This is a genomic window from Salinifilum ghardaiensis, from assembly GCF_054491345.1.
The window spans coordinates 4,109,711-4,165,152 of record NZ_CM137101.1 but is presented as its reverse complement, the minus strand read 5'-3'; the positions used below and the strand labels follow the sequence as shown (position 1 = coordinate 4,165,152).

56 protein-coding genes (2 of these 56 running past the window's edge) are annotated in these 55,442 nt (G+C 72.5%); 35 read left to right on the top strand and 21 right to left on the bottom strand.

What is annotated here, in order from left to right; genetic code table 11:
* Nucleotides 1-710, bottom strand: the 5' portion of a protein-coding gene (locus ACVGV0_RS18985) for an alpha/beta fold hydrolase (RefSeq protein ID WP_459157045.1). It extends 157 nt beyond the left edge of the window; the window shows 710 of its 867 coding nt (coding positions 1-710); the start codon lies at nt 708-710; its stop codon lies off the left edge, out of view.
* A gap of 180 nt (nt 711-890) precedes the next feature.
* On the opposite strand from ACVGV0_RS18985, the gene ACVGV0_RS18980 reads away from it, so the two are divergent.
* The 13 genes from ACVGV0_RS18980 (at nt 891) to ACVGV0_RS18920 (ending at nt 11,888) form a co-directional block, all read left to right on the top strand.
* Nucleotides 891-1,541: an L-threonylcarbamoyladenylate synthase gene (locus ACVGV0_RS18980; RefSeq protein WP_459157044.1), complete on the top strand. Its 651-nt coding sequence runs from the start codon at nt 891-893 to the stop codon at nt 1,539-1,541.
* A 217-nt stretch (nt 1,542-1,758) separates the two neighbouring features.
* Complete coding sequence (locus ACVGV0_RS18975; protein ID WP_459157043.1) at nt 1,759-2,928, top strand: glycosyltransferase family 4 protein; 1,170 nt, start codon at nt 1,759-1,761, stop codon at nt 2,926-2,928.
* Nucleotides 2,928-3,401, top strand: a complete 474-nt coding sequence (locus tag ACVGV0_RS18970; RefSeq protein WP_459157042.1) for a hypothetical protein — start codon at nt 2,928-2,930, stop codon at nt 3,399-3,401. The genes ACVGV0_RS18975 and ACVGV0_RS18970 overlap by 1 nt, the downstream gene beginning before the upstream one ends.
* Nucleotides 3,402-3,644: 243 nt before the next feature.
* Entirely contained in the window at nt 3,645-4,421 is a 777-nt protein-coding gene (gene atpB / locus ACVGV0_RS18965; RefSeq protein ID WP_459157041.1) for a F0F1 ATP synthase subunit A, read from the top strand.
* Between the two features lie 58 nt (nt 4,422-4,479).
* Nucleotides 4,480-4,737 (top strand): ATP F0F1 synthase subunit C, encoded by a 258-nt coding sequence (locus ACVGV0_RS18960; protein WP_459157040.1) that lies wholly within the window; start codon nt 4,480-4,482, stop codon nt 4,735-4,737.
* Between the two features lie 46 nt (nt 4,738-4,783).
* The gene (locus ACVGV0_RS18955; protein WP_459160060.1) at nt 4,784-5,341 is read left to right on the top strand and encodes a F0F1 ATP synthase subunit B; all 558 of its coding nucleotides are present in this window, start codon (nt 4,784-4,786) and stop codon (nt 5,339-5,341) included.
* A 22-nt stretch (nt 5,342-5,363) separates the two neighbouring features.
* Entirely contained in the window at nt 5,364-6,194 is an 831-nt protein-coding gene (locus tag ACVGV0_RS18950) for a F0F1 ATP synthase subunit delta (RefSeq protein WP_459157039.1), read from the top strand.
* A gap of 73 nt (nt 6,195-6,267) precedes the next feature.
* A complete protein-coding gene (atpA, locus tag ACVGV0_RS18945; RefSeq protein ID WP_459157038.1) occupies nt 6,268-7,914 on the top strand; it encodes a F0F1 ATP synthase subunit alpha in 1,647 nt (548 codons plus the stop codon).
* Between the two features lie 11 nt (nt 7,915-7,925).
* The gene (locus ACVGV0_RS18940; RefSeq protein ID WP_459157037.1) at nt 7,926-8,843 is read left to right on the top strand and encodes a F0F1 ATP synthase subunit gamma; all 918 of its coding nucleotides are present in this window, start codon (nt 7,926-7,928) and stop codon (nt 8,841-8,843) included.
* 1 nt (nt 8,844) lies between these two features.
* Nucleotides 8,845-10,272: a F0F1 ATP synthase subunit beta gene (gene atpD / locus ACVGV0_RS18935; protein ID WP_459157036.1), complete on the top strand. Its 1,428-nt coding sequence runs from the start codon at nt 8,845-8,847 to the stop codon at nt 10,270-10,272.
* A 258-nt stretch (nt 10,273-10,530) separates the two neighbouring features.
* On the top strand, nt 10,531-10,896 hold the full coding sequence (locus ACVGV0_RS18930) for a F0F1 ATP synthase subunit epsilon (RefSeq protein ID WP_459157035.1): 366 nt from the start codon (nt 10,531-10,533) through the stop codon (nt 10,894-10,896).
* Between the two features lie 12 nt (nt 10,897-10,908).
* Nucleotides 10,909-11,361 carry a DUF2550 domain-containing protein gene (locus tag ACVGV0_RS18925; RefSeq protein ID WP_459157034.1) on the top strand — a complete coding sequence of 151 codons (453 nt, stop codon included), beginning with the start codon at nt 10,909-10,911 and terminating at the stop codon, nt 11,359-11,361.
* A gap of 59 nt (nt 11,362-11,420) precedes the next feature.
* Nucleotides 11,421-11,888: a GNAT family N-acetyltransferase gene (locus ACVGV0_RS18920; RefSeq protein WP_459157033.1), complete on the top strand. Its 468-nt coding sequence runs from the start codon at nt 11,421-11,423 to the stop codon at nt 11,886-11,888.
* 104 nt (nt 11,889-11,992) lie between these two features.
* Here ACVGV0_RS18920 and ACVGV0_RS18915 read toward each other — a convergent pair whose 3' ends face one another.
* Nucleotides 11,993-12,565, bottom strand: a complete 573-nt coding sequence (locus ACVGV0_RS18915; RefSeq protein WP_459157032.1) for a cob(I)yrinic acid a,c-diamide adenosyltransferase — start codon at nt 12,563-12,565, stop codon at nt 11,993-11,995.
* A gap of 123 nt (nt 12,566-12,688) precedes the next feature.
* On the opposite strand from ACVGV0_RS18915, the gene murA reads away from it, so the two are divergent.
* Nucleotides 12,689-13,951 (top strand): UDP-N-acetylglucosamine 1-carboxyvinyltransferase, encoded by a 1,263-nt coding sequence (gene murA, locus ACVGV0_RS18910; protein ID WP_459157031.1) that lies wholly within the window; start codon nt 12,689-12,691, stop codon nt 13,949-13,951.
* A 124-nt stretch (nt 13,952-14,075) separates the two neighbouring features.
* On the opposite strand, the gene ACVGV0_RS18905 is transcribed toward murA, so the two are convergent.
* From ACVGV0_RS18905 to ACVGV0_RS18895, 3 genes are read right to left on the bottom strand one after another with little or no spacing between them, the layout of a single operon-like run.
* Nucleotides 14,076-14,990: a carbohydrate ABC transporter permease gene (locus ACVGV0_RS18905; protein ID WP_459157030.1), complete on the bottom strand. Its 915-nt coding sequence runs from the start codon at nt 14,988-14,990 to the stop codon at nt 14,076-14,078.
* A complete protein-coding gene (locus tag ACVGV0_RS18900) occupies nt 14,987-15,973 on the bottom strand; it encodes a carbohydrate ABC transporter permease (protein ID WP_459157029.1) in 987 nt (328 codons plus the stop codon). The genes ACVGV0_RS18905 and ACVGV0_RS18900 overlap by 4 nt, the downstream gene beginning before the upstream one ends.
* Nucleotides 15,970-17,292 (bottom strand): extracellular solute-binding protein, encoded by a 1,323-nt coding sequence (locus ACVGV0_RS18895; protein ID WP_459157028.1) that lies wholly within the window; start codon nt 17,290-17,292, stop codon nt 15,970-15,972. Before ACVGV0_RS18895 ends, ACVGV0_RS18900 begins: the two co-directional genes overlap by 4 nt.
* Before the next feature lie 210 nt (nt 17,293-17,502).
* On the opposite strand from ACVGV0_RS18895, the gene ACVGV0_RS18890 reads away from it, so the two are divergent.
* Nucleotides 17,503-18,558, top strand: a complete 1,056-nt coding sequence (locus ACVGV0_RS18890) for a LacI family DNA-binding transcriptional regulator (protein WP_459157027.1) — start codon at nt 17,503-17,505, stop codon at nt 18,556-18,558.
* Nucleotides 18,555-20,198, top strand: a complete 1,644-nt coding sequence (locus ACVGV0_RS18885) for a glycoside hydrolase family 13 protein (protein WP_459157026.1) — start codon at nt 18,555-18,557, stop codon at nt 20,196-20,198. Before ACVGV0_RS18890 ends, ACVGV0_RS18885 begins: the two co-directional genes overlap by 4 nt.
* 102 nt (nt 20,199-20,300) lie before the next feature.
* Here the strand turns inward: ACVGV0_RS18885 and ACVGV0_RS18880 are convergent, their stop codons facing one another.
* Nucleotides 20,301-21,713, bottom strand: coding sequence for an amino acid permease (locus ACVGV0_RS18880; RefSeq protein WP_459157025.1), 1,413 nt, complete (start codon nt 21,711-21,713; stop codon nt 20,301-20,303).
* Between the two features lie 156 nt (nt 21,714-21,869).
* Here ACVGV0_RS18880 and nucS point away from each other — a divergent pair, with 156 nt between their 5' ends.
* The 10 genes from nucS to ACVGV0_RS18830 all read left to right on the top strand — a co-directional run bounded on the left by nucS (nt 21,870) and on the right by ACVGV0_RS18830 (nt 31,927).
* Nucleotides 21,870-22,529 carry an endonuclease NucS gene (gene nucS / locus ACVGV0_RS18875; RefSeq protein ID WP_459157024.1) on the top strand — a complete coding sequence of 220 codons (660 nt, stop codon included), beginning with the start codon at nt 21,870-21,872 and terminating at the stop codon, nt 22,527-22,529.
* A gap of 453 nt (nt 22,530-22,982) precedes the next feature.
* Nucleotides 22,983-24,665, top strand: coding sequence for a sodium:solute symporter family protein (locus ACVGV0_RS18870; RefSeq protein WP_459157023.1), 1,683 nt, complete (start codon nt 22,983-22,985; stop codon nt 24,663-24,665).
* Between the two features lie 75 nt (nt 24,666-24,740).
* On the top strand, nt 24,741-25,010 hold the full coding sequence (locus ACVGV0_RS18865; RefSeq protein ID WP_459157022.1) for a hypothetical protein: 270 nt from the start codon (nt 24,741-24,743) through the stop codon (nt 25,008-25,010).
* A gap of 245 nt (nt 25,011-25,255) precedes the next feature.
* Nucleotides 25,256-26,761, top strand: a complete 1,506-nt coding sequence (locus tag ACVGV0_RS18860) for an aldehyde dehydrogenase family protein (protein WP_459157021.1) — start codon at nt 25,256-25,258, stop codon at nt 26,759-26,761.
* 197 nt (nt 26,762-26,958) lie between these two features.
* Nucleotides 26,959-27,954 (top strand): dihydroxyacetone kinase subunit DhaK, encoded by a 996-nt coding sequence (gene dhaK / locus ACVGV0_RS18855; RefSeq protein ID WP_459157020.1) that lies wholly within the window; start codon nt 26,959-26,961, stop codon nt 27,952-27,954.
* Between the two features lie 65 nt (nt 27,955-28,019).
* A complete protein-coding gene (dhaL, locus tag ACVGV0_RS18850; protein WP_459157019.1) occupies nt 28,020-28,658 on the top strand; it encodes a dihydroxyacetone kinase subunit DhaL in 639 nt (212 codons plus the stop codon).
* Nucleotides 28,655-29,350, top strand: coding sequence for a dihydroxyacetone kinase phosphoryl donor subunit DhaM (gene dhaM, locus ACVGV0_RS18845; protein WP_459157018.1), 696 nt, complete (start codon nt 28,655-28,657; stop codon nt 29,348-29,350). The genes dhaL and dhaM overlap by 4 nt, the downstream gene beginning before the upstream one ends.
* A gap of 48 nt (nt 29,351-29,398) precedes the next feature.
* On the top strand, nt 29,399-29,692 hold the full coding sequence (locus ACVGV0_RS18840) for a hypothetical protein (protein ID WP_459157017.1): 294 nt from the start codon (nt 29,399-29,401) through the stop codon (nt 29,690-29,692).
* Nucleotides 29,693-29,768: 76 nt separating this feature from the next.
* Nucleotides 29,769-30,542, top strand: coding sequence for an alpha/beta hydrolase (locus tag ACVGV0_RS18835; protein WP_459157016.1), 774 nt, complete (start codon nt 29,769-29,771; stop codon nt 30,540-30,542).
* A gap of 23 nt (nt 30,543-30,565) precedes the next feature.
* Nucleotides 30,566-31,927: a DNA polymerase IV gene (locus ACVGV0_RS18830; protein ID WP_459157015.1), complete on the top strand. Its 1,362-nt coding sequence runs from the start codon at nt 30,566-30,568 to the stop codon at nt 31,925-31,927.
* Between the two features lie 118 nt (nt 31,928-32,045).
* Here the strand turns inward: ACVGV0_RS18830 and ACVGV0_RS18825 are convergent, their stop codons facing one another.
* From ACVGV0_RS18825 to ACVGV0_RS18810, 4 genes are all read right to left on the bottom strand, one after another.
* Nucleotides 32,046-32,363 carry a type II toxin-antitoxin system PemK/MazF family toxin gene (locus ACVGV0_RS18825; protein WP_459157014.1) on the bottom strand — a complete coding sequence of 106 codons (318 nt, stop codon included), beginning with the start codon at nt 32,361-32,363 and terminating at the stop codon, nt 32,046-32,048.
* Nucleotides 32,353-32,583, bottom strand: coding sequence for a hypothetical protein (locus tag ACVGV0_RS18820; RefSeq protein WP_459157013.1), 231 nt, complete (start codon nt 32,581-32,583; stop codon nt 32,353-32,355). Before ACVGV0_RS18820 ends, ACVGV0_RS18825 begins: the two co-directional genes overlap by 11 nt.
* A gap of 228 nt (nt 32,584-32,811) precedes the next feature.
* Nucleotides 32,812-33,573 (bottom strand): hypothetical protein, encoded by a 762-nt coding sequence (locus ACVGV0_RS18815; protein ID WP_459157012.1) that lies wholly within the window; start codon nt 33,571-33,573, stop codon nt 32,812-32,814.
* 104 nt (nt 33,574-33,677) lie between these two features.
* Complete coding sequence (locus ACVGV0_RS18810) at nt 33,678-34,859, bottom strand: acetyl-CoA C-acetyltransferase (RefSeq protein WP_459157011.1); 1,182 nt, start codon at nt 34,857-34,859, stop codon at nt 33,678-33,680.
* Between the two features lie 276 nt (nt 34,860-35,135).
* Here ACVGV0_RS18810 and mce point away from each other — a divergent pair, with 276 nt between their 5' ends.
* Nucleotides 35,136-35,591, top strand: a complete 456-nt coding sequence (gene mce, locus ACVGV0_RS18805; protein ID WP_459157010.1) for a methylmalonyl-CoA epimerase — start codon at nt 35,136-35,138, stop codon at nt 35,589-35,591.
* A 276-nt stretch (nt 35,592-35,867) separates the two neighbouring features.
* Here mce and ACVGV0_RS18800 read toward each other — a convergent pair whose 3' ends face one another.
* Complete coding sequence (locus tag ACVGV0_RS18800; protein ID WP_459157009.1) at nt 35,868-36,251, bottom strand: SPW repeat protein; 384 nt, start codon at nt 36,249-36,251, stop codon at nt 35,868-35,870.
* Between the two features lie 262 nt (nt 36,252-36,513).
* Between ACVGV0_RS18800 and ACVGV0_RS18795 the strand changes: the two genes are divergently transcribed.
* Nucleotides 36,514-38,175 carry a M protein gene (locus ACVGV0_RS18795; RefSeq protein ID WP_459157008.1) on the top strand — a complete coding sequence of 554 codons (1,662 nt, stop codon included), beginning with the start codon at nt 36,514-36,516 and terminating at the stop codon, nt 38,173-38,175.
* Between the two features lie 42 nt (nt 38,176-38,217).
* Here the strand turns inward: ACVGV0_RS18795 and ACVGV0_RS18790 are convergent, their stop codons facing one another.
* The 6 genes from ACVGV0_RS18790 to ACVGV0_RS18765 form a co-directional block, all read right to left on the bottom strand.
* Nucleotides 38,218-39,009, bottom strand: coding sequence for an alpha/beta fold hydrolase (locus ACVGV0_RS18790; RefSeq protein ID WP_459157007.1), 792 nt, complete (start codon nt 39,007-39,009; stop codon nt 38,218-38,220).
* A gap of 67 nt (nt 39,010-39,076) precedes the next feature.
* Nucleotides 39,077-39,490, bottom strand: coding sequence for a TipAS antibiotic-recognition domain-containing protein (locus ACVGV0_RS18785; RefSeq protein ID WP_459157006.1), 414 nt, complete (start codon nt 39,488-39,490; stop codon nt 39,077-39,079).
* 200 nt (nt 39,491-39,690) lie between these two features.
* Nucleotides 39,691-39,888: a hypothetical protein gene (locus tag ACVGV0_RS18780; protein ID WP_459157005.1), complete on the bottom strand. Its 198-nt coding sequence runs from the start codon at nt 39,886-39,888 to the stop codon at nt 39,691-39,693.
* A gap of 87 nt (nt 39,889-39,975) precedes the next feature.
* The gene (locus tag ACVGV0_RS18775) at nt 39,976-40,335 is read right to left on the bottom strand and encodes a DUF3817 domain-containing protein (protein ID WP_459157004.1); all 360 of its coding nucleotides are present in this window, start codon (nt 40,333-40,335) and stop codon (nt 39,976-39,978) included.
* A gap of 185 nt (nt 40,336-40,520) precedes the next feature.
* A complete protein-coding gene (gene cutA, locus ACVGV0_RS18770; RefSeq protein WP_459157003.1) occupies nt 40,521-40,835 on the bottom strand; it encodes a divalent-cation tolerance protein CutA in 315 nt (104 codons plus the stop codon).
* Nucleotides 40,836-40,887: 52 nt separating this feature from the next.
* A complete protein-coding gene (locus tag ACVGV0_RS18765; RefSeq protein ID WP_459157002.1) occupies nt 40,888-41,388 on the bottom strand; it encodes a MarR family winged helix-turn-helix transcriptional regulator in 501 nt (166 codons plus the stop codon).
* 108 nt (nt 41,389-41,496) lie between these two features.
* Here ACVGV0_RS18765 and ACVGV0_RS18760 point away from each other — a divergent pair, with 108 nt between their 5' ends.
* Nucleotides 41,497-41,802: an MTH1187 family thiamine-binding protein gene (locus tag ACVGV0_RS18760; protein ID WP_459157001.1), complete on the top strand. Its 306-nt coding sequence runs from the start codon at nt 41,497-41,499 to the stop codon at nt 41,800-41,802.
* Between the two features lie 178 nt (nt 41,803-41,980).
* On the opposite strand, the gene ACVGV0_RS18755 is transcribed toward ACVGV0_RS18760, so the two are convergent.
* The gene (locus tag ACVGV0_RS18755) at nt 41,981-42,241 is read right to left on the bottom strand and encodes a hypothetical protein (protein WP_459157000.1); all 261 of its coding nucleotides are present in this window, start codon (nt 42,239-42,241) and stop codon (nt 41,981-41,983) included.
* 368 nt (nt 42,242-42,609) lie between these two features.
* On the opposite strand from ACVGV0_RS18755, the gene ACVGV0_RS18750 reads away from it, so the two are divergent.
* Nucleotides 42,610-43,530: a tetratricopeptide repeat protein gene (locus ACVGV0_RS18750; protein WP_459160059.1), complete on the top strand. Its 921-nt coding sequence runs from the start codon at nt 42,610-42,612 to the stop codon at nt 43,528-43,530.
* A gap of 111 nt (nt 43,531-43,641) precedes the next feature.
* On the opposite strand, the gene ACVGV0_RS18745 is transcribed toward ACVGV0_RS18750, so the two are convergent.
* Both ACVGV0_RS18745 and ACVGV0_RS18740 read right to left on the bottom strand, forming a co-directional pair.
* Nucleotides 43,642-45,159: a neutral zinc metallopeptidase gene (locus ACVGV0_RS18745; protein WP_459156999.1), complete on the bottom strand. Its 1,518-nt coding sequence runs from the start codon at nt 45,157-45,159 to the stop codon at nt 43,642-43,644.
* Nucleotides 45,160-45,279: 120 nt separating this feature from the next.
* The gene (locus tag ACVGV0_RS18740) at nt 45,280-46,572 is read right to left on the bottom strand and encodes a neutral zinc metallopeptidase (protein ID WP_459156998.1); all 1,293 of its coding nucleotides are present in this window, start codon (nt 46,570-46,572) and stop codon (nt 45,280-45,282) included.
* Between the two features lie 92 nt (nt 46,573-46,664).
* On the opposite strand from ACVGV0_RS18740, the gene glgP reads away from it, so the two are divergent.
* Nucleotides 46,665-49,214 (top strand): alpha-glucan family phosphorylase, encoded by a 2,550-nt coding sequence (gene glgP / locus ACVGV0_RS18735; protein WP_459156997.1) that lies wholly within the window; start codon nt 46,665-46,667, stop codon nt 49,212-49,214.
* Nucleotides 49,215-49,256: 42 nt separating this feature from the next.
* Here the strand turns inward: glgP and ACVGV0_RS18730 are convergent, their stop codons facing one another.
* The gene (locus tag ACVGV0_RS18730) at nt 49,257-50,375 is read right to left on the bottom strand and encodes a hypothetical protein (RefSeq protein WP_459156996.1); all 1,119 of its coding nucleotides are present in this window, start codon (nt 50,373-50,375) and stop codon (nt 49,257-49,259) included.
* A 268-nt stretch (nt 50,376-50,643) separates the two neighbouring features.
* On the opposite strand from ACVGV0_RS18730, the gene ACVGV0_RS18725 reads away from it, so the two are divergent.
* The 4 genes from ACVGV0_RS18725 to hrpA all read left to right on the top strand — a co-directional run.
* Nucleotides 50,644-51,408 (top strand): ABC transporter ATP-binding protein, encoded by a 765-nt coding sequence (locus ACVGV0_RS18725; RefSeq protein ID WP_459160058.1) that lies wholly within the window; start codon nt 50,644-50,646, stop codon nt 51,406-51,408.
* Between the two features lie 309 nt (nt 51,409-51,717).
* Complete coding sequence (locus ACVGV0_RS18720) at nt 51,718-52,500, top strand: enoyl-CoA hydratase/isomerase family protein (RefSeq protein WP_459156995.1); 783 nt, start codon at nt 51,718-51,720, stop codon at nt 52,498-52,500.
* A gap of 24 nt (nt 52,501-52,524) precedes the next feature.
* On the top strand, nt 52,525-53,730 hold the full coding sequence (locus tag ACVGV0_RS18715; RefSeq protein ID WP_459156994.1) for a THUMP-like domain-containing protein: 1,206 nt from the start codon (nt 52,525-52,527) through the stop codon (nt 53,728-53,730).
* A gap of 201 nt (nt 53,731-53,931) precedes the next feature.
* On the top strand, nt 53,932-55,442 hold the 5' end (the start) of the coding sequence (gene hrpA, locus ACVGV0_RS18710; RefSeq protein WP_459156993.1) for an ATP-dependent RNA helicase HrpA. 2,428 nt of this gene lie beyond the right edge of the window; 1,511 of the gene's 3,939 nt are visible here — the first part of the coding sequence; its start codon is at nt 53,932-53,934; its stop codon lies beyond the right edge, outside the window.

Sequence of the window (55,442 nt, the reverse complement as noted above, 5' to 3'; positions counted from 1 at the left end):
TCGCCGTGCACGAGCACCATCGGGCACGACACCCCCCGCAGCAGCGGCAGCAGGTTCGTGCGCAGCCCGCGGAACCCGACCGCCTCGCGGTGCCAGTGCCCGACCACCCCGCCCCGGTTGCGGCACTCGGCCCGGACCTCGCCGAGCAGCGCGCGCTCGTCGTCCGGCACCGCCCCCGGGGCGAGCAGCGTCCGCCGGAACAGGGGGCGGGCCACCGGTCGGGGCGCGCGCAGACCCCACGCCGCCAGCCTGCTGACCAGGGGCAGGTGCGCGGCCGCGTAGAGCGTGCGCTGTCGCCGGCGCCGCACCTGGATGCCCAGCGGGTCCACCAGCGCCAGGCGCCGCACCCGGCTCGGGTTGCGCGCGGCGAAGCCCGCGGCGGCGGCCGCGCCGACGGAGAGCCCGACGAGAGCGACCGAGTCCAGTTCCCACTCGTCGAGCAACCAGCGCAGCGTCTCCTCGAACGTGCGCTGGTTCGTCCGCCCGTACCAGGGCAGGCTGCCTCCCTGCCCGGGCAGGTCCGGCGCGTGCACCCGGTGCGCTCCGCCCAGCGCGGGCAGCGCGTGCCGCCAGCTGATCAGGGCGTTGTCCGGTCCGCCGCCGTGCAGCAGGACCACCGGCGAGCCGGTGTCGCCGCACCGGTAGTAGCGGACCACGCCTGCCAGGAACTCCGCGTGCGCGACCTCCACACCGGCGGGGGGACTGGTCATGGCCGAACTCTCCTCGTTCTCGCGCGTCTCCGGTCGAGGCCGGACCTCTCTCCGGTGCCGGGCCTCTCCGGTGCCGGGCGGCGGACCGGAGTGCCGCCGCGGTGCCGGGTGATCTTCCCGGATCGCGCGGCGCCGTACCACTCGAACGCGCCGGGAGGCGGCATGTCAGGATCTACTCGTGTGAGCACCGTGTACGACTGCGATCGGCCGGACAGCCGCGAGGCGGGACTGGCTGCGGCCGCGAATGCGATTCGAGCCGGTGGGCTCGTCGTCCTGCCCACCGACACGGTTTACGGCATCGGCGCCGACGCGTTCGACTCGAACGCGGTGGGCGCGCTGCTCGAGGCCAAGGGGCGCGGCCGGGACATGCCCGTCCCGGTGCTGGTCGGGTCCTGGTCCACGGTCGACGGACTGGTGCTGTCGACGCCGCGCCGCGCGCGCACGCTCATCGAGGCGTTCTGGCCCGGTGGGCTGTCCCTCGTGGTGCACCAGGCGCCCTCGCTGCCCTGGGACCTGGGCGACACCCGCGGGACGGTGAACCTGCGCATGCCGCTGCACCCGGTGGCGCTGGACCTGCTCCGCGAGGTCGGCCCGATGGCGGTCTCGAGCGCCAACCGCAGCGGTCAGCCACCCGCCGGCACGGCCGCCGAAGCGCAGCGCCAGCTCGACGACTCCGTGGACGTCTACCTCGACGGCGGGGACAGCGGTGAGACCGTGCCCTCCACGATCGTCGACCTCACGCACGACCGGCCGCGCGTGCTGCGCGAGGGCGCGATCAGCCGCGCCGAGCTGTCCGAGGTGCTGGACGAAGAGGTCGACCCCTCCGACTGACGCGCCCCCGGCGGGTGCTGTCCCGGCGGGCGCGGGAGCGCACCCGCGCCCGGAGCGCCCGGTCAGGTCCGGTGCCGGGGTGAGCCGCGCGCGGCGATAGCGTGGCGGGGTCAAGCAACTGCGGCAGCGACGAGGAGCGTCGAGTTTGGTCACGCCGTGCACCTGGCGGATCGGCGGCCTTCCGCGGGCCGGATCGCCCCGGAGGTGACCCATCGGGATGAACAACAACCCCTGGGCCTCGGCCGGGCTCCCGGCCCGGGAGTACCTGCTGGTGCTGTTGACGGCTGCGGCGGTGACCTTCCTGCTGACCGGGCTGGTCCGCCTCGTGGCGATGCGCGTGGGGGCGGTCGCGCACCCGCGCAAGCGGGACGTGCACGTCACCCCGATCCCCCGGATGGGCGGCGTCGCCATGTACGGCGGCGTGCTCGCGGCGATGTTCCTGGCCAACAACCTGCCCGCGCTCTCGCGCGGTTTCGACTACTCCAAGGACGCGCTGGCGGTGGTGCTCGCGGGCGGGCTGATCGTCCTCGTCGGCGTCCTCGACGACCGGTTCGAGCTGGACTCGCTGACGAAGCTGGCCGGGCAGGTCACCTCGGCGGGGATCCTGGTGCTGCTGGGGGTGCAGTGGTTCAGCATCTGGGTCCCGTGGGGCGGGGAGGACGGCGGTTCCCCCGGACAGCTGATGGTCCTGGGCAGCAACCAGGGGCAGCTGCTGAGCGTGCTGCTGGTCGTCGCCATGATCAACGCGATGAACTTCGTGGACGGGCTCGACGGCCTGGCCTCGGGGATCGGCCTCATCGCCGCGAGCGCCACGTGCGTGTTCTGCCTGAGCCTGCTGGACCGGCACGACGGGGACGTCACGGCGTACCCGCCCGCGCTCATCGCCGCGACCATCGCCGGGGCCTGCCTGGGCTTCCTGCCGCACAACTTCCAGCCGGCGAAGATCTTCATGGGCGACTCCGGGTCGATGCTCATCGGTCTGATGCTGGCCACGGCGAGCACCACGGCCTCCGGGAAGATGGACTACACCGGGCCGAGCCCGACCGACAGCATCGCCCTGCTGGCGCCGCTGCTCGTGGTGGCGGCGGTGCTGTTCATCCCGCTGCTGGACCTGAGCCTGGCCGTGGTGCGGCGCACGCGGGCGGGGAAGAGCCCGTTCCACGCGGACAAGATGCACCTGCACCACCGGTTGTTGGAGCTCGGGCACTCCACGCGGCGCGCGGTTCTGCTCATCTACCTGTGGGCGGCGCTGATCGCCTTCGCCGCCGTGTCGTTGACCCTGTTCAACGCGGTGGCGGTGGCATGGGTGTTCGTCCTGGGCGTGGTGGCGGCGGCTATCATTTCCGCGATTCCGCGGATACGCGCCCGTCGTGATCGTGAGGTGTGATGAGCGAAACAATTTCTGGTTCGGCCGGGGAGCCGGACGCGGCCGCTCCGCAGCGGAACCCGCACGCGGATTCGGTGCTGCGCCTGGCCTCGGCCATGCTGCGCACCGCCTGGCTGCCCGCTCTCGCGACGGTCGTCCTCGGCGCGCTCGCCTCGTTCGCCCTGGTCGGCTGGACCGGTTCGGTCTCGGCGCTGCTCGGCGGTGTCGTGGCCTTCGGGTCCTCGCTGCTGACCCTCTGGCTGATGCGATTCAGCGCGGGCATGAACCCGGCGTTCGTCATGGCCCTGTGCCTGGGCGGCTACATCGGCAAGATGCTGGTGCTGCTGGTGGTCATGACGCTGCTCGGCGCAGTCGGGTTCGTGCAGCGGGAGGCGCTGGCATTCACCATGCTGGCCACCATCCTGGTCTGGGCCGGGGCCGAGATTGTTGCATTCCGCAAAACGCCGATTCCTACTATCGTCCCGTCGGAGTAAACGCCCGACGCTCTGAGGTCACTGTCGACCAGGGTTCGTCGGTCTGCGTTACCCGTTGGTATGGTTCTGCCCGACCGTGCTCTCCTGCGTGCGGCGGGGGGTTCGCGAAGGTGCGAACTCCCGGGTGCGGACGAGGAGAGGGGGTCTGGCACGTACCTGGTCAGGTGTCAGGTACGTTAAGTGCAAAACGTGACGATTCCCCCGGGTGAGTGTTCTCGACCGGGAGAACCGGAAGGAGCCCAGTTGGGCGCGCTGACGTTGGCTCAGGGCGGATTTCAACCGCCGGGCGCCGATAGTTTCGTACTCCCGCCGATCTTCGGCGGTGTCACCAAGCCGATCGCGCTGGTCGTTCTCTCGGCGGTGATCATTGGCGCCTACTTCGTGATCGCCACTCGCAACCTCAAGCTGGTTCCCGGGCGGGGTCAGTTCGTTGCTGAGTTCCTTTACGAGTTCAGCCGGAACAAGATCGCCCGGGAGCAGATCGGGGCCAAGGACTTCCGGCCGTTCGTGCCGCTGATCTTCGCGCTGTTCACCTTCATCCTGGTGAACAACCTCTTCGGCATCATCCCCCTCATCCAGTTCCCCACGATGTCGCGCATCGGGTTCCCCCTGGCGCTGGCGCTCGTGGTCTACCTGGTGTTCCACGGAGTGGGATTCGCGCGGCACGGCTTCCTCGGGTACTTCAAGCACGTGATGTTCCCGCCCGGCGTGCCCAAGCCGATCTACCTCCTGCTGTCCCCGATCGAGTTCCTGCAGAAGTTCCTCTTCCAGCCGGTTGCGCTCGCGATCCGGGTCTTCGCGGCGATGTTCGCCGGACACCTGATCCTGCTGGTGTTCATGCTGGGGGCCGAATACCTCCTGCTGGAGGCGGGTGCGCTGTACGCGCCCGTCGGGATTTTCTCCGCAGCCTTCGCGATCGCCATGACGTTCGTGGAAGCCCTGATCCAGGTCCTGCAGGCGTACATCTTCGCCCTGCTGACCGCGAACTTCATCGGCGCAGCCCTCGCACAAGAGCACTGAGGAATTCCACGATCTCCGATCCGCACGGTAAGAGCGGACCGAGTGAAAGGTAGTGAAAGTGAGCAACATCGTTCTTGCGCAGGCCGCAGACGCTGCAGGCGCCATCAACCCCGGCCTGGCCGCGATCGGCTACGGCCTGGGCGCGATCGGTCCCGGCGTCGGTGTCGGGCTGATCTGGTCCGCGGTGATCAACGGTACGGCGCGCCAGCCGGAGGCCCAGGGCCAGCTGCAGGGCATCGCCTGGATCTCCTTCGTGCTGGTCGAGGTGCTGGCGCTGATCGGCCTGGTCATCTACTTCATCGCGTCCGCTGCCTGAGTTGTCGACCTAACCCACGTTGGGAGACGGTGTGGTGAAGACGCAGATGGTGCTGGCGGCGGAGAACCCGATCATCCCGGCGCCTGCCGAACTAGTAGTCGGCCTGGTCGCCTTCCTGCTGCTGCTGTTCGTACTCTGGAAGTACGCGGTGCCGCGCTTCGAGAAGATCTTCGCGGAGCGCACGGAGCGGATCGAAGGCGGCATCGCCAAGGCCGAGCAGGCCCAGGCCGAGGCCCAGCGCACGCTGGAGCAGTACAAGGCGCAGCTGGCCGAGGCCCGTTCCGAGGCGGCCCGCATCCGGGACGACGCGCGCGCCGAGGGGCAGCAGATCCTGGAGGAGATGCGCTCCCAGGCCCAGGCGGAGTCCGACCGGATCGTCAACCAGGGGCACGCCCAGCTGGCCGCTCAGCGGTCCCAGATCGTCGCGGAGCTGCGCGGGGAGCTGGGCCGGCACGCGGTGGAGCTGGCGAGCCGCGTGGTCGGGGAGTCGCTGGAAGACGAGGCCCGCCGCCGAGGCACCGTCGACCGGTTCCTCGACGAGCTGGAATCGACCTCCGCCTCGGAGGGGTCCGAGTCGACCAGTTCCGGGGCCTCCCGGGGCTAACCGAGTGAAAGGCGCTTGACAGTTGAGCACCCTCGTGCACGCTGCGAGCAGGGATGCGCTGGCGGCCACCGAGTTGCAGCTGCTGCAGGCAACTGACGGTGCGCAGCCGGCGGAGATCACCGAGCTCGCCGACGAGCTGTTCGGCGTGGCCGACCTGCTGGGCCGTGAGTCCACGCTGCGCCGGGCGCTCGCCGACGCGGCCACCGACCCCGGTGATCGGGAGCAACTGGCTCGCGGGCTGCTCGGTCAGCGGATCAGCGCCCGCGCGCTGCCGGTCGTGGTGGAGGCCGCGCGTGCCCGGTGGTCCGGGCCGCGCGACCTGGTCGCCGGACTGGAGCGGATGGCCCGCACCGCGCTGCTGGTGCAGGCCGAGCGGGCAGGTCGGCTGGACGCCGTGGAAGACGAGCTGTTCCGCCTCGGCCGCATCGTCGGGGCGAACGTGGAGCTGGACCGGCTGCTGTCGGATCCGACCGCGGTGGTCGACGGCAAGTACGCCGTCGTCGACCAGCTCGTCGACGGCAAGGTCGAACCGATCACGCACAGCTTGGTCCGCCGGCTGGTGGCGCAGTCCCACGGGCGGCGGGTCAGCGAGGGCTTGGTCGAACTCGCCGAGTTGTCGGCCAAGCGGCGCGAACGGTCCGTGGCCCGGATCCGTTCGGCGACACCGCTGGACGAGCAGCAGCAGCAGCGGCTCTCCCGCACACTGCAGCGGATCTACGGTCGCCCGATCGCCCTCCACCTGGAGATCGATCCGGAGGTGGGCGGCGGCCTGGTGATCCGGGTCGGTGACGAGGTCATCGACGGCAGCATCGCGGGACGTCTCCAGTCCCTTCGGCGCGACCTCACCGAATGAGGCGAGGCATCATGGCCGCAACGCGCCGGACGAGAACTCCTTTCCCAGAACGACCCGAGAGCAGGAACGAGACATGGCGGAGCTGACGATCTCGTCGGACGAGGTCCGCAGTGCTATCGAGAAGTACGTCTCCAGCTACTCCCCGGAGGTCAGTCGCGAGGAGGTCGGGGTCGTCACCGACACCGGTGACGGCATCGCCCATGTCGAGGGCCTGCCTTCGGTCATGACCGAGGAGTTGCTGGAGTTCCCGGGCGGCATCCTGGGTGTCGCGATGAACCTGGAGGCCAACTCCATCGGTGTGGTCATCCTGGGCGACTCCGAGAAGGTCGAGGAGGGCCAGGAGGTCCGCCGCACCGGCCGGGTCTCCTCGGTCCCGGTCGGGGACAACTTCCTCGGCCGCGTGGTGAACTCGCTGGGCGAGCCGGTCGACGGCCTCGGCGAGATCAGCGCGGAGACCGACCGGGAGCTGGAGCTCCAGGCGGCGTCGGTCTTGCAGCGGCAGCCGGTCGAGGAGCCGATGCAGACCGGGATCAAGACGATCGACTCCCAGACGCCGATCGGCCGGGGACAGCGGCAGCTGATCATCGGCGACCGCAAGACCGGCAAGACCTCGATCGCGGTCGACACGATCCTCAACCAGAAGAGCAACTGGGAAAGCGGCGACCCGAGCAAGCAGGTCCGCTGCATCTACGTCGCGATCGGGCAGAAGGGCACCACGATCGCCGGTGTCCGGGAGCGGCTGGAGGCCGCCGGTGCGATGGACTACACCACCATCGTCGCCGCTCCCGCCTCGGACTCGCCGGGTCTGAAGTGGCTGGCGCCCTACGCCGGGTCCGCCCTCGGCCAGCACTGGATGTACCAGGGCAAGCACGTGCTGATCGTGTTCGACGACCTCACGAAGCAGGCCGAGGCCTACCGCGCGATCTCGCTGCTGCTGCGGCGCCCCCCGGGCCGCGAGGCCTTCCCGGGCGACGTGTTCTACCTGCACTCCCGGCTGCTCGAGCGCTGCGCGAAGCTCTCCGACGACATGGGTGCGGGCTCGATGACCGGTCTGCCGATCATCGAGACGAAGGCCAACGACATCTCGGCCTACATCCCCACCAACGTCATCTCCATCACCGACGGGCAGTGCTTCCTGCAGTCCGACCAGTTCAACGCCGGTCAGCGGCCGGCCATGGACGTCGGTACGTCGGTGTCCCGCGTCGGCGGCGACGCGCAGATCAAGGCGATGAAGAAGGTGACCGGTAACCTGCGCGTCGACCTGGCGCAGTACCGGGAGCTGGAGGCCTTCGCCGCGTTCGCCTCGGACCTGGACGCCGCCTCCCGGGCGCAGCTGGACCGCGGTGCCCGTCTGATGGAGCTGCTCAAGCAGGACGAGGGCAACCCGCTGCCGGTGCAGGAGGAAGTGGTCGCGCTGCACCTCGGCACGGCCGGTCATCTCGACTCGGTCCCGCTCGAGGACGTGCAGCGGTTCGAGTCCGAGTTCCGCGAGCACTTCCGCCGCACGCACGGTTCGGTGCTGGACAGCATCGTGGAGACCGGCCAGTTCTCGGACGACACCGCCAAGGCGCTGGACGACGAGGTGGCGAAGTTCAAGAAGCAGTTCACCGCCTCGGACGGATCCTCGGTGGCGCCGCAGGACGAGGAGATCGGAGCGATGAACGCCGACGACGTGGAGCAGGAGACCGTGAAGGTCAACCGTTCCACCTCGAAGAAGTGACCGGGTAGGCCATGGCACAACTTCGGGAGATTCGCAACCGCATCCGCTCGGTCCAGTCGACGCGGAAGATCACCAAGGCGCAGGAGCTGATCGCGACCTCGCGGATCACGAAGGCGCAGGCGCGAGTGGAGGCGTCTCGCCCCTACGCCGAGGAGATCACGAAGGTCCTGACCTCGTTGGCCGACGTGAGCGCGTTGGACCACCCGCTGCTGACCGAGCGGACGAACCCGGAGCGGGTCGGTGTCCTGGTCGTCACCAGCGATCGCGGTTTCTGCGGTGGTTACAACGCCAACGTGTTCCGGGCCACGGAGGAGCTGCTCGCCCTGCTCCGCGATCAGGGCAAGACTCCGGTCCTGTACGTCATCGGCCGCAAGGGCGAGGCGTACTACCGGTTCCGGAACCGGGAGGTCGAGCAGTCCTGGGGCGGTTTCACCGACCGCCCCGAGTACGCCAACGCCTCCGAGGTGGGCGACTTCCTGGTGCGGGCCTTCATGGCCGGCTCCGGCAACCGCGTCGACGAGGACGACCCGAGGAGCCGGCTGGGCGTGGACGAGCTCCACCTGGTCAACACCGAGTTCCAGTCGATGCTGACGCAGCGGCCGAAGGTCACCCGGGTCGCACCGCTCGAGGTGGAGTACACCGAGTCGGTGCCGCGCTCGACCTACGAGTTCGAGCCGGATCCGACCGCGCTGCTGGCGGCGTTGCTGCCGAAATACGTCAAAACACGCCTGTTCGCTGGACTGCTGGACGCGGCGGCGTCCGAACACGCCGCCCGCCGCACGGCGATGAAGTCGGCGACGGACAACGCGGACGAGATGGTCCGCACCCTCAGCCGAGAGGCCAACCAGGCTCGCCAGGCGCAGATCACCCAGGAAATCAGCGAGATCGTCGGCGGTGTCGAGGCGCTCTCGTCCGCAGGAAGTGAGTGACATGACTGCTACTACCACGGCAACAGGCACCGGCCGTGTCGTCCGGGTGCTCGGCCCGGTCGTGGACATCGAGTTCCCGCGGGACGCGGTGCCCGATCTGTTCAACGCCCTTAAGGTCGACATCACCGCGGAGGGCATGGCCAAGACGCTGACCCTCGAGGTCGCGCAGCACCTGGGTGACAGCGTCGTGCGCGCCATCTCCATGGCGCCCACCCAGGGCCTGGTCCGCGGCGTGGAGGTCACCGACACCGGTGCGGGCATCTCCGTGCCGGTGGGCGACGAGGTCAAGGGCCACGTGTTCAACACCCTCGGCCAGTGCCTGGACACCCCCGGTCACGCGTCCGAGAACGAACTGTGGGAGATCCACCGCAAGGCGCCGGCGTTCGACCAGCTCGAGGGCAAGACGCAGATCCTGGAGACGGGCCTGAAGGTCATCGACCTGCTCACCCCGTACGTCCAGGGCGGCAAGATCGGCCTGTTCGGCGGTGCCGGTGTGGGCAAGACGGTGCTCATCAAGGAGATGATCACCCGCGTCGCCAAGAACTTCGGTGGTACCTCCGTGTTCGCCGGCGTCGGCGAGCGCACCCGCGAGGGCACGGACCTGTTCCTGGAGATGACCGAGGACGGCGTCATCAACGACACCGCCCTCGTGTTCGGCCAGATGGACGAGCCGCCGGGCACCCGCATGCGCGTGGCGCTGTCCGCGCTGACCATGGCGGAGTACTTCCGCGACGTGCAGCAGCAGGACGTGCTGCTGTTCATCGACAACATCTTCCGGTTCACCCAGGCCGGCCAGGAGGTCTCCACGCTGCTCGGCCGCATGCCCTCGGCGGTGGGTTACCAGCCGACGCTGGCCGACGAGATGGGCGAACTGCAGGAGCGGATCACCTCCACGCGCGGCCGGTCGATCACGTCGATGCAGGCGATCTACGTGCCGGCCGACGACTACACCGACCCGGCCCCGGCGACCACCTTCGCCCACCTGGACGCGACCACGGAGCTGTCCCGGAACGTGTTCCAGAAGGGCATCTTCCCGGCGGTGGACCCGCTGACCTCGTCCTCGACGATCCTCGAGCCGAACATCGTCGGCGACGAGCACTACCGCGTCGCGCAGGAGGTCATCCGGATCCTGCAGAAGTACAAGGAACTGCAGGACATCATCGCGATCCTCGGCATGGACGAGCTGTCCGAGGAGGACAAGCTCACCGTCAACCGCGCGCGGCGCATCGAGCGGTTCCTCTCGCAGAACATGCTCGTGGCCGAGCAGTTCACCGGCATGCCCGGTTCGACCGTTCCGCGGTCGGAGACCATCGAGGCGTTCGACAAGATCGCCCGCGGCGACTTCGACCACTACCCGGAGCAGGCGTTCATGGGCATCGGCGGTCTGGAGGACCTCGAGAAGGCCTACGAGAAGATCACCGGCCAGTGATCCTCGGGCTGTGACTCCGGTGGCCGCGCGGCGCGGCCACCGGAGTCGAGCGGAACGCCCGGGCGGCGACGTCGGGCAACGGCTCCATCCGGGAACCTTCCGTCCAGGGCGGACGGCGGGTTCCCGTCCTGTATCGACTCCCAGGTGGTCGGGTGGTCGTCCACCGCCTGCGCGCCACCTGCCGTCCGCAGGCCACCCCGCGGCCACCGGTGCCGGGGTGGCTAGACTGCGGGCACACACCCGACGAAGGAGACGCACGTGGCCAACATGTCCGTCCAATTGGTCGCTGTGGAGCGACGCCTCTGGGCCGGGGAAGCGTCCCAGGTCGTCGCGCAGACGACCGAGGGAGAAATCGGAATCCTGCCGGGTCACGAGCCGGTGCTCGGCCAGTTGGTCGAAGGCGGGGTCGTCAAGATCACCACGCCGGGGAACCACACGGTCACCGCCGCCGTGCACGGCGGTTTCCTGTCGGTGACGTCCGAGGGCGTGAGCGTGCTCGCCGAGTCCGCGGAGCTCTCCGACGAGATCGACGTCGCGCAGGCCCGCGAGGACGTGCAGCGCGGCGACGAGGAGGCCCGAGCACGGGCGCTGGTGCGACTGCGGGCGGCTGGACACTCGGCATAGCGGGGCCACCGCATGGGATCGGTGGTTGCCTGGGGCGCGGCAGTGGTCGGGCTGGTGCTCGTCCTCGCCGCGGTGCTCGTCGCGATGCTCGCGTGGCGTCGCCTGCGCACGTTGCGCGTCGGGGGTGTGGACGTCGCGCTGCGGCTGCGCAAGGACCAGCGCGGCCGCGGGTGGCACCTCGGAGTGGCCCACTACCGCGGCGAGGAGTTCGCCTGGTACCGCGCGTTGAGCCTGCGCTCCGGGCCCGATCTCGTGCTGAACCGCAAGAACCTGGCGATCGACGAGCGCCGCGATCCCACGACGGCGGAGAGCTACGCGGTGCCCGCGGGGTCCACGGTGCTGGACCTGGCGGGGCACTCCTCGGAGCTCGAGCTCGCGATGGACGGCGGCGCGCTCACCGGGTTCCTGTCGTGGATGGAGTCGGCGCCCCCGTCGGGGCGCTCGGTCCCGTGGAGCGCGAAGTGACGGGGCGGTCCCGGTAGCCGGATCTCGCCGGGGTGCTCACCTGCTCTAGCCTGGCACGCGTGCGCGTTCTCCGTGTCCCCTACGACCACCCCGACGCCTCTCGGCTGATCGCCGCGGTGCAGGCGGAGTACCTGCAGCGCTACGGCGAGCAGGACGTGTCCGCGGTGGATCCCGCCGAGTTCGCGCCGCCGCGCGGCGCGTTCTTCCTCGGCTACGTGGACGGTGCGGCCGCGGTGTCCGGCGGGTGGCGGCTGCGCACCGATCTGCCCGGCGGCAGTGGACGGGACGCGGAGATCAAGCGGATGTACACCGCGCCGTGGGCGCGCGGTCGGGGGTTGGCCCGCACCGTGCTGGGTGAGATCGAGAGCTCGGCCGGCCTGGCCGGTTGCAAGCGCGCCGTGCTGGAAACGGGCGTGCACCAGCCGGAGGCCCTGGCCTTGTACGACTCCGCCGGGTACGCACCGATCGCCCCGTTCGGCGCGTATGCCGCCGATGCGGAGAGCCGTTTCTTCGGCAAGGAGATCTGAGCGGCGGACGAGCACCCCGGCCTGCCGGTGGACATTTCCCGTGGGGGTTCATCGGCCTCGGCGGGGCGGTTGCTGCGGCGGAGCGGGTGCTCCGCGCCCGCGCGTCAGGCGTTGCCGCCGGGTCGCCACAGCACGTCGCCGTCCGGATTGGCCAGCCGCGCCAGGATGAACAGCAGGTCGGACAGGCGGTTGAGGTACTTCGCGGGCAGCTGCGAGGTGCGCTCGGCGTCCTCGGCGACCTGGCCCCACGCGCCGCGCTCGGCCCGCCGGGCGATGACGCGCGCCTGGTGCAGCAGCGCTCCGCCGGGTGTGCCGCCGGGCAGGATGAACGAGTCGAGCTTGCCCAGGCGCGCGTTGAACTCGTCGCACCACTGCTCGAGCCGGTCGACGTAGTCCTGGGGGACCCGCAGCGGCGGGAACTTGGGGGCCTCCTCGAGCGGGGTGGCCAGGTCGGCGCCCACGTCGAACAGGTCGTTCTGCACCGAGCGCAGGACCTCGGCGATCTCGGCGGGCAGTTCCGCGGTGGCCAGCGCCACGCCGATCGCCGCGTTGGTCTCCTCCACGTCGGCGTAGGCGACCAGCCGCGGATCGGTCTTGCTCACCTGCGAGTTGTCGGACAGTCGCGTGGTCCCGCCATCGCCGGCCCGGGTGTAGATCTTCGTGAGGTGTACGGCCATGCCGCCACCCTAGTGGACCGCGGCCGCGGAGGGCCGAAAACGGCCGCCGAGCACCGAGATCCGCCCATGAGCAGCACCACCCGCTACGGCGGGAGGCGGAGCGGGGCCGTAACCTCGGTACCCGTGAGCGAACATTTCCGGGTGCACGGCGGCGCGCGGTTGGTCGGCGAGGTCGACGTCGTCGGGGCGAAGAACAGCGTGCTCAAGCTGATGGCCGCGGCGCTGCTCGCCGAGGGGACGACGACGATCACCAACTGCCCGGAGATCCTCGACGTCCCGCTGATGGCCGAGGTGCTGCGCAGCCTGGGGTGCTCGGTGGAGATCGACGGCACGACGGTGCACATCACCACCCCGTCCGAGGTGGAGCACCGCGCGATCTCGCCCGCGATGGGCAAGCTGCGAGCGTCGGTGTGCGTCCTGGGGCCGCTGGTGGCGCGCTGCCGGCGGGCCGTGGTGACGCTGCCCGGTGGCGACGCGATCGGCTCGCGGCCGCTGGACATGCACCAGAACGGCCTGCGGCAGCTGGGTGCGAGCAGTCACATCGAGCACGGCGCGGTCGTGGCCGAGGCGGAGGACCTCAGCGGCGCGCAGATCTGGCTGGACTTCCCCAGCGTCGGTGCGACGGAGAACATCCTCATGGCCGCGGCGCTGGCCGAGGGCACGACCGTCATCGACAACGCGGCGCGCGAGCCGGAGATCGTCGACCTGTGCGTGATGCTGCAGCAGATGGGCGCGAAGATCGAGGGTTCGGGGACGTCGACGCTGACGGTGCACGGGGTGCCGAAGCTGGAGGCGGTGGAACACCGCGTCATCGGCGATCGCATCGTCGGCGCCACCTGGGCGTTCGCGGCGGCGACGACGCGCGGGGACATCACGGTGCGCGGGGTGCAGCCGCAGCACGTCAACCTCGTGCTGGAGAAGCTGCGCATCGCGGGCGCGGAGATCACCACTTCCGACGAGGAGTTCCGGGTGGTGATGGACCGGCGGCCGGAGGCGGTGGACTTCGTGACGCTGCCGTTCCCGGGGTTCCCGACGGACCTGCAGCCGATGGCGCTGGCGCTGTCGGCCGTGGCCGACGGGACTTCGATGATCACCGAGAACCTGTTCGAGTCGCGGTTCCGGTTCATCGAGGAACTGGTGCGGATGGGGGCCGACGCGCGCACCGACGGGCACCACGCGGTGGTGCGCGGCCAGCAGCGCCTCTCCAGCGCGCCGGTGTGGGCCACGGACATCCGGGCCGGTGTGGGGCTGGTCCTGGCGGGGCTGTGCGCCGACGGTGTCACCGAGGTGTGGGACGTGTTCCACATCGACCGCGGCTATCCGGACTTCGTGGAGAACCTCAGCCAGCTCGGCGCCACCGTCGAACGCGTCGGCGAGGACGGCTGACCGCGGAGGCGCACACGATGGCGTGGTGATCATTTGTCGCCCGTTCGTGTGGGGACAGCTTCCAATTTTCATGAAAATTGCGCTCCCTGGAACGAGTCCAGATTGTGCGCGGTGCGGCTCCGCCTCAGCCCTTGACGGCGCCGCTGGTGAGGCCGGAGACGACGAAGCGGCGGAACACGAGCACGAGCACGGCCACCGGCAGGGTCGCCGAGACGGCGCCGGCGAAGATCGTTCCGTAGGGCACCTCGAAGGAGGTGCCGAACAGCGAGATGCCGACGGGGATGGTCCGGTAGGCGTCCTGCGCGTTGAGCGTGAGCGCCATGAGGAACTCGGTCCAGGTCGCGGTGAAGGTGAAGATCCCGGCGGTGAGAACACCCGGCCGCACCACCGGCAGGATGATCTGCAGCACCGTGCGCACGGGCCCGGCTCCGTCGACGACGGCGGCGTCCTCGAGCGCGCTGGGCACCGACAGCATGTAGTTGCGCATGATCCAGATGGCCAGCGGCAGGTTGAACGCCACGTACGGGATGATCAGCCCCAGGTGCGAGTTGAGCAGCCCGAGCTGGCGCTCGGCCAAGTACAGCGGGGTGATCACCGCGACCGGCGGGAACACCGAGATCATCAGCAGTGCCATGAGCAGCGGCCCGCGCCCGCGCATGGGCAGGCGGGCGAGGGCGTAGCCGGCGAAGAGGGCCAGGGCGAGCACGAGCACCGTCGAGGACAGCGAGACGATGACGCTGTTGGTCACGTAGGTGCCGAAGTTGTCGGCGCCGAAGGCGCGTTCGTAGTGCTCGCCGGTGATCTCCGACGGCCACGGCGCGGGCGGGGTCGCGCCGATCTCGCCCAGTGGTTTCAGCGAGTTCACCACCATCCAGTACAGCGGTGCCGCCGTGATGACGAACATGAGCGCGGCGCCGGTGTTGACGAGGTTGAACACGCGGCGGAGGCGGCGCACCCGGGACCTCCGCCTCCGGTCCCCCCGCTCGCGGGGCGGTTGCTCGCTGGCCCCCTGCTCGCGGGGCGGCTGCGTGCGGGTCATGCCGTGTCCTCCTTGCCGACTTGGGCGCGGAAAGCGCGCAGGAACAGCAGGCAGGCGCCGACCACCAGCAGCGCGGTCGTGGTGGCGATGGCCGCCCCGGTTCCGATCTGCAGGTTCCGGAACAGCGTCTGGTAGGTGAGGATCGCCAGCGACTGGGTCGCCGTGCCGGGGCCGCCCTCGGTGAGCACGAACGGCAGGTCGAACACGCCGAAGGCCTGCAGGGTGCGGAACAGCACGGCCACGGCGAGCGTTGAGCGCAGCTGCGGCAGCGTGACCCGCCAGAACGTCGTCCACGCGCCGGCGCCGTCGACCTCGGCGGACTCGTAGAGCTCGCGGGGCAGCATCATCAGCCCGGCCAGCGCGATGACGGCCACGAACGGCGTGGTCTTCCAGATGTCGGCGACCATCATGCCCGCGATGGCCGGGGCCGGTTCGCCGAGGATGAGCGGGGTCGTGCCGGTGAGGGCCTGCCACGTCCAGGTGGCCGCGCCGTAGGTCGCGTCGTAGATGTAGCCCCACAGCTCCGCCGAGATGACCGTGATCATCGACCACGGGATGAGCAGGAAGGCGATGAACCAGCCGCGCGCCGCGCCGAGCCGTTCCAGCACGAGCGCGGCCAGGACGCCGAGCACGAGTTCGGCGAGCACGGTCACGACGGTGTAGCCGACGGTGAAGGCCACCGAGTAGTACCACTCGCCGGAGCGCAGCAGGGCGGCGTAGTTGTCCCAGGTGAAACCTTCCAGCCGGAACCCCCCGTAGGTCATCTGCACCTCGGTGAAGCTCAGCACCACCGAGAACGCGACGGGGAACAGCGTCACGGCAGCGACGACGGCCAGCGCCGGCGAGGTGTACAGCCAGCCCAGCCGGGCCAGCCGGCGTTCGCGCGACCGGTGTCGCGCGCCTCGCCGGGGCGCCTGCTCGGAGGCCGCGCGCTGCGAACTCGTGGGGGGCTGCGGACTGGCGGGCGTGCGCGCAGTGGTCACAGTGCCACCCCCGCCAGTGCCGAGTTGATCCCGGCGGCGACGTCCCGGGTCAGCCCGCCGGGGCCGCGCGAGCCGATGACGAGCGCGTTGAACGCGGTGCGGACGGCGTCGGAGATCTGCGGGTAGTAGGGCGTGCGCGTGGGGCGCGGGTGGAGCTCGAGTTCCGGGGCGACGCGGAACGTGGGCAGGTCGTCGCGCTGCAGCCGCGGGTGCTCGAGCGCGGTCTCCGAGGCGGGCACGTGCGCCGAGCGCGTGCACAGCAGCAGTTGTGCGGGGACCTCGGACAGCCAGCGCGCGAACTGCAGGGCCGCGCCGAGGTTGCGGGTGTGCGGGTTGATGTAGTTGTGCCAACCGCCCACTGTGGACACGTTCGCGGTGCGGGTGCCGGCGAACGTGGGGCGCGGGGCCACGCCGGTCCTCCCGGCCACCGCGGACTCCTCCGGGCTCGCGATCGTCGTCCACAGCGAGTCCCAGTTGCGCAGGAACGCGGCCTGGCCGGAGCTGTAGGCGGTGACGGACTCCTGCTCGCTGTAGGTGCCGACCGCGCGGGGGGAGACGCCGGTGCGCATCATCTCGTCGATGAACTCCGCGGTGCGGCGCCCGGCCGGGCCGTCGATCGCCGCGGCGCCGTAGTCCGCGGTGACGAAGCTGCCGTCGGCGTCGCTGAGGAACTCGGAGATGTTGGCGGTGATGGTCTCCGAGGGCGCGCCCTGCCACAGGAACCCGTAGCGCACGTCGCCGGCGTCGACGAGCTTCCGCGCCGTGCGCGCGAGCTCCTCCCAGGTGCCCGGAACCGCCAGGTCGTGCTTGGCTAGCAGGTCGCTGCGGTAGTACAGGAACGACTCGGCGAGGTAGAACGGGAACGCCCAGCGCCGGCCGTCGTAGGTCAGCGAGGTGACCACCGGTTCGGCGAAGTCCTCCCAGAAACCGGCGGGCACGAGTTCGTCCAGCGGCGTGGCGAGCGCGTTCTCGCCGAACTGGGCGGGCCAGGCGCAGTCGCCGAGGTAGACGTCGGGCAGTTCGGACCCGGCGGCGATCTGGGTGGCGAAGGTGGACCGCTGGGTGTCCGAGGTGGGCGGGGTCTTGGTGACCCGCACCGTGATGTCGGGGTGCGCGGTCTGGAAGGCCTCGACGAGCGCGGGGCGCAGGTCGCTGCCGTCGCGGCCGTCGATCGGGGCGGCTGCCCACTGGATCGTGACCGGTCCGCGCGGCGGGGCGGGGTCCTTCCCTGCGAGGGGGTCGCTGTCGGCCCGGGCGCAACCGGCGAGCCCGGCTGCGCTGAGCGCTCCGGCCAGCAGCGTCCGACGGGATAACGGCATGTGCGGCCTCCTCACTGGCACCGCGGTCCTCCGGTGGCGCGACCCGTTGCGGGGTGTTCCACGTCACCGCACGGCTGCAAACGTTTGCAGCAATCGACGCGATCGTCAACCTCCTGTTTCACGACGACTCCTGTGCGGTGGGATGATTTTCGCGATCACCCGTGTGGAAGCGTTGCCAACTGTGCGGGGGCGTCCGTAGGCTCACCGAGCATGACTGGGCAGTCGCACCCCCGGATGAGCGATGTCGCCGCACGCGCCGGCGTGTCCCTGTCGACCGTCTCCCGCGCCCTGCGCGAGGCCCCCGGGGTCGCGCACGAGGTGCGCGACCGGGTCCGGCAGGCGGCGAACGAGCTGTCCTACGTGGTCTCCCGGGACGCCTCGTCACTGGTGACCGGCGCGACCGGGAGGATCGCGGTGCTCGTGCCGTTCCTGCAGCCGTGGTTCTTCGGCGTCGCCCTGTCCGGACTGGTCAACCGCCTGCGGGCCGCGGAGCGGGACATGCTGACCTACGAGGTGGGCGACCGGCGCGCGGCCCGCGACGTGCTCGCCGAGCTGCCGCTGAAGCGCAACGTGGACGCGGTGATCGCGCTCGCCCTCGACCTCGGCGACGAGGAGATCGCCGTGCTCGACGAGATCGGCGTGCCCGTGGTGTTCGCCAGCCAGCGCGTGGCCGGGCGGCCGAGCGTGTTCGTGGACAACGCCGCGGCGACGGCCGCGGCCACCCGCCAGCTCATCAACCTCGGGCACACCCGCATCGGGTTCGTCCAGCCCTCCGACAGCACCGGGTTCAGCTGGAACTCGCGCACCCGCGCGCAGGGGTTCCAGCGCGCCATGGGCGAAGCCGGGCTCGCCGTGCCGGACGAGGCGGTCGTGCTCACCGGATCCGGCTCGCGAGGCGGTGCGGACGCGGCGGCCGAGTTCCTCTCGCGTCCGGACCCGCCCACCGCGGTGGTGGCCGAGTCCGACGACGTCGCCTTCGGCGTGCTGCGCACCGCCTGGCGCAGCGGTGTGGCGGTGCCCGGAGCGTTGTCGGTGGTCGGCTTCGACAACCACGACACGGCCGAACTGCTCGATCTGACCACTGTGGAGCAACCGGTCGCCGACCTGGGGGAGGGAGCGGCCGAGCTGGCCGTCCGCGCCACGGCCGAGCCGGAGGTGACCACCCACGTCGAACTGCCCACCCGCCTCGTCGTCCGCGGTTCCGCGGCACGACCGAGAACGACCAGGCGACTGGTCGACGCACCCGAGGATGAGGGGAAGAGATGAGCACCTGGTGGCGCAACGCGGTGATCTACCAGATCTACCCGCGCAGCTTCGCCGACGCGGACGGCGACGGGATCGGCGACATCCGCGGTATCACGAGCAGAGTGGACCACCTGGCACGGCTGGGCGTCGACGCCGTGTGGCTGTCGCCCTGCTTCCCGTCGCCGTGGGTCGACGGCGGGTACGACGTCGCCGACTACCGGGACATCGACCCGGTGCTCGGCACCCTCGAGGACTTCGACGAGATGGTCGCCGCGGCCCACGCGCGCGGTTTGCGCGTGCTGCTCGACATCGTGCCGAACCACACCTCCAGCGAGCACCGCTGGTTCCGGGAGGCGCTGCGCTCGGATCCGGGATCGCCCGCCCGCGAACGCTACGTCTTCCGCGAGGGCCGGGGCCCGGACGGCGACCAGCCGCCGACGAACTGGCTCTCCCGGTTCGGCGGTCCCGCGTGGACGCGCCTGCCCGACGGGCAGTGGTACCTGCACCTGTTCGACCCGCAGCAGCCGGACCTGAACTGGCAGCACCCGGAGGTGCGCGCGGAGTTCCGCGACGTCCTGCGCTTCTGGGGCCGCCGCGGAGTGGACGGTTTCCGCATCGACGTGGCCCACGGGCTCGTCAAGGACCTCGCCGAGCCGCTGCGGGACACCGACAACGACCACGCCGACCGCAAGATGGCCGAGTTCGAGGTGAACCCGGACCACCCCTTCCTCGACCGGCCCGGGGTGCACGAGGTCTACCGGGAGTGGAACGCGGTGTTCGGCGAGTTCGATCCGCCGCTGTTCGCCGTGGCCGAGGCGTGGGTGCCGAACTCCAGCCGCGTGCTCTACACCCGCCCCGACGAGCTGCAGCAGGCGTTCAACTTCGAGTTCCTGCAGGTGCGGTGGGACGCCGCGCGGTACCGCGAGGTGATCGACTCCTCGCTGGCCGCGGCGGCCGAGGCGGGGACCGTGCCCACGTGGGTGCTGTCCAACCACGACGTGGTGCGCCACCCCTCCGTGCTCGGGTTGCCCGAGGGGGTCGACCTGGCGGCGTGGCTCGCCTCGCGCGGGACCGCACCGCCGGCCGACCAGGAGCTCGGCACCCGCCGGGCGCGGGCTGCGCTGCTGCTGGAACTGGCCCTGCCCGGATCGGCCTACGTCTACCAGGGCGAGGAGCTCGGCCTGCCCGAGGTGCCCGATCTGCCCGACGAGGCGCTGCAGGACCCCCGGTGGGAGCGTTCCGGTCGTACGGACCGGGGCCGCGACGGCTGCCGCGTGCCGCTGCCGTGGACCCGCGCCGGCGTGTCCGCCGGGTTCAGCACCGCTGCCGGGTGGTTGCCGCAGCCGGACGGGTGGGGCGAGTACGCCGTCGAGGTCCAGGACGGTGATCCGGAGGGGATGCTCGAGTTCTACCGCGCCGCGCTGCGGGCGCGCCGCGAGTTCGGCGAGGACGAGCGGTTCGCCTGGGACGACAAGCACGACACCGGTGAGGTGCTGGCCTTCCGTCGCGGCGACGACGTGCTCGTGCTGGTCAACACCGGTGCGTCCGAGGTGCCGCTGCCCGCGGGGGAGGTGCTGCTGTCCAGCACCGGCCTGCCCGCGCGGGTGGACGGGGGCGAGCCGCTGCCCGGGGACGCGGCCGTCTGGCTGCGCACCGGGTAGGGATGTTTCCGCGGTGATCCGCGCAGACCCGCCGGCCCCCGGGCGCCGTCCCGCGGGGCCGGCCCGCGTCATCCGCCGAGCCGGGTCGCTCCTCGCCTCGGATCACCCGGAACGCAGGAAACCGCTGTTGTTGAGCGCCGAGCGGCGGTACCCGTAGAAGCCGTACACCGCCAGGCCCGCGGCCATCCAGAGCAGGAAGGCGTACCAGGTGACCGGCTGCAGCCCCGTGATCAGGTAGACGCACAGCGCGAGACCGAGCAGCGGGACGAGCGGCATCAGCGGCGTGCGGAACCCGCGCGGCAGCTCGGGGCGCGTGCGGCGCAGCACGATCACGCCGATGTTGACGAGGCTGAAGGCGACCAGCGTGCCGATGCTGGTCGCCTCGGCGAGCTGGTTCAGCGGCACGACCGCGGCGAGCACCGCCACGACCACGCCGACCAGCGCGATGTTCCGCCCCGGCACGGCCCGCCGGTTCACCTGGGAGAACATCTTCGGCATGAGCCCGTCGCGGGACATCGACACGAGGATGCGGGTCTGCCCGTAGAGCACGGTCAGCACGACCGAGGCGATCGCGACGACCGCGCCGAGCGCCAGCACCACCGAGGTCCACGTCTGACCGGTGACCAGGCGCAGCGCCACCGCCAGCGAGGCCTCCGACTCGCCCAGCGCGTCGGAGCCGACCGCTCCCACGGCGGTGAAGGCCACCGCCACGTACACCAGGGTGACGATCGCCAGCGACAGGATGATCGCGCGCGGCAGGTCGCGCCGCGGGTTCTTGGCCTCCTCGCCCGCGGTCGAGGCGGCGTCGAACCCGATGAACGAGAAGAACACCGCCGAGGCGCCCGCGGAGATCCCGGCGAAGCCCGCCGGGGCGAGCGGCTCCATGTTGCCCGACCGGAAGCCGGTGGCCGCGACGATGACGAAGAAGACGAGCACCGCGATCTTGAGCAGCGTGGTGACCGTGGCCGCGGCCGCGCTCTCCCGCACGCCCCTGAGCAGCACGCCCGTGGCCAGCAGCACCACGAGCGCGGCCGGGACGTTGACCAGGCCGCCTTCGCCGGGCGGAGCCGCCAGCACTTCGGGGATCGTCACGCCCAGCACGCCGTCGAAGAACTCGTTGAGGTAACCGCCCCAGCCGACGGCGACCGCGGCGACCGACACGCCGTACTCGAGCAGCAGGCACCAGCCGCAGATCCAGGCGATGAGCTCGCCGAGCGTGGCGTAGGTGTACGAGTAGGCCGAGCCGGAGACGGGGACGCTGCCGGCGAGTTCGGCGTAGGACAACGCGGAGCACAGCGCTGCCAGCCCGGCGAGGACGAACGAGAGCACGACGGCCGGGCCCGCCGCGGGCGCGGCCTCGGCCAGCACGACGAAGATGCCGGTGCCGAGCGTGGCGCCGACGGACAGGGCCACGAGCGGTACGAGTCCGAGGGAGCGCCGCAGGCGCGTGTGCGCCCCTTCGTCGTCCATCCGCTCAGCGGGCTTGACGCGGAACAGAGTTCGGGCGGTTGACACGAGTGCCTACCGTAGCTCCCCGTGTCGATCACTCGATCGACGGTCGCACGGGCCGGTTGTCGCGTAGTCGGTCGCCACGCGCGGACGCGCCGCGGGGCCGGTGGGTGACCGCCCGGGGTGTCCGTCCGATGATCCACCCGCCGTACCCTGAGGCGCGTGCGACTCGTCATTGCCCGCTGCCAGGTGGACTACATCGGCCGGCTCACCGCGCACCTCCCGATGGCGCAGCGGCTGCTGCTGATCAAAGCGGACGGTTCGGTCTCGGTGCACTCCGACGACCGCGCCTACAAACCGCTGAACTGGATGAGCCCGCCGTGCTGGCTGATCGAGGACCCGGGGCTGTGGACGGTGCAGAACAAGTCCGGTGAGAAGCTGGTGATCACCGTCGATGAGGTCGTGCACGACTCGCACCACGAGCTGGGGGCGGAACCGGGCCTGGTCAAGGACGGCGTGGAGGCGCACCTGCAGGAGCTGCTCGCCGAGCACGTCACCACCCTCGGTGAGGGCTGGTCGCTCGTGCGGCGCGAGTACCCCACCGCCATCGGCCCGGTGGACCTGATGTGCCGGGACGAGGCGGGCAACAGCGTCGCCGTGGAGGTCAAGCGCCGCGGTGAGATCGACGGCGTGGAGCAGCTGACGCGCTACCTGGAGCTGCTCAACCGCGACCACCTGCTCGCCCCGGTGAAGGGGATCTTCGCCGCGCAGCAGATCCGGCCGCAGGCCCGCACGCTCGCCGAGGACCGCGGCATCCGCTGCGTCGTGCTGGACTACGAGCAGCTGCGCGGGATCGAACCGGACGAGTACCGCCTGTTCTGATCCCGGTGACCCGCCCCGGACAGCGGGGAGGGAGCAGCATCGTCGGGGCCGCCCTCGCGAGGCGGCGCCGGAGAACCCGCGGCGGGTCGCTCCGCGCGCGTGGTGCGGAAGCGGCTGCGCCGCTTGCCTGACGGGCCGGTGCGGCCGAGCACGCGATCGCCGATCCGCGGGATCTCTTGTGGAACAGGCCGTAGCAGGACGTGCCGCAGTGCTCCGCGCATCACCTGTTCACGTGAGAAGTCGGCGACGCGTGCCGCGCTCCGCGCCGGGGACGTCCGGATGTCCCAGGATCAACGAATTGGTATCGGTCCGCCGCGCGGACGAGCGGTGTGGGTTACTGTTCGACGGCCTGCGTGGATGTGGTGACTGTCGTTCGACTCTGTTGCCTTCGCGCGGGGTTGGATGCTCGGTCAGGCCACCGGTGTGCGGGTCGGTTCGAAAGGTGGGGTAGCGGTGCAGTATCTGGCGCAGGGCGAACTGCGGCTCGACGCCAACGCCGTCGACTACGTGCTGCTTGCGCTGTACTTCGCGTTCGTGGTGGGCATCGGCTACCTGGCGCGCCGGTCGGTGTCCACGAGCCTGGACTTCTTCCTCTCCGGGCGCTCCCTGCCGGCCTGGGTGACGGGGCTGGCGTTCATCGCGGCGAACCTCGGCGCGATCGAGATCATCGGCATGTCGGCCAACGGCGCCCAGTACGGCATGCCGACCATGCACTACTTCTGGGTCGGCGCGGTGCCCGCGATGCTGTTCCTCGGCATCGTGATGATGCCGTTCTACTACGGCTCGAAGGTCCGCAGCGTCCCCGAGTTCATGCTGCGCCGCTTCGGCAGGGCGGCGCACCTGGTCAACGGCATCAGCTTCGCGCTGGCGCAGCTGCTCATCGCCGGCATCAACCTGTTCCTGCTGGCCAGCATCGTCAACGTGCTGCTCGGCTGGCCGCTGTGGGTGTCCATCCTGGTCGCGGCGGTGATCGTGCTCAGCTACACCGCGATGGGCGGGTTGTCGGCCGCGATCTACAACGAGGTGCTGCAGTTCTTCGTGATCGTGGCGGCGCTGCTGCCGCTGACCCTCGCCGGCCTGCACAAGGTCGGCGGCTGGCAGGGGCTGGTCGACAAGGTCTCCGCGAGCCCCGGTGGCTCCGCGCAGCTGTCGGCCTGGCCGGCCAACGAGCTCACCGGTTTCGGCAGCAACTTCCTCAGCGTGCTCGGCGTCGTGTTCGGCCTCGGCTTCGTGCTCGCCTTCGGCTACTGGACGACGAACTTCGTCGAGGTGCAGCGGGCGATGGCCTCCAAGAGCATGTCGGCGGCCCAGCGCACGCCGATCATCGGGGCGTTCCCCAAGCTGCTCATCCCGTTCATCGTCATCATCCCGGGCATGATCGCCGGGGTGGCGGTGCAGGACCTCGCCGCGTTCAAGGCCACCGGCGAGGGCAACGTCGACTACAACGACGCGCTGCTGCTGCTCATGCGCGACCTGCTGCCCAACGGCATGCTCGGCATCGCCCTGGCCGGGCTGCTGGCCTCGTTCATGGCGGGCATGGCGGCGAACCTCAGCTCGTTCAACACCGTGTTCACCTACGACATCTGGCAGGCCTACATCGTCCGCAACCGGCCGGACGACTACTACCTGCGGATGGGGCGGTGGGTGACCGTCGGCGCCACGCTCGCCGCGATCGGTTCGGCGTTCATCGCTTCCGGCTACGAGAACCTGATGGACTACCTGCAGCAGCTGTTCTCGTTCTTCAACGCGCCGCTGTTCGCCACGTTCATCCTCGGCATGTTCTGGAAGCGCATGACCCCCACCGCCGGGTGGCTGGGCCTGGTGCTGGGCACGGTCTCGGCGGTGACGGTGTTCGGCCTCGCCGAGGGCGGCGTGCTCGACCTGCCCGGGCAGGGCGCGAGCTTCGTCGGCGCCGGCACGGCCTTCGTCGTCGACGTGGCCGTCAGCATCGCCGTCAGCCTGGTGACCAGGCCGAAGCCCGAGGCGGAGCTGGTCGGGCTGGTGTACTCGCTGACCGAGCGCAGCTCGCTGCGCGCGAGCACGACGGGGGAGGACGCGGGCTGGTACCGCCGCCCGGGTCTGCTCGCGGGCATCGCCCTGGTCCTCGTGATCGTGCTGAACATCGTCTTCGGCTGAGGCCACGGGCGCGGCGACCCCCTCGCCGCGTCCCGGGAGCAACGTCCCAGTCGTCATCGAACGGAGGTGATCGGTGTGGCGGGCGGAACCGAACGGCGCACCGGCCGGAGGAGCACCGCTGGTGCCTTCGACGTGCGCACCGTGATCGCGCTGCTGTTCGCCATCTACGGCGTCGTCCTGGTCGTGATGGGGCTCGTCGGCACGACGCAGGAGGAGATCCTGCGGGCCGACGGGTTCAACCTGAACCTGTGGTCGGGACTCGGCATGCTCGTCTTCGCCGGGCTCATGCAGGGGTGGGCCTGGTGGCGCCCGATCGTCGTGAGCGAGGAGGAGGGCGGCCAGTAGTCCTCCGCCCCGGGGTGTCCCGTCGCCGGGCGGGGCACCCGGGCCCCGCCCGGCGAGCGGTGTCGCGAGCGTCGCGCGGACCCCTGCACCTACCGTCCGGTAACCGAGTGGAACACCGCCGTTCGGGCGAGGCGTATCGCACCGCTCGTCCGTTCACCCGCTGTTGGTCCGCGGCCCCGTTCCAGGCAAGGATTCCGTAGGCTGCACGATTAACGACGAGCGAGGTAGCAGGTGGGAGGCCCGGCATGACCCAGACCGTCGGTATCGCGGGTGAGAAGTCCGCGAACGCTGAGCCCGAGAAGTTCGACTCCCTCGACCCGCGCACCGGAGAGGTCGTCGGTCGGCACCCGGTGCACGACGCGGCAGCGGTCGGCGACACCGCGCGCGCGGCGCGCGAGGCGCAGCAGTGGTGGGCCGAGCTCGGGTTCGCCGAGCGGAAGCGGCGCCTCGACCAGTGGCGCAGGATCCTCGTCAAACGCCTCGACGAACTGGCCGGCCTGATCTGCGCGGAGACCGGCAAACCACTCGACGACGCCAGGCTCGAACTGGTCCTCGTCATCGACCACCTGCACTGGGCCGCGGCCAACGCGGAGAGGACGCTGCGCCGCAGGAAGGTGCCCTCCGGGGCGCTTATGGCCAACCACGCCGCCAGCGTCGAGTACCTGCCCTACGGCGTCATCGGCGTGATCGGCCCGTGGAACTACCCCGCCTTCACCCCGATGGGATCGATCGCCTACGCCCTCGCGGCGGGCAACGCGGTCGTGTTCAAGCCCAGCGAGCTCACCCCCGCCGTCGGGGAGTGGCTGGCCGGGACCTTCGCCGAAGTCGTCCCGGAACGGCCGGTGTTCTCCGTGGTCACCGGCTTCGGCGCGACCGGCGCTGCGCTGTGCCGGTCCGGGGTGGACAAGGTCGCCTTCACCGGCTCGACGGAGACCGGCAAGCGCGTCATGGCCTCCTGCGCGGAGGACCTCACCCCGGTGCTCGTGGAGTGCGGCGGCAAGGACGCGCTCATCGTCGACTCCGACGCCGACGTGGAAGCGGCCGCCGAGGCCGCCGCGTGGGGCGCGATGTCCAACGCGGGGCAGACGTGCATCGGCGTCGAACGCGTCTACGTCGTCGACTCCGTGGCCGACCGCTTCCTCGACGCGGTCAGCGCGCGCGCCGCGAAGCTCCGCCCCGGGGCGGAGCCGAACGCCAGCCTCGGCCCGATCACCATGCCCGACCAGGTTCCGGTGGTCCGCGAGCACATCGACGACGCGCTGCAGCGGGGCGGGCGCGCGCTCGTCGGCGGTTCCGACTCGGTGCGCCCGCCGTTCGTGGAACCGGTCGTGCTCACCGACGTCCCCGAGGACTCCGCGGCGGTCGCGGAGGAGACCTTCGGCCCGACCATCGTCGTGCGGCGGGTCGGCGACGCCGACGAGGCGGTGCGCCTGGCCAACGACACCCGCTACGGCCTCGGCGCCACCGTGTACTCCAAGTCCCGCGGCACGGAACTGGCGCGGCGGCTGCGCAGCGGCATGGTCGCGGTCAACTCGGTGATCTCCTTCGCCGCGGTGCCCTCCCTGCCGTTCGGGGGCGTCGGCGACTCGGGCTTCGGCCGCATCCACGGAGCCGACGGGCTGCGCGAGTTCGCCCGCGCCCAGTCGGTGACCCGCATGAAGTTCCGCATCCCCCTGAACCCGATGAGCTTCGGCCGGCCCAAGGGGACGGTGCGGAGCCTGGTGCGGCTCGTCCGCCTGCTGCGGAAGTGAGCAGTGGCGCGCACCGCTCGGGCAGGAGCGGGGACCCGCGGCGGGCCGCCGCCGAGCTGCAGGCCGGGATCACCGGCGCGCAGGGCCCCGGGAAGCTGGCAGGATGGTGCGGGTGTGACGGCGCGCACCCGGCCGCGGGCCCGGCTGCGGACGCGCCGCCCGCTGCGAGCGTTCCCGCCCGGTGAGGAGGCCATGGCGTGAAGAAGATCGTGGACGACCCGTCGACCCTCGTCGACGACGCGCTCCGGGGCATGGCCGCGGCCTGGCCGGACCGGCTGCGGCTGCGCACCGACCCGGCCGTGCTCGTGCGCGCCGACGCGCCTGTCTCCGGCAAGGTCGCCGTGATCTCCGGCGGCGGCTCCGGCCACGAACCGCTGCACGGCGGGTTCGTCGGCCCCGGGATGCTCGACGCGGCCGTGCCCGGCGCGGTGTTCACCTCGCCCACTCCGGACGCGGTCCAGCAGGCGGTGACCGAGACCAGCGCCGGTGCGGGTGCGCTCATGCTGGTGAAGAACTACACCGGCGATGTGCTCAACTTCGAGACCGCGGCGGAACTGGCGGACGTGGACGACGTCGCGGTGCGCAGCGTGATCATCGACGACGACGTCGCGGTGCAGGACTCGACGAACACCGCGGGGCGGCGCGGCGTGGGCGGCACGCTCATGGTCGAGAAGATCGCGGGCGCCGCCGCGGAGCGCGGGGCGGGACTGGACGAGTGCGCGCGGATCGCGCAGCGGGTGGTCGACGGCGTCCGCTCCATGGGAGTGGCGCTGACCGCGCCGACCGTGCCGCACGCCGGGGAGCCGAGCTTCCAGCTCGGCGCCGACGAGATGGAGATCGGCATCGGCATCCACGGCGAGCCGGGGCGGGAGCGCGTGCCGCTGGCCCCGGCCTCGGAGCTCGTGCGGGGGCTGCTCGACCCCGTCCTGGCGGACCTGCCGTTCGGCGAGGGCGACGAGGTCGCGCTGCTGACCAACTCGATGGGCGGCACCCCGCAGCTGGAGCTCTACGCCGCGCACGGCATCGCCGAGCGGATGCTGGCCGAACGCGGGATCCGCGTGGCCCGGCGGCTCGTCGGGCCGTACGTGACCAGCCTGGAGATGCAGGGGATGAGCCTGTCGCTGCTGCGGCTCGACGAGGAGCTCCGCGAGCTGTGGGACGCTCCGGTGGACACCCCCGCGCTGCGGTGGTGAGCTCGGGTCGGGCCAGCTCGGACCGGGGCAGCTCGGGTCGGGGGCGACTTCGGAAGGTGGGAACGATGGGTTGTTCGGCCCGTGACGTCGCCGCGGCGCTGCACGCGGCTGCCACGGCGATGAGCGAGCACCGCGAGGAGCTGATCGAGCTCGACCGGCACATCGGCGATGCCGACCACGGCGAGAACCTCGACCGCGGGTTCCGCGCCGTGGCGTCCAAACTGGACACGAGTTCGCCGGAGACGCCTGCCGCCGTGCTGAAGCTCGGCGCCACGGTGCTGATCTCCACCGTCGGCGGTGCCTCCGGCCCGCTGTACGGCACGGCGCTGCTGCGCGCGGCCACGTCCGCGGGCGAGGCCGCGGAGCTCGACGGGCAGGACGTCGCCGCGGCGCTGCAGGCCGCCGTCGACGGCGTCGCCGCCCGCGGCAAGGCGGAGGTCGAGGACAAGACGATGATCGACGCGCTGACCCCCGCCGCCCGCGCGGCCCGGGAAGCCGCCGAGCTCGGCTCGGGGCCCGCCGACGTGCTCGCCACCGCCGCGGAGGCGGCGCAGCTCGGCGCCGAGCGGACCGAACCCATGATCGCCCGCAAGGGCCGCGCCTCCTACCTCGGCGACCGCAGCGCCGGCCACCTCGACCCGGGGGCGCGCTCCACCGCGCTGCTGCTGCACGCGATGGCCGAAACAGCGAGGAAGCGCTCATGACCGTTGGACTGGTGATCGTCTCCCACAGCGCCCGGCTGGCCCGCGGCGTCGTCGACCTGGCGGGGCAGATGGCCCCGGACGTGGCCGCCGTCCCGGCCGGCGGCGGGCCGGACGGCAACCTCGGCACCGACTTCGACGCGGTGAACACCGCCGTCGACCAGGCCGAGGACGGGGCCGGCGTCGTGCTGCTGTACGACCTGGGCAGCGCGCGCATGGTGGCCGAGCTGGCCGTCGAGACGCGCGAGCAGCAGGCCGTGCTCGTCGACGCCCCCGTGGTGGAGGGGGCCGTGGCCGCCGCCGTGTCCGCCCAGGGCGGGGCAGCCCTGGGCGACGTGGCGCAGGCGGCCCGGTCCGCCGCGCACGAGCGGGCCGACGAGACCGCCACCGCCGAGGCGGCCCCCGCGGCGCCGCCGGCCGCGGCGGAGGGACCGCAGGAGCACGAGCTCACGCTGCGCAACGAGGTGGGGCTGCACGCGCGCCCGGCCGCGCTGCTGGCCCGCTGCCTCACCGGTCTGCAGGCGGAGGTGCACGTCGCGCTGGGCCAGCAGCGGGCCAACGCCGGCAGCGTGCTGGAGGTCATGGGGCTGGGCGCGCGGAAGGGCGACACGGTGCGGCTGCGCGCCGACGGTCCCGATGCGCAGCAGGCCCTCGACCGCATCGTGGAGCTCGCCGAGCGCGACTTCGACGAATGACCGCTGACCGCGCGGCCGGTGGCGGCCGCGGCCCGCTACCGTGGGGGCGTGCCACGCCGCAACCGAGTGCGCCGCCCGCGCGGAGGCGGCCCGCCTGAACTCCCCCTCGGCGGGATCGGCGCGTCCCGCGTGGAGAGCGGACCGGACGGCGACTGGGTGGTGCGCACCGTGCCGGCCGCGCAGGCGGTGAAGGAGTACCGCTGCCCCGGCTGCGACCACGAGATCCGCCCCGGCGTGGCGCACGTCGTGGCCTGGCCGGACGCGGAGTTCGGCGGGGCGGAGGTGCGCCGCCACTGGCACACCGGCTGCTGGCACCGCGGCGGGCCGCCCCGGCGCCGGTAGCGCCCCCGTGTCGCGGAGCACGCCGGCGACGACCGCGCATCCGGAGCGGCCCGGCCTCGTGGCAGGATCGATCCCGATGAGCACCGAGGAAGAGGCCCCGGCGGGCACGCGGATCGGGCCGAACACGATGCTGCCCGCGCGGCGGCGACCGATCACCCTGCACACGGCCGACGAGCTCCGGCTGATCGGCGAACTGGCGCTGCCGGAGTCCCGCCCGCCGCGGGCGACCCTGGTGTGCTTGCACCCGCTGCCGACGCACGGCGGGATGATGGACTCGCACATCTTCCGCAAGGCCGCGTTCCGGCTGCCGGCCCTGGCCGACGTGGCCGTGCTGCGGTTCAACACGCGCGGCACCGCGAGCGAGCAGGGCCGCAGCGACGGCGACTTCGACGGCGGTGCGGGGGAGAAGTTCGACGTGGCCGCCGCCCTCGAGTACGCGGAGTTCGAGGACCTGCCGAACGTGTGGCTGCTCGGCTGGTCCTTCGGCACCGACCTGACCCTGGTGCACGGCCTCGACCCGCTCGTGCGGGGTGCTGTGCTGCTGTCCCCGCCGCTGCGCTGGAGCACCGAGGAGCACCTGCGGGCCTGGGCCGGGTCCGGGAAACCGGTGCACGCGTTCGTCCCCGAGCACGACGACTACCTGCAGCCGGCGGAAGCGCGCCGCCGGTTCGCCGCGATCCCGCAGGCCGAGGTCGTCGGCTTCGACGGCACGAAGCACCTGTGGGTGGGCAAGGCGGAGGCCGCGCTGGACGGGATCGTCGGCGCGGTCGCACCGGAGGTGCCGACACCGCTGCCGCGCTCGTGGGACGGCCCGTCCGAGGAGCGCCGGGTGACGATCGTGAACTCCTGACCGCGGTGAGCGGGGCGGGCCGGATGCGCAGATGGGTGCTGCACGTGGACATGGACGCGTTCTTCGCGTCCGTGGAGCAGCTGACCCGCCCCACGCTGCGCGGGCGGCCCGTGCTCGTCGGCGGGGTCGGCCCGCGCGGCACGGTCGCCGGCGCCAGCTACGAGTCGCGCGAGTTCGGCGCCGCCTCGGCCATGCCCATGGCGGAGGCGCGGCGCCGCTGCCCGACGGCCGTGGTGCTGCCGCCCCGGTTCCGCGTGTACCAGGTGGTGAGCAGGCGGGTGCTCGGGCAGGTGCGCGCCGCCAGCGACGTCGTCGAGCAGGTCTCGGTCGACGAGGCCTTCCTCGAACCGGTCCGGCTGGGCGGGGTGCAGCCCGCGGAGGTGCGCGCGTTCGCCCGCGACCTGCGCGGGCGCATCCGCGCGGAGGTCGGTGTGGCGGCGTCGGTCGGCGCGGGCAGCGGCAAGCAGCTCGCCAAGATCTCCTCCGGGCTGGCGAAGCCGGACGGGATGCTCGTCGTGGAGCCCGACGAGGAGCGGGAACTGCTGTGGGCGCTGCCGGTGCGCAAGCTCTGGGGCGTCGGCCCGGTCAGCGAGGGGAAGCTGCACCGCATCGGCGTGCACACGGTCGGCGAGCTGGCCGCGATGCAGCCGCACGACGTCACCGCCCTGCTGGGGCAGGCGCACGGCACCGAGCTCTACCGGCTCGCGCACGGCGAGGACGAGCACCCGGTGGCCGAGCGCGCCGAGTCGAAGCAGGTGGGGGCGGAGACCACGTTCGACGTCGACATCACCGACCCGCGGCGGCTGGCCGGCGAGGTCGACGCGATGGCGCAGGCCGCCCACCGGCGGCTGGTGGGGGCGCAGCGCGCGGCGCGGACGGTCACCGTCAAGGTCCGCGACGCGGACTTCACCACGATCAGCCGCTCGGACACGCTCGCCACGGCGACGAGCGACCGGGCGGCGCTGATGAGCGCGGCGCGCCGCCTCGTCGCCGCCGCGGTGCCCCCCGGCACGCCGGTGCGCCTGGTGGGCGTGGCCTACACGGGGCTGGCGCACTGGGAGCAGGAACCGCTGTTCGGCGGGGAGGAGGACGAACGGCCCGCCGAACCCTCCGAGGAGGGTGCCGCCGAGCAGCGGCACCCCGGTGGTTCGCCGCAGGCCGGCCGCGGGTGGCGCGCCGGCGACGACGCCTTCCACCCGGAACTCGGCCACGGGTGGGTGCAGGGGGCCGGGCACGGGCGGGTCACGGTGCGGTTCGAAACGGCCGCGACCGGTCCCGGGCCGGTGCGCACGTTCGTCGCGGGCACGCCGGAACTCGTGCGGGGCGACCCGGTGGCCAGCCTCGGCTGGGACGCGGAGACGCTCGCGCGGTTCCACGACGGCTGAGCTCGGCGCCCCCACCGCCGGGCCGGTCGCCGAGATCGTCGATCGGTTCTCGCTGAACGGTCGGCGTGCTGCCGGAGGGGAGAGCCCCGTGTTGCGCAGCGCTCGGTTCCGCACGCGGTCAGTCCAGGCCGAGGACGGCCTGGAGGGCGATGTCGACGGCGCGCATCTCGGCGCTGTCCAAGCGGCCAGCGAACTCGCCGAGGCGCGTCTCCGGGTCGAGTGCGAGCAACTGCTCGACCATCACGCGGGTCTTGGTGCCGTTGATCTCGATCTCGGGGCGGAACGAGGCTTCCCGTCGTCCGGTCGAAGTGGGGGCCACGAGCCACGTGGACAGCGGCAGGTCATCGGATTGCACGATGACGGCGTAACGAGCACCGGCTTGTTCGTGCCCGCGGGTGCCCTGGGGTGCTTTGAGCCGGTAGAGGTCACCACGCACGGTGAGCGTCCATTTCGGCGGCCAGATCCCGCGATGCGGCGACGTCCTCGGGGTCGTTGCGCAGTGCTTCGGCTTCGGCTCGCAGACGCGCCCGCCGGTGCGCCCGTTCAGCTTCCAGGATTGCCATCCGGGCTGCCTCCGAACGGGAATACCCCTCCTGGGTCAGGAACTCCAGTGCGTGCTCCACCTCGGAGTCAGTGCGGATCGTAAGCGTATTCATACAACACAATGTACTACGCAAAGCACTACGCGTGGGCGTGACTGTCGTGATCGCAGGCAGTTCACTGAGTTCGGTCGACGGGGCACGGCCCGCCTCCGGGCGGGGTCTGGGGCGGCGACCTGGAGTATCGCTCCGATGGGCTCTGATCGCGGTTCCAGGACGGCTGAGCGCGGCGCCCCCCACCGCCTGGTCGGTCGCGTCGCGGGCGGCCGGCGCGGCCGCGGTCGCTCACTCCTCCTGCGGCGGCGGTGGCGGCAGGTGCCTGCGGTACTGGCCGATCCACGTGCGCGGGGCGATCCCCCGGACCGCGCGCTCCAGCTGCTTCGGCACGCGGCTGAACGGCGGCAGGTGGAACCGGTAGCGCTCCCCCGGCGTGCCGGACACCGAGGGCGGTTCGACCACGCGCCACCTCTCCCAGTCCGGGTGCCGCTCGGCGAAGCCCGGGTCGGTCGGGTAGAACTCCAGCGCCACCCGGCGCTCCGGGTGCACCGGGCGGCGGTTCTCCACCCACGGCAGCGCGCCCACGCCCACGGCGGAGATCTCCTGCCACGGCACGCCGAACACCTCGCCGCGGGTGCGCACGTACAGGCCGCTGTGGTCGAGCAGGAAGCCGCGGCTGTTGAGCATGCCGCGGGCGGAGATCACGAACCAGACGAACACGATGCCGAAGACGAGCTGCCAGATCCACACGCCCGCGCTGTGCCCGTCGAAGGCGAGGGCGGCCGCGCACAGCACGGTGAGCAGACCACTCGTGCCACCGCCGACGAGCAGCAGGCGGAAGGAGCTGGAGCTGACGTCCACGTCGCAGGCCTGCGGGCTGAGCAGGCTCGCGCGCGGCGGCTGCGCCGCCGGGGCGGGCGGCGACTGGTCGTGCCCGGCGGTGTAGCGGCGGGTCCCCTCCGCGGCGCCCTGCCGCTGTTGCTGCGGTGTCGTGGTGCGTTGCGGTTCGACCCAGTCGGCCCGGTTCCATCCCCCGCGGAGCCATTTCATGCCGCCAGGGTAAGTGCTCGCGGGCCGCTCGGCCCCCGTCGGTGGCGGATCTCCGGGGCGGCCGGGGGAGGAGTCAGGGCCTCCCCGGAGATCCGCGGACTCCCTCAACCCCGCAGCACGAGGGCGTCGCCCTGGCCGCCGCCCCCGCAGAGCGCGGCCGCGCCGACGCCCCCGCCGCGGCGCTGCAGCTCGAGCGCCAGGTGCAGCACGAGCCGGGCGCCGGACATGCCGATCGGGTGCCCCAGGGCGATCGCGCCGCCGTTGACGTTCACCCGCTCCTCGTCGAGTCCGAGCGCCCGGCCGGAGACCAGGCCGACGGAGGCGAAGGCCTCGTTGATCTCCACGAGGTCGAGCGCGGACGGGTCCGCACCGCCCTGGCGGGAACACGCCGCCCTGATCGCGTTGGCCGGCTGCTCGTGCAGGCTCGCGTCCGGGCCGGCGACCACGCCGTGCGGGCCGATCTCGGCGATCCAGGGCAGGCCGAGCGCCTCGGCGCGGTCGCGGCGCATCACCACGACCGCGGCCGCACCGTCGGAGATCTGCGAGGCCGTGCCCGCGGTGATCGTGCCGTCCGCGCCGAAGGCGGGCGGGAGCTTGGCCAAGCTCTCCTCCGTCGTCTCCGGGCGGATGCCCTCGTCCGCCTCGACCGTTTCGGTGGCGCCCTTGCGCTTGGGCACCTCGACCGGGGTGATCTCGGCGTCGAACAGGCCGTTCTTCGCCGCGGCGGCCGCGCGCTGGTGCGAGCGCGCGGCGAACGCGTCCTGCTCGGCGCGGGTGAGGCCGTGCCGCTCGTTGTACTCGTCGGTGGCCGCGCCCATCGCCTTGTTGTCGAAGGCGCAGAACAGCCCGTCGTAGGCCATGTGGTCGAGCAGCTGGGCCTCGCCGTACTTCACGCCTTCGCGGGACTTCGGCATGAGGTGCGGGGCCTGCGTCATCGACTCCTGGCCCCCCGCGACGACCGTGTCGAACTCGCCCGCGCGGATGAGCTGGTCGGCCAGCGCGATCGAGTCCAGGCCGGACAGGCACACCTTGTTGACGGTCAGCGCGGGCACGTCCATGCCGATGCCCGCTGCCACGGCGGCCTGCCGCGCGGGGATCTGCCCGGCCCCTGCGGTGAGCACCTGCCCCATGATCGTGTACTGCACCTGCTCGGGGGAGACGCCTGCGCGCTCCAGGGCCGAGCGGATGGCGGCGCCGCCGAGCTGCGCGCCGGAGAAGTCCTTGAGGGATCCCAGCAGGCGCCCCATCGGAGTGCGGGCGCCCGCGAGAATCACGGAGGTGCTCACTGCTGCCTCCCGTGTCGGTTGCGGGTCGGATGGTCCTGCCGCGGCGCCGCGCGCCGCGCTCGCCGTCCATCCTCGCCGCCCGGGGGCGGTCTTGGCCAGGTTCGGCGGAAGGGAGCGGTGTTCCTCGCCTTCCCCGCGAGAGCCGCGCAGGAGAACCCACCGGTGGTCCCGCTTGCCCGAGTGGTTCCTGCGACGCTGCAGCGTCGAAATGAGGAAGTTTACGGGTACACCTGCGGCGAGCGGCGGTGGCTGAGCGGAGTCCTCTAGGATGCTCGTATGCGCGAGGAACTGGGCGGCTTGGTCACGGCGGTCGACCACGTCGGCATCGCGGTGCCCGACCTGGACGAGGCGATCGAGTTCCACCGGAGCACGTTCGGGCTGGAACTGGCCCACCGCGAGCTCAACGAGGAGCAGCGGGTGCACGAGGCGATGCTGCGCGCCCCGGGGGACACCTCCGGCGCCGCGCAGGTGCAGCTGCTGGCTCCGGCCGACGAGACCTCCACCATCGCGAAGTTCCTCGACCGCAGCGGCCCGGGACTGCAGCAGCTGGCCTACCGGGTCACCGATGTCGCCGAGGCGGCGCGGGTGCTGCGCGACGAGGGGCTGCGCATGCTCTACGACGAGCCGCGCCGCGGCACCGCGGGCAGCCGGGTGAACTTCGTGCACCCGAAGGACGCGGGCGGGGTGCTCGTCGAGCTGGTCCAGCCTGCTGCGGAGCTGTTTTCCCAGTGATGTGGCGAGGTGGCCGCTTGGCGGAACCTCCTGCACGGCTCTCGCTCCGGGTGCTCGACCTCGAGTAGCCACCTACGCCACGTCGAGCCCTCCTCACGAGAGCCGCACAGGAGAACCCGCGGTGACTCGGGTGCGTCGTGGCTCCTTCGGCGCCGTCGCGCCGAAAACACGAGGACCGGAATCAGACCGACTCGTCAGTTGTCCCCGCGGCAACCGTCGTTGGCTGGAGAAACAGCCCTCGCGGTCGCTCGGTCGTGCTCACCGGCCCGCTCGTGTTCATCGGCCCTGGTGGGCCGAGGTGATGGAGGGCAGCGCGGCGAGCCCCAGCGCCACGGTGAGCACGCCGATCACCCAGGACGTCCACGCCACCCCGCTGAAGGCCGCGTAACCGAGCGGCCAGGGGGCCACGAACAGGATCACCCCGAGCAGGATGTGGGCGTACTCGCTGGTCATGGACCGCGGATCGGCCAGGGACCACAGGCTGGCCAGGATCAGCAGGATTCCCAGGATGAGCGAGGCGGAGAGGGCCGGCGCCGTCGTCGTCGTCCACAGCGGTGTCAGCACGAGGACGATCCCCAGGAGCACGGCCACCCAGTCCTGCCACCGCACCCACCGCTGCGCGCGGGCGGTCCGGCTCCCCGCGCCGTTCGCACCGGTCATGTCCTTCACCCCCGCTCCCCGTTGCACTCGAACGGACCTCGGTCCGAGGTGCCCGGGATGCGGATACCCGGTCCCCGGACGTCTCACACAGGTCATCCCACACCCGGTGCGGACCGGCGGCACGCTCGACGCGATCGACCGATCGGCCGAGATGCGGGCGGCCTCCCCCGCGGGGGCAGGACCAAGATCACCTCGGGAAATTTGGCTCCCGCCGTCGCCACACGTCGCACACGAACCGGGCGTTGCGGGTAGCTTGGAGAGCATGGGCCTTGCCGATGATCGCGATCTGCTGCCGATGGGATCAGGTTTCGACCTGGCGCGGAAGAACGGGTACGACCGTGCGCAGGTGGACGAGCACCTGGAGCGGCTGGACTCGGAGATCAAGCTGCTCACGTCCGACCGCGACGCTGCCGTGTCGCAGGCCAACGATCTGTCCAAGCAGTTGGAGGCGGCTCGCTCCGAAGTGGAGTCCCTGCGCGGTCAGGTGGAGCGGCTCGGGAAGCCGCCGACCACGATGGAGGGGCTCAGCGAGCGGCTGCAGCGCATGCTGCGCCTGGCGCAGGACGAGGCCGCCGACATCCGCTCCCGCGCCGAGCAGGACGCCTCCGCCACCCGCGAGCGCGCGGAGGCCGAGGCGACCGAGCTGCGCAACCGCTACGAGTCGCTGATCAGCGAGACGGACAACCGGCGCACCGAGATGGAGACCGAGCACCGCTCGGTCATGGAGGCGGCCAAGGCCGAGGCCGAGCGCATCACCCGCGAGGCCGAGGAGAACCGGCGGCGGGCGGACGAGGAGTCCGAGGCGCGGCGCGCGCAGATCGAAGAGGACTTCGAGATCGCCATGGCCGCCCGGCGCAGCGAGGCGATGCGCGCGCTCGCCGAGCAGGAGGCCGAGAGCAAGGCCGAGGCCGAGCGCCGGGTGCGCGAGGCCAACGACGAGGCCAACCGCCGCCTCCGCGAAGGCACCAACGAGGCCCACCGGCGCGTGCGGGAGGCCACCGACGAGTCGAACCGGATGGTCAACGAGGCCACCGAGAAGGCCCGGGAGCTCGAGCGCGAGTCCACCGCGGCGGCCGAGAAGCGCGAGGCCGACAGCAGGGCCGAGGCCGAGCGGATCGTCTCCGAAGCGCACGAGAAGGCCACCCGCATGGTTCGCGAGGCCACCGAGGAGGCCACGCGGCTCATCGACGACGGCACCCGCGAGCGCAGCCGGCTCATCACCACCGCCCGCGAGGACGCGAACGAGCGGCTGCGCGCCACCTCCGAGGAGGCGCAGCGCCGGCTGGACAAGGCCGACGAGCAGGTGCACGCGGTGACCCGGCTGCGCGACACCGTCGCGGGCAAGCTGCGCGACGTGGCGGATCTGCTCGGCCAGACCACGCCGCTGTTGGAGCGGCTCTCCGACGAGGACACCGAGGAGGAGCAGCTGCAGCAGGCCGCGGCCGAGGCCCGGGAGCAGGCGCACCGGCAGGCCGAGGCCGCCCTGGCCGAGGACCGCTCCGAGGGCACGTCCGCGGAAGCCGCCCGGAGCGCGGAGGCGGACGCGGCCAGTGCGGACGGGGGTGCCGGGGCGAGCGCCGCCGGGGCCGAGGACACCGGGCACGTCGAGGACACCGGGCACGCCGAGGACACCGCGGTGCACGCGCCCGCGGGTGGCCCCGGGATCGACGCCCCGACCGAGCGGATCGCGCGGGCGGACCTCGCCGCGTCGAACGGGCAGTCCGGCCGCTCCGGGCAGTCCGAGCAGGGCACCTCGCAGGAGGAGCACCAGGCCGCGGCCCGCAGCGGTGCCGCGGACGAGGGTGGATCCGAGCGGCCCGCCGCGAGCGGCTCCTCCGCCGACGGGCCCGCCGAGGACGAGCCCGCCGCGACGCGGACGAAGCAGTTCAGCGCCACCCGGGCGGACATCGCCGACACCAACTGACCGCGGGGACCGGCCGGCGGTGCCCGCACCCGAGCCGCGCCCTCACCCGAGCCGCTGCAACCAGGGAGCGACGACGTCGGCGAACCCGTCGGGGTCCTCCAGCGGGGACAGGTGCCCCGCGCCGGGGACCGAGCGGAACTCGCCGTTCGGCAGCTGCTCGGCGAGCGCGGCGGTGTCGTCCGGAGGGATGAGCGCGTCCTCGGTCCCGGAGACGAGGAGCACCGGTCCGGTGTGCGCGCGCAGCAGCTCGGTGTTGTCCGGCCGCGCCGCCATGGCCCGCTGCGCCCAGGCGACCCCGGCGCCCGACTGCGAGTCGATGATCGCGCGAGCGCGCTCCACCACGGCCGAGCGCGTTTCGTGCGTCGTCGTCCCCAGCAGGTTCGGCAGCGAGTCCCCCGCGAGCCAGCCGCCGACACCGCTGCTCTCCGCCCGCTCGGCGACGGACAACCGGTTCGCGCGCGCCTGCTCGTCATCGGCGGCGGCCTTGGTGTCCACCAGCAGCAGGCCGCGCACGCGCTCCGGGGCCGCGCGCAGCACGGCCATCGCCGCGTAGCCCCCCATCGAGCAACCGCCGAGCACCACGCGGTCCAGCCCGAGGTCGTCGAGCAGCGCGAGCACGTCGGCGGCCACGGTGTCCAGGCTCGGTCCGGCCCCTGAGGTGTCCGGGTCACCCGCACCGGCCAGCGGGCTCTCACCCAGCCCGCGCTGGTCCGGGGTGATCACGCGCGCCTGATGCTCCAGCCGGGCGCGAGCGCCGTTCCACATCCGGGCGTCCACGGGGAACGCGTGCAGGAGGACCAGCGGTCGGCCCGTTCCCGATTCGACGTAGTGCATCACTTCATCGTGCCGGACCGGCCGGGACCGCGCCGAGCACCGGGTGGCGGTGCCGTGCGGGGCCCGGTCAGCGCAGCTGCGCCCACGCGTAGTGCGTCATCGCGTCCCGCAGGTAGGAGGCCATGCCCTGGGGCTTCTTCCGCTCGATGCGCCTGCGGAACTTCGGCTGGTTGACGTACATCTCGGCCAGCCGCAGGTACGACTCCCGGTCGGGCACCCAGAAGTGGCAGATCCACCGGTAGTGCTCGTGCACGGTCTGCTGGGTCCGCGGGTCGTTCGCGCCGACGCCGGTGGCGAACAGCTCGGCGATCCGCGAGCTGATGCGCTTCCAGTCCTCGCCGATGCGCTGGGCGAGAGCGCGCTGTTCCGGGTCGAGGGCGCGGGTGTCGGACGGCGCGGGCTGCCCGAGCAGCGCGGTGCCGTCCTCAGTGGCCTCGTCGTTGTCGAGTCCGGAGTTCTGGATACCCGTGTCCGGCTGCACAGCCGCCCTTCCTCAGCCGCCGCGGCGAGCTCCGGGAGAACCCCGCATCTCGCCTGATCGTGTCACTTCCGCGGGGACCGTAGCTGAGAGAACCGGCCATCGGGGGCGGTATGGAGCAATTCGCGATCTCGCCGTGATGCGCTGCTGCGGGCAGTGGCCCGGCGCGGCGCGGACGCGGGTCGGGTGCGCAGGGATCCGGGCTACTCGGCGGCGTCCTCCGCCGCGGTGTCCGTGCCGGAGTCGTGCGGAGTCGCGTCCTCGCGCTCCGGCGGAGCGAGGTAGACCACACCGCTGTCGAGGTCCAGCGGGCCGCCCGGGTCGTGCTTCCGGCCGGCGCCGTCCTGATCGCCCTCGTGCTGCAGCTTGCGACCGGGGAAGAGTTCGCCAAGTCGGGCCATGCCGCCACCGTAGTCGTTCACGAGGGCCGTGTCCGTTGAGGCCGCGCGGGTGCGTCCCGCGGGCCTCCGGAGCGCTGCGCGGGCCGCTCAGTTCAGCGTGCGCAGCACGTAGCCGACGCGTCCCCAGAAGGTGGGGTCGGGCGAGTCGCTGCGCTCCAGCAGCCTCCGGCGCATCGCCCAGCGTTCGAACCACACGGTCGCCAGCGGCGGCACCGAGGCGATCAACGCCAGCACGAGCACGCTGAACTTCCAGCGCAGCGGGCTGAACACGACGAGGCAGCAGAGGACGTAGGCGGTGAAGACCAAGCCGTGGATCCAACCGAACACGGTCACGCCCTGCGGCATGTCCAGGCCGTACTTGAACGCCATCGACACCAGCAGGCCGAGCCACGAGAACGCCTCGGCGATCGCCACGATGCGGAACCAGCCGCCGTAGGTGCGCAGCACGGCACCCCACCTCCTCACGTCGTCCCACCCGAGTCTGCCCATGTGACCGGGAGCACAGATGCGCAGGGTGTCTCCTGCGGGAGGGGCCGCGGGTGGCGGCGCAGCGCGCGGGCACCGCGCTCAGTCACCAGCGCTCAGCTCCCAGCCCCTCGGCCGGCCGGTGCTGCCGGACCCGGCGCGGGTGCTCATCCGGTCTCCTCGTCGACCCAGGCGAGGTAGTCCTCGCTGCCACCGGTGACGGGCAGCGCGATGATCTCCGGCACGTCGTAGTTGTGCTCGGAGCGCAGGTGCGCGACCAGGTCGTCCAGCCGCTTGGCGGAGGTCTTGACCTGCAGCTGCCACTCGGGGTCGTCCTGGGCTTCGCCGTCCCAGACGTAGAAGCTGCGCACCGGGACGACCTGCACGCACGCGCCCAGACCGGCCCGCACGACGCCGCGCGCGAGCTCCGCCGCGGTCTCCTCGGAGTCGGTGGTGGTCACTACCTGAAGGTGATCGGCCATGCCCGCAGCCTATCGGGGGCGCCCACCGCTCAGGTTCCGGCGCCGGGGCCGTTCAGAAGTCCCCGCTGGAGTGCCGGACCTTGCCCAGCAGCGCGGCGAGCTGCTCGGTCTCCTCCTGGTCGAGCCCGTGCAGCCCGAAGTCGATGTCGATGACCGCCTCGGTCGCCTGCTTCATCCGGTCCTGGCCCTCCTCGGTGATCTCGACCAGGGTTGTGCGCCGGTCCGTCGGGTGCGGCAGCCGGCGCACCAGGCCGTCCTGCTCCAGCCGGTCCACGATGTTGGTGACGCTCGTGGGGTGCAGCTGCAGCCGATCGCCCATGACCCGCATCGGCAGGCTCCCCCGGCTGGAGAAGGTCAGCAGCACCAGGGCCTCGTACCGGGCGAACGTCAGGTTGTGCGGGCGCAGCGCGGTGTCCACGGCGGACTGGAGGATCTGCTGCACGCGCATCACGCTGGTGACCGCTGCCATCGTCGAGGACGGTCCTATCCGCTCGGCCCAGTTCTCGGCCGCGCGGGCGATGGGGTCGAACGGCAGCGGGCGGTGCGGGCTCATGACAGTCGACGCTAGCAGCGCGCACGACCGCGGGGGGTTGCCGAGGTGGTCGAAGCTGGGGAAGGCGCACCCCACGGTGCGGAGCGGACGAGGAGAGGAGCACTGACGATGCTGGTCGCGTTCAGCGTGGCGCCGAGCGGCGCCGGGGAGACGGACAGCGTCAGCGAGGCCGTCGCGGCGGCGGTGCGGATCGTGCGCGAGTCCGGCCTGCCGCACGAGACGACGGCGATGTTCACCACGATCGAAGGCGAGTGGGAGGAGGTCATGGACGTCGTCAAGCGCGCGACGGAAGCGGTCTCGGCGGTGGCACCGCGGACGAGCCTCGTGCTCAAGGCCGACATCCGGCGCGGCCACGACACCGGTCAGCTGGAGGAGAAGGTGCGGCGCGTCGAGGAGCACCTCGACGAGCAGTGACGGCGCGCGGGTGCCGGACGCGGTTCGGGGGCGACCACGGCAGCCGTGGTCGCCCCCGAGAGCGCTCGGTCCGCTGCGGACCCGGTGGTGCGGGAGCCCCGATCCGCCGCTCCGGGCGGCCGGGGCGGGGCCGGCACCACCGTGCGCGGGGCTTCCCGCCGGGTTCCCGGGCGGCAGGTCAGCCCTGCTGCGAGGGGTGGTCCACCACCGGCGCGTTGGTGCAGCTGGCGGTCTGCGGCGAGAGGATCGGCGCGGTGACGCCGATCGCGGCGGCAACGTTGTTGTTGCACAGGTTGACCGGAACCGCGCTGATGTTGTCGTCGTTGAGCAGGCCGACGCCGTCGTTGTCGGCACTGTCGGCGAACGCGGTCGCACCGAAGGCCATCACGCCGAGGGCTGTGGCGCCGGCGACACCGGCAACACGAGTAGCGATACGCACTGTTGTACCTCTCATCGGTTCGGGTCCGGAGGCCGCGGAGGGCCTCGTCTCAGGCCGCGTGGAGACAGTTGCCCCCTCGCGGATCCGTTGTTGTTTTCGTCGGGGTGATCGCGGGAACTGAAGAGTGCTCGGCATGTGCCACCTGATCGAGTGCGCCGAGATCGCACCTTCCGGAGTTGTTCGAGCCGCTCTCGGCGTGTCGCGTTGTTCGTGCCGACCGCGGGGGCTCGTCGGTGCGGCCGTGCGGCTCGGCAGGCCTGCGGTGGAGCTCGTCGGACCGGGGCGGAATCGGCGCTCGCCCGGGCGTCCAACACGGGGCGCCGGCGTGTCACGATGGGAGTGTGACGAGCCCGGAGCAGAACGCAGGGATGCCCGCCGCCATGGCGGGCGCGGTTGATCTGTCGAACCTGAAGAACAGGGCCGAGTCCGCCGGGAGCGCCCAGGCGCGCGGCGGGGAGGCCGCGGGCGGGCAGGGCGGCCCGAGCGCGGCGGTCGTGGACGTCACCGAGTCCACCTTCCAGAACGAGGTGGTCGAGCGGTCCAAGCAGGTCCCGGTGATCGTGGACCTGTGGGCCGAGTGGTGCGGTCCGTGCAAGCAGCTCTCGCCCGTGCTGGAGAAGCTCGCCGGCGAGTACGGCGGCGCGTGGGTGCTGGCCAAGATCGACGTGGACCAGAACCAGCGCATCGCGCAGCTCTTCCAGGCCCAGTCGATCCCCATGGTCATCGCGATCGCGGGCGGGCAGCCCGTCGACGCCTTCCAGGGGGTCCAGCCCGAGCCGCAGCTGCGCCAGTGGATCGACCAGCTGCTCGACCAGCTGCGCGAGCAGCTGCCCGGCATCGCCGCGGCCGAGCAGGGCGGCGGTGCCGCCGAGGAGGCGGAGGACACCCGCTTCACCGCTGCCGAGGACGCGCTGGAACGCGGCGACTACCAGCAGGCGGCCCAGGCCTACCAGGCGATCCTGGACGCCGAGCCGAACAACGAGCAGGCCCAGGCCGCGCTGGCGCAGGTGCGGTTCCTCGAGCGCGCCGAGTCGGCCGACCCGTCCGCCATCGAACGCGCGGACGCCTCCCCGGACGACGTGGACCTCCAGCTGTCCGCGGCCGACGCCGAGCTCGCCGCGGGCAAGGTCCCCGAGGGCTTCGACCGGCTGATCGGCACCGTGCGCCGCACCTCGGGCGACGAGCGGGACCGGGTGCGCCGGTACCTGCTGGAGATGTTCGACCTGTTCCCGGAGTCCGACGAGCGGGTGCTCAAGGCGCGGCGCTCGCTGGCCAGCGCGCTGTTCTGACTGGCCAGCGCTCTGCTCTGAAGCCGCGCGCCGACCCGAGCACGGGCGGCCCGGCGGTTCCCGCGGCCCGGTGCGCCTCGCGCACCGGGCCGCTTCCGCGCGGTGGCCCCCTCAGGCGCGGTACTTGGCGCCGCAGGCGCTGAACCCGCCCTGGAAACCGGTGCGGAAGGCCTCCACGCGGGCGAAACCCGCCGTGGCCTGCTCCCCGTCGGCGTCCGCGGCGATCAGGCCGTCGCGGCTGAGCAGCGCCGCCACGCCCTCGTCGATGTCACCGGGAGCCACGCGCAGCCGTCCGACCGGGTTGCGCTGCCCGATCGGGTCCTCCATGAGCAGACCGCTCCAGCCGCCCACGAAGCAGGCCGTGCGCAGCCCGGCCCGCTCGCCGCGCACCGGCATCCCGGCGGCCTGCTGCACGGACAGCGCGTACCGGGAGGCCACCTGGGCGTAGGCGGCGAAATCGCCGTAGCCGGCGGTCCCGGCGTTCCCGTCGGGCTGCTGGGCGAGCGCGCCGAGGCGCTCGAGGTCCACCGCGACGACGTCGTCACCCGGGCAGTACGCGGCGGCTGCGTCGGAGGTGGCCGGGGCGCACTCGGCCAGGTCCGTGGTCAGCTGCGGCGGGCGGGCGGCCGTGTCGTGGAAGACCGCCTGCAGGCTGTCCCAGACGCGCTGCAGGGACCTGCGGTCGACCGGCAGGTCCTCGTCCTGGCCGTCCTTCCAGTTCGCGAACTGCGTGGTGCGCTCGCGGACGCTCCGCTCGTCCATCGCGGTGCACCGCTCGGGCCCGCCGGTGAAGCCCTGCTGGAAAGCCGTGATGCGGTCGAACGCGCTGCCGTGCGCCCGCCCGTCGGTGAAGTTCCGCTGCCCCGGGGCGTCGCGGATGTAGTTCAGCACCCCGAGCACCTGGTTGAGGCCGTCCCCCGTGGACATCCGGAAGCGGCGGGAGTCCCCCTCGGCGACCCAGCGGAAGTACGAACCGGTGAAGCAGTCGGCCTGCTGCTCCCGCACGATCATCGGGGTGCCGCGTTCGGTCGTGCCCGCGCGCCGCTGCACCGCGTGCCCGGTCTCGTGCGCGAGCACGGCCACCACGCCCATCGGTCCGAAGCTGTTGCGCAACCCGGGCAGCAGTTCACCGCGGTCCCAGGCGATGCGGTCCTCGGCGGCGCAGTAGAAGGCGTTGGGGGTGCGCATGTGCTTGCCGCAGAACGGGACGCCGCGCCCGGTCGCGTCGAAGGAGACGAACCCGCGCATGGGGGTGAACCCCGCCCCGTCGAACGTCTCGGGGAACTGCTCGGCCCAGTACTCCTGCACGTCCTCCACGGCCCGCGCGGCCAGGCGGTCCGCCGGTCTCCCGTCCGCGCCGCGCACCGGCACCGTCGGCTCGGGGGCCTCCGCGCGGGTACCGCTCGGGCCGTCGACCGCGGGCAAGCCCGCCACCTCCGCGCTCGGGTCGCCGCCGGACACGGTGGGGACTCCGCTGATCGGCGGCGCGCACCCGGCCAGCGTGACGCAGGTGAGCGCGGCGCCGACGGCGCTCAGCAGCCGCCGCGGTCCCGGCCTGCCGGCGCGCGCCGGTCCGCTCCGGTCCGGTCCGGCCGGACGTGAACGTGGCAACCCCAACACTGGCGTCATCCCCACAAGTGCCGCAGCGGTCGTGTGCCCGCGCGTGCGCGGACCGGGGAAAGCCTAACGGTTCGGATCAGGGGCGTTGCGCGAGATCGGCGAGCCGGTGCGGGGGCGGGGAGCAGGACCTCAGCGGCACGCGGACTCCCCGCCGCGCACGCCGGCGCGGAAGGCGTCGAAACGCGCGGAGGCGGTGAGCCCTCCCCCCTGCTGCGCGCGGCCGAACACCTCCGCGTCGAGCACCGCCTCGACCGCCTCGTCGGCGTCCGAGCGGGTGAGCTCGCCGCGCTCGGCCAGGCCAGCGGTGTACGCACCGGTCAGGCACATCTCCGGCCGGGTGGGGGAGGCCGGTCCCGGCGCGTCCGCCGCCGGGCCGGACTTCGCCCCCGGCTCGGCGGCCCGCAGCGCGCCCCGCGCGTAGCGGGCGGCGAGCACGGTCTCCACGGCCTGGTCGCCGATGTCGTAGTGCAGGCGCTCCAGCATCGGCCGCCGCATCACCACGTGCGGGGCCTCGGTGCAGTAGCCGCTGGGGCCGGGGGCGACGCAGTCGGACCGGTCCGCGGACAGCGGCCGCGGCGGCGCGGCCCGGTACCGCCCGCCGGTCACCTCGCCGAAGAACTCCGCGAGGCGGGAGGCCCGCAGCACCTCGCGCAGCGGGCGCGGCGGGCGCTCCCCGCTGCCGAGATCGCGCGGTTGCGGACCGCCGCAGGCGTCCGGCCCCTGCCGGTACCCCGTGCGCAGCGCCGCGACCCGGGTGAAGGAGTCGCCGTGCAGGTTCTCCTCGGCGGGCTGCGCGCCCGTGGAGTCGCGGAACACCAGCAGCGCGCGCGGCGCGGCGTCCAGCTGCTCGTCGGTGAGGCGCAGTCGAGAGCTGCCGCCGTCGTGCACCCACCGCAGGAACGCCCCGGCCTGGCAGTCGGCCATGGTCTCCAGCGAGCTGCGCGGCAGGTCGGCCCCGTCGAGGTCCAGGCCCGCGCGCCGCTGCACCGCGTGCCCCACCTCGTGGGCGAGCACGACCGCCACGGCCGCCTCGCCGTAGCGCTCGCGCAGCACCGGCAGCAGCGCCGAGCGGTCCCACACCACCGTGTCGGCATCGGCGCAGTAGTAGGCGTTGCCCTCCACCTGGCCCAGGTCCCCGGCGCACGGCGGGGGCTGCTGGCCGCTGCCGGTGGTGGTGACCGCGTGGAAACCGCGCAGGTCGCGCCACGGTCCGCCGTGGACCTCGCCGAACCGCTGCGACCAGTACCGCTGGGCCTCGGCCGCGACCGTGGCCGCCAGCGCATCGGTGTCCCCGGCCTCGCCGGGCCCGCTGCGCACGAAACCCGGGTCGACCGGATCGGTGACCATCGAGTCCGGTTGCGGGCCCCGGGCGCACGCGCTCAGCAGCCCGAGCACCGTCAGCAGCACCAGCAGTCCGCGCACCCGGGCAGCTTCTCAGAGGCGCCGGGCGGGCGCGTGCGCGGCCTCGCGGACGGGGCTTCCGAGCTCGCGGGGACGAGATATGGTCCCCTCGCGTGAGAGCAGTCCACCGATTCACCGTGCGCGCCCACCTGCCCGAGGCGCTGCGCGCCCTGCGCACGTTGGCGACGAACTTCCGCTGGACCTGGCACCCGCCCACGCAGGACCTGTTCGCCGCGGTCGACCCGCGGGTGTGGAACGAGGTGGGCGGCGACCCGCTGCGGCTGCTGGCGGAGGTGCCGGCCGAGCGGCTCATCCAGCTCTCGCACGACGAGGACTTCCTCGCGCGCACCCGCGCGGTCGACGACGACCTGCGCCGGTACCTGTCGGTGCCGCGCTGGTACCAGCAGCGCCTCGACGAGGGCGCGGCGCTGCCCCGGTCGGTGGCCTACTTCTCGATGGAGTTCGGCCTGCACGAGACGCTGCCGAACTACTCCGGCGGGCTCGGCGTGCTCGCCGCCGACCACCTCAAGTCGGCCTCGGACCTCGGCGTGCCGCTGATCGGGGTGGGGCTGCTCTACCGCTCCGGGTACTTCCGGCAGACCCTCTCGGCGGAGGGCTGGCAGGTCGAGCACTACCCGGTGATCGACCCGCGCGGGCTGCCGCTGGAGCCGCTGACCGCCGAGGACGGCGAGCCGATGCGCGTGCGCGTGGCCATCCCCGCCGGGCGGGTTCTGCACGCGCGCGTGTGGAAGGCCAGCGTCGGGCGGGTCCCGCTGCTGCTGCTGGACAGCGACGTCCCGGAGAACGACGAGGACCTGCGCGGCACCACCGACCGGCTCTACGGAGGGGACGCCGAGCACCGCATCCGGCAGCAGATCCTCGCGGGCATCGGCGGTGTGCGCGCCGTGCGGGAGTACTGCGCCGCCACCGGGCACCCGCACCCCGAGGTGTTTCACACCAACGAGGGGCACGCCGGGTTCCTCGGCCTGGAGCGCGTCCGGGAGCTCGCCGGCGACCCGGGGCTCCGGTTCGACGAGGCGGTCGCAGCCGTGCGCGCGGGGACCGTGTTCACCACGCACACCCCCGTCGCCGCGGGCATCGACCGGTTCCCCGTGGAGCTGGTGCGCCGCTACTTCGACGACCGGGCGGAGGACCCGCTGCTGCCCGGGGTGTCCACCGACCGCGTGCTGCAGCTCGGTGCGGAGGAGAAGGAGGGCATGTTCAACATGGCGCACATGGGCCTGCGGCTGGCCCAGCGCGCCAACGGCGTGTCCGAGCTGCACGGCCAGGTCACGCGGAAGATGTTCCACGGCCTGTGGCCGGGCTTCGGCGTGGAGGAGATCCCGATCCGCTCGGTGACCAACGGGGTGCACGGTCCGACCTGGTCCGCGCGGGAGCTCGGCAAGCTCCTCGGCGAGTCCGAAATGGACAGCGGTGCGGGGCTGCGCGGCGTGGAACCGGTCAGCGACTCGCTGCTGTGGGAGCTGCGGTGCTCGCTGCGCCAGCGCATGATCGAGGAGGTGCGCCGCAGGCTGCGCCAGTCGTGGCTGGAGCGGGGCGCCTCGCACCTGGAACTGGGCTGGTGCGACTCGGTCTTCGACCCGGACGTGCTCACCATCGGCTTCGCCCGCCGCGTGCCGACGTACAAGCGCCTGACGCTGATGCTGCGCGACACCGACCGGCTGCGGCGGCTGCTGCTCGATCAGCAGCGCCCGGTGCAGGTCGTCGTCGCCGGCAAGTCGCACCCCGCGGACGAGGGCGGCAAGGCGATGATCCAGAAGATCGCCCGGTTCGCCGACGAGGCCGACGTGCGCCACCGCATCGTGTTCCTGCCCGACTACGACATGTCGCTGGCCCGCTACCTCGTGTCCGGCTGCGACGTCTGGCTGAACAACCCCGTGCGCCCGCTGGAGGCCTGCGGCACCTCCGGCATGAAAGCGGCGCTGAACGGGGTGCTCAACCTGTCCGTGCGCGACGGGTGGTGGGACGAGATGTTCGACGGGCACAACGGCTGGGCCATCCCGAACGCCGACGGGGTCACCGACCCCAACCGGCGCGACGACCTCGAGGCCGAGGCGCTGTACGAACTCGTCTCCGAGCACGTGGCCCCGATGTTCTACGAGCGCAACTCCGACGGCGTGCCCGGCAAGTGGATGTCGATGGTGCGGCACACGCTCGGTTCGCTCGGCCCGCGCGTGCAGTCCTCCCGGATGGTGCGCGAGTACGTCGACCACCACTACGGGCCGGCGATCCGCTCCGTGCGCGCGATGTCGGCCGACGGCTACCGCGGGGCGAAGGAGCTCGCGGAGTACCGCGCGAAGCTCGCCCGCTCCTGGGAGTCCGTGCGGGTGCGCGACACCGAGATGATCCTCGCCGACGGCGAAGCGCCCCTGCTCGGCGGCCAGGTGACCGTGCGCGCCCAGGTGGACCTCGCGGGGCTCGAGCCCTCCGACGTGGACGTCGAGGTCGTCGTCGGCAGGGTCGACGACGAGGACGGGCTGCACGACTTCGTCACCGAATCCATGCGCTGCACCGGGGATGGCCGCTACGAGGCGGAGGTGACGCTGCCGCACGCCGGCCCCGCCGGGTACACGGTGCGGGTGCTGCCGAAGCACGAACTGCTGTCCGGCTCCGCCGAGCTCGGCAAGGTCGTCCTCGCCTAGCGCGGTGCGCATGTCGCGCGAAATGCGCACCGCGCCGCTCGCTCAGGTGATGTCGAGGCGTTCGCGGGTGCGCCGCACGCGCGGCCACCAGGCGGCGCTCTCCTCGGCCAGCCGCAGCGCTTCCCGCGCTGCCGCGTGGTCGCGCCGCGCCATGCGGGCGCGCGCCAGCGTGGCGCAGTCGTCGGCGCGGGTCAGCGGCGAGGTCGTGAACTCGGCGCCGATCCGGGCCAGCCGCTCCGCCTCGTCGGGGTCCCCGTCGAGCAGCGCGAACACCGCGCGCGTGCCGCACAGCTGCAACTCCGGGTAACCCAGGCGGACCGCGTCGCGCAGCGCCTCCCGCGCGGTCGGCAGCAGCTGCTCGGCCGGGACCGTCCCGGCCTCCACCGCCGATGCGCCGGCGCCCGCGAGCCCGGCCAGCAGCTGCGACATCTCCCGCGGCGGTTTGTCCTCTTCGGACAGGCGGCCGAGCAGGAGCATCGCGGCCCGGGCCGGTTCACCGCGCGCCTCGGCGAGCGCGACGCGGCACCACAGGGCGGTGTCGAGGTCCGGGTGCTCCGCGGCGAGCCGTTCCACCTGCCGCTGCGCCTCGTCGAGCTCGCCGGACTGCAGCGCGTCGTGCACCGCAGCCGCCAGCGGGGAGGCGCGGAACTCGGAACGCCGGGGCTCGGGCATCCGCGGCAGGCCGACGAGCAGCCACCCGGTGGACGTGACGAGGGCACCGCGCCGCGGGACGAGCTTCGCCACCATCATCGCCGCGCCCGCCACCGCGAACCCGCGTCCGAGCGGCGCGCCGAGGCCCCACCAGGACGCGACCACCACGGCAGCACCGGCCAGCGCCGACAGCAGCCCCGCCAACCAGCTGCGCAGGACGACCGGTGGGCGCCACGGCCCGATCTCGGACTCCACGGAGACCGGCAGCGCCCGCACGGTCAGCGTCGTGCGTCCGATCCGGCGCCGCAGCAGGGCGCGCCGCGCGCCGATCGCGACGTGCCGCACGCGCAGCCCGAACAGCCCGGCGCCGAGCAGCAGGCCGAGCTGCGCGGCGAGCGGAACGGCGAGCACGCCGAGCAGCGCACCGGCCAGCGTCGTGGCCACGCCCGCGGCCCCGGTGCCCAGCACGAGCTCAGCGCAGGACAGCGCGGCCGCTGTGAGCAGTGGCACGGCCGCTCGGAGTGGTGCTCGCAATCGCAGGAGGCGCACGGAACGGGGACGGTACGCGACCGCCGCGCCGCCGTGTGCTGGTTCCGGCGAACGGCCGGCGGCGCCTCCGGGGGCGCGGCCCCGTGGACGCCGTGCCGGCACCGGAAGCGACAATGGCCCGCGGGAATGCGGCGGCGGTCGGGCACCGGCCGAGACCGAGGACGCGTCGGCACGGGCGCCGCGTGGCCGAGCACACGGGGAGGTTGACGTGGACGACCTGGTCATCCGAATGGACGGCGTCGGCGTGCGCCGGGGTGGTGCCGATCTGCTGTCGGACGTGAACTGGTCGGTGGAACTGGACGAGCGCTGGGTCGTGCTCGGTCCGAACGGCGCCGGCAAGACCACGCTGCTGAACCTGGCCAGCGCCGGGACGCATCCGAGCACCGGCACCGTGGACCTGCTCGACGAGCGGCTCGGTCGCACCAACGTCTTCGAGCTGCGCCCGCGCATCGGCCTGTCCTCGGCCGCGCTGGCGGGGCGCATCCCCACCGACGAGGTGGTGCGCGACGTGGTGCAGAGCGCCGGCTACGCGGTGATCGGGCGCTGGCGCGAGGAGTACGAGGACGTCGACACCGGACGCGCCCGCGAACTGCTGGAGATGCTCGGCATCGGGCACCTGGCCGAGCGCACCTTCGGCACCCTCTCGGAGGGGGAGCGCAAGCGCGCCAGCATCGCGCGGGCGCTGATGACCGACCCGGAGGTGCTGCTGCTCGACGAGCCGACGGCCGGGCTCGACCTCGGCGGCCGCGAGGACCTCGTGGCCCGGTTGAGCGCGCTCGCCCAGGACCCGGACGCCCCCGCCTCGGTGCTGGTCACGCACCACGTCGAGGAGATCCCGCCCGGTTTCACGCACGCCCTGCTGCTGCGCGAGGGCGGCGTCGTCGCCCAGGGCCTGCTCGACGACGTGCTCACCGAGGACAACCTCTCGAAGGCCTTCGACCAGGACCTGCGGCTGCAGCGCGCCGGGGACCGGTTCTTCGCCTGGCGCCGGTGAGCGGCGTTCTCCTGCGTGCGGTTCTGCTCGGGTCGTTCGGCGGAACCCCCTGCACTCCCAGCTGCCCAGACCACCCTCCCCGGGCAGCGGAACAGGCGCTCTGCCTCGCCTTCCTCGCGAGATCTGCCCAGGAGAAACCGCGGGTGGGCCGGTGACGCAGGTGGTATTCGGCACGTCACGTCAGAACGACTCCCTTCGCTGGAGCCGGGGCGGAGGACGGGAGCGCCGACCGCGCGAGGCCTCCCGGAGGCGCGGCTCGCGCGGTAGCGTTCCGCCGGAACTGTGTCACGGCGACGAGGAGGAAACCCCGTGGGCGAGCTCGTCAACCTCGAGGTGGAGGGCGCGGTCGCGACGCTGCGCCTGAACCGCCCCCCGATGAACGCGCTGAACCGGCAGATCGAAGGGGAACTCCGCGAGGCCGCGGAGGAAGCCGCCGAGCGCGCGGACGTGCGCTCGGTCGTCGTCTACGGCGGGGAGAAGGTGTTCGCCGCCGGCGCCGACATCAAGGAGATGGCCGACATGTCCTACGCGGACATGGCGGAGAAGGAGACCTCCGGCCTCTCGCGCGCGGTCGCGGCCGTGGCGCGGATCCCGAAGCCGACGGTGGCCGCGCTGACCGGCTACGCCCTGGGCGGCGGTCTCGAACTGGCGCTGGCCTGCGACCGCCGCGTCGCGGCCGACGACGTCCAAGTCGGACAGCCCGAGATCCTGCTCGGGGTGATCCCCGGCGCCGGGGGGACGCAGCGCCTCGCGCGGCTGATCGGACCGAGCAAGGCCAAGGACATCATCTACACTGGACGCTTCGTCGGGGCGGACGAGGCGCTGTCGCTGGGCGTGGTGGACCAGCTGGTCCCCTCCGGGGAGGTGCACAGCACCGCGCACGCGTGGGCCGGGCAGTTCGGCAACGGGCCCGCGCGCGCGTTGGCCGCGGCGAAGCAGGCCGTCGACGGGGGCCTCGACGTCGACCTGGACAACGGCCTGCGACTGGAAACGCAGTTGTTCGCCGGGACGTTCGCGACCGAGGACCAGGGCATCGGGATGCGCTCGTTCCTGGAGCACGGTCCGGGCAAGGCCGAGTTCCGCGGGCGGTGACGAGAACGTGCGGGTGAGCGGGCAGTGGCGTACGAGTTCGACCTGAGCGATGTGCACTACCTGCGCACCGCCGAGGGGCGGCGTGCCGTCGCCGGACTCGACGCCCGCCCGCTGACCGCCGCCTCCCGCATGGACGACGTGGCCGCCGCGCGGCAGCTGGCCGGCGAACACGCCGGGGCGGCGCTGGAAACGGCCGTGCTGCGGCGCCGCGCCGCCGACAAGCTCGACCACCCGCAGCGCTGGCTGCTCACCGACGCCGCGCTGCAGCAGGCCACGCCGAGCGCGGTGGCGCGGCACCGCGCCCGGCGGCTGGCCGGGCGGGACGTGCACGACGTGACCTGCTCGGTCGGCGCCGACCTGGTGGAGGTGGCGGCCGCGGCGCGGCGCTGCCTCGGCTCCGACCTCGACCCGGTGCGGTTGGCCATGGCCGCGCACAACCTGGCCGCGCACGACCCGGCCGGGCGCGGTGCCACCGCCGGCCTCGTCCGCGCCGACGCGCTGCGCCCGGTCAGCACCGGCACCACGGTCCTCGCCGATCCGGGGCGCCGGGACGGCGCCGGGAGGCGCACCTGGGACCCGGCCGCGCTGCAACCACCGCTGGACGAGCTGCTGTCCGCTTGTGCGGGACGTGACCTGGTCGTCAAGGCGTCGCCCGGCATGGATTTCGCCGCCGTGCCGGGAACGGCGGAGATCGAGGTCGTCTCCTGGCGCGGTCAGGCGCGCGAAGCGACCGTGTGGCTGGGCGGTGCGGCCGAGACCGGTGTGCGCCGCCGCGCGAGCGTGCTCGCGCCGAAGACCGCCGCGGGCACCGGTGCGGACTGGGAGGTCACCGACGCCGAGGACGACGACTGCCCGGTGCGCGAGGTGGGCGAGTGGATCGTCGAGCCCGATCCGGCCGTGGTGCGCGCCGGACTGGTCCGCCAGTACGCCGCACGCGCGGGGATGGGCCAGTTGGATCCGCGGATCGCCTTCCTCACCGGCGACGCCCCCGCCCGGGGCACGCGCGCGTTCCGCGTGCTCGACCACGGCCCGTACCGGGAGAAGAGCCTGCGCTCCGCGTTGCGCGAGCACGGGGTGGGCAGCTTGGAGATCCTCGTGCGCGGGGTGGACGTGGACCCCGACGCGCTGCGAAAACGCTTGAAACCGCGGGGCGATCGCCCCGCGACGGTGGTGCTCGCGCGCATCGGGGACGCCGCCACGGCCTACGTCTGCCGGGCCGAGTGGACGTGAGAGCTGCGCCGCGAGCGGCGCGCGGGTGCTCGGCGGCTGGGGCGGAGGAGTGCCCGAGCACCTGCGGCGCTGCCGCCAGGCAGGTCCGCGGGCCGTGGTCGCCGCGGACTGTGGCGCCCGCCACGCCGGTGCCCGTGCGCTCGGCCGGGTGCCCGGTGTCCGTGGGCACGCGGTTGCGGGACGCCTATCCTGGAGCCCGGTATGGAAACCTCGGCTGCCACCACCCCCTCCCTGCCCGAGCTGCGCGAACGCGTCGGCGAACTGATGACGCGGGACCAGCAGCGGTTGCGCAAGCGGTTGGACGGCGCGCGCAAGATCCGCGACGAGCGGAAGCTGCGCGCCGTCCTCGACGAGATCGTCGCGGACGTGGCCGAGTCGGAGCAGCGGCTGGCGCAGCGGCGGGCGCGCGTGCCCGAGCCGGATTACCCGGAGGAGCTGCCGGTCAGCCACCGCCGGGAGGACCTGCTCGAGGCGATCCGGGACAACCAGGTCGTCATCGTCGCCGGTGAGACCGGTTCGGGCAAGACGACGCAACTGCCGAAGATGTGCCTGGAGCTCGGGCGCGGCGTGCACGGGATGATCGGGCACACCCAGCCGCGGCGGATCGCCGCGCGCACCGTGGCGCAGCGCGTGGCCGATGAGGTGGGCAGCGACCTCGGCGACACCGTCGGGTACCAGGTGCGGTTCACCGAGCGCGCCGACGAGGGCACGCTGGTCAAGCTCATGACCGACGGGATCCTGCTGGCCGAGATCCAGCACGACCGCATGCTGCGCCGCTACGACACGATCATCATCGACGAGGCGCACGAGCGCGGGCTCAACGTCGACTTCCTGCTCGGCTACCTCAAGCAGCTGCTGCCGAAGCGTCCCGACCTGAAGGTCATCATCACCTCGGCGACGATCGACCCGGAGCGATTCTCCCGCCACTTCGGTGACGCCCCGGTCGTCGAGGTGTCCGGGCGCACCTACCCGGTGGAGGTGCGCTACCGGCCGCTGGTGGACGGCTCGGACGCCGACGAGGACGTCATGCGGGACCAGGCGCAGGCGATCAGCGACGCCGTCGACGAGCTCACCGCCGAAGGCCCCGGCGACATCCTGGTGTTCCTCAGCGGCGAGCGGGAGATCCGCGACACGGCGGAAGTGCTGCGCGGTCGGGAACTGCCGAACACCGAGGTCCTGCCGCTGTACGCGCGGTTGTCGATGGACGAGCAGCGCCGGGCTTTCGCCCCGCACTCCGGGCGGCGCATCGTGCTGGCGACCAACGTGGCCGAGACCTCGCTGACCGTCCCGGGGATCAAGTACGTCATCGACCCCGGAACGGCGCGGATCTCCCGCTACAGCCACCGCACCAAGGTGCAGCGCCTGCCGGTGGAACCGATCTCGCAGGCCTCGGCGAACCAGCGCAAGGGGCGCTGCGGCCGCGTCTCCGAAGGCGTCTGCATCCGGCTGTACTCGGAGGAGGACTTCCTGGCCCGGCCGGAGTTCACCGACCCGGAGATCCTGCGCACCAACCTCGCGTCGGTGATCCTGCGCATGACGTCGCTGGGGCTGGGCGATGTGGAGTCCTTCCCGTTCGTCGAACCGCCGGACCGGCGGCAGATCGCCGACGGCGTGCAGCTGCTCAACGAGCTGGGCGCGCTGCGGCAGACCAACAGCGGCGGTCGGAAGCTGACCGACGTGGGCCGCCGGGTCGCCGAACTGCCCGTGGACCC

What these genes read in the sequence shown, in the direction of transcription:
- ACVGV0_RS18795 (WP_459157008.1), top strand. Translation starts at nt 36,514, where the DNA reads ATGGGCCTTGCCGATGATCGCGATCTGCTGCCGATGGGATCAGGTTTC.
- ACVGV0_RS18975 (WP_459157043.1), top strand. Translation starts at nt 1,759, where the DNA reads ATGAACAACAACCCCTGGGCCTCGGCCGGGCTCCCGGCCCGGGAGTAC.
- dhaM (WP_459157018.1), top strand. Translation starts at nt 28,655, where the DNA reads ATGACCGTTGGACTGGTGATCGTCTCCCACAGCGCCCGGCTGGCCCGC.
- ACVGV0_RS18905 (WP_459157030.1), bottom strand. Translation starts at nt 14,990, where the DNA reads ATGACCCGCACGCAGCCGCCCCGCGAGCAGGGGGCCAGCGAGCAACCG.
- ACVGV0_RS18925 (WP_459157034.1), top strand. Translation starts at nt 10,909, where the DNA reads ATGGGATCGGTGGTTGCCTGGGGCGCGGCAGTGGTCGGGCTGGTGCTC.
- ACVGV0_RS18725 (WP_459160058.1), top strand. Translation starts at nt 50,644, where the DNA reads ATGGACGGCGTCGGCGTGCGCCGGGGTGGTGCCGATCTGCTGTCGGAC.
- ACVGV0_RS18780 (WP_459157005.1), bottom strand. Translation starts at nt 39,888, where the DNA reads ATGGCCCGACTTGGCGAACTCTTCCCCGGTCGCAAGCTGCAGCACGAG.
- ACVGV0_RS18970 (WP_459157042.1), top strand. Translation starts at nt 2,928, where the DNA reads ATGAGCGAAACAATTTCTGGTTCGGCCGGGGAGCCGGACGCGGCCGCT.
- ACVGV0_RS18750 (WP_459160059.1), top strand. Translation starts at nt 42,610, where the DNA reads ATGCCCGCCGCCATGGCGGGCGCGGTTGATCTGTCGAACCTGAAGAAC.
- atpD (WP_459157036.1), top strand. Translation starts at nt 8,845, where the DNA reads ATGACTGCTACTACCACGGCAACAGGCACCGGCCGTGTCGTCCGGGTG.
- ACVGV0_RS18835 (WP_459157016.1), top strand. Translation starts at nt 29,769, where the DNA reads ATGAGCACCGAGGAAGAGGCCCCGGCGGGCACGCGGATCGGGCCGAAC.
- ACVGV0_RS18860 (WP_459157021.1), top strand. Translation starts at nt 25,256, where the DNA reads ATGACCCAGACCGTCGGTATCGCGGGTGAGAAGTCCGCGAACGCTGAG.
- ACVGV0_RS18915 (WP_459157032.1), bottom strand. Translation starts at nt 12,565, where the DNA reads ATGGCCGTACACCTCACGAAGATCTACACCCGGGCCGGCGATGGCGGG.
- dhaL (WP_459157019.1), top strand. Translation starts at nt 28,020, where the DNA reads ATGGGTTGTTCGGCCCGTGACGTCGCCGCGGCGCTGCACGCGGCTGCC.
- ACVGV0_RS18760 (WP_459157001.1), top strand. Translation starts at nt 41,497, where the DNA reads ATGCTGGTCGCGTTCAGCGTGGCGCCGAGCGGCGCCGGGGAGACGGAC.
- ACVGV0_RS18955 (WP_459160060.1), top strand. Translation starts at nt 4,784, where the DNA reads ATGGTGCTGGCGGCGGAGAACCCGATCATCCCGGCGCCTGCCGAACTA.
- ACVGV0_RS18940 (WP_459157037.1), top strand. Translation starts at nt 7,926, where the DNA reads ATGGCACAACTTCGGGAGATTCGCAACCGCATCCGCTCGGTCCAGTCG.
- ACVGV0_RS18830 (WP_459157015.1), top strand. Translation starts at nt 30,566, where the DNA reads ATGCGCAGATGGGTGCTGCACGTGGACATGGACGCGTTCTTCGCGTCC.
- atpA (WP_459157038.1), top strand. Translation starts at nt 6,268, where the DNA reads ATGGCGGAGCTGACGATCTCGTCGGACGAGGTCCGCAGTGCTATCGAG.
- ACVGV0_RS18895 (WP_459157028.1), bottom strand. Translation starts at nt 17,292, where the DNA reads ATGCCGTTATCCCGTCGGACGCTGCTGGCCGGAGCGCTCAGCGCAGCC.
- ACVGV0_RS18890 (WP_459157027.1), top strand. Translation starts at nt 17,503, where the DNA reads ATGACTGGGCAGTCGCACCCCCGGATGAGCGATGTCGCCGCACGCGCC.
- ACVGV0_RS18800 (WP_459157009.1), bottom strand. Translation starts at nt 36,251, where the DNA reads ATGACCGGTGCGAACGGCGCGGGGAGCCGGACCGCCCGCGCGCAGCGG.
- ACVGV0_RS18745 (WP_459156999.1), bottom strand. Translation starts at nt 45,159, where the DNA reads ATGACGCCAGTGTTGGGGTTGCCACGTTCACGTCCGGCCGGACCGGAC.
- ACVGV0_RS18790 (WP_459157007.1), bottom strand. Translation starts at nt 39,009, where the DNA reads ATGCACTACGTCGAATCGGGAACGGGCCGACCGCTGGTCCTCCTGCAC.
- mce (WP_459157010.1), top strand. Translation starts at nt 35,136, where the DNA reads ATGCGCGAGGAACTGGGCGGCTTGGTCACGGCGGTCGACCACGTCGGC.
- cutA (WP_459157003.1), bottom strand. Translation starts at nt 40,835, where the DNA reads ATGGCCGATCACCTTCAGGTAGTGACCACCACCGACTCCGAGGAGACC.
- ACVGV0_RS18815 (WP_459157012.1), bottom strand. Translation starts at nt 33,573, where the DNA reads ATGAAATGGCTCCGCGGGGGATGGAACCGGGCCGACTGGGTCGAACCG.
- ACVGV0_RS18820 (WP_459157013.1), bottom strand. Translation starts at nt 32,583, where the DNA reads ATGAATACGCTTACGATCCGCACTGACTCCGAGGTGGAGCACGCACTG.
- ACVGV0_RS18885 (WP_459157026.1), top strand. Translation starts at nt 18,555, where the DNA reads ATGAGCACCTGGTGGCGCAACGCGGTGATCTACCAGATCTACCCGCGC.
- ACVGV0_RS18765 (WP_459157002.1), bottom strand. Translation starts at nt 41,388, where the DNA reads ATGAGCCCGCACCGCCCGCTGCCGTTCGACCCCATCGCCCGCGCGGCC.